The 57,671-nt window shown below is 47.9% G+C and carries 53 protein-coding genes (2 of these 53 running past the window's edge); 4 read left to right on the top strand and 49 right to left on the bottom strand.

Annotation, left to right across the window (positions count from 1 at the left end; translation table 11 throughout):
- From rpoD to ACFSVM_RS16995, 27 genes are all read right to left on the bottom strand, one after another.
- Positions 1–84, bottom strand: the 5' end (the start) of a protein-coding gene (gene rpoD / locus ACFSVM_RS17125) for an RNA polymerase sigma factor RpoD (RefSeq protein WP_047910833.1). It extends 1,047 nt beyond the left edge of the window; the window shows 84 of its 1,131 coding nt (coding positions 1–84); it begins with the start codon at positions 82–84; its stop codon lies beyond the left edge, outside the window.
- 44 nt (positions 85–128) lie between these two features.
- Positions 129–1,949 carry a DNA primase gene (gene dnaG, locus ACFSVM_RS17120; protein WP_090725382.1) on the bottom strand — a complete coding sequence of 607 codons (1,821 nt, stop codon included), beginning with the start codon at positions 1,947–1,949 and terminating at the stop codon, positions 129–131.
- Positions 1,950–1,996: 47 nt separating this feature from the next.
- Complete coding sequence (locus tag ACFSVM_RS17115; protein ID WP_076313269.1) at positions 1,997–2,455, bottom strand: YaiI/YqxD family protein; 459 nt, start codon at positions 2,453–2,455, stop codon at positions 1,997–1,999.
- 164 nt (positions 2,456–2,619) lie between these two features.
- On the bottom strand, positions 2,620–4,695 hold the full coding sequence (glyS, locus tag ACFSVM_RS17110) for a glycine--tRNA ligase subunit beta (RefSeq protein ID WP_076313270.1): 2,076 nt from the start codon (positions 4,693–4,695) through the stop codon (positions 2,620–2,622).
- Positions 4,695–5,576 (bottom strand): glycine--tRNA ligase subunit alpha, encoded by an 882-nt coding sequence (glyQ, locus tag ACFSVM_RS17105; protein WP_047910829.1) that lies wholly within the window; start codon positions 5,574–5,576, stop codon positions 4,695–4,697. Before glyQ ends, glyS begins: the two co-directional genes overlap by 1 nt.
- Before the next feature lie 388 nt (positions 5,577–5,964).
- Entirely contained in the window at positions 5,965–6,717 is a 753-nt protein-coding gene (recO, locus tag ACFSVM_RS17100; RefSeq protein ID WP_090725377.1) for a DNA repair protein RecO, read from the bottom strand.
- 36 nt (positions 6,718–6,753) lie between these two features.
- Positions 6,754–6,906, bottom strand: a complete 153-nt coding sequence (locus tag ACFSVM_RS17095; protein ID WP_076313272.1) for a YqzL family protein — start codon at positions 6,904–6,906, stop codon at positions 6,754–6,756.
- Between the two features lie 136 nt (positions 6,907–7,042).
- The gene (gene era, locus ACFSVM_RS17090; protein ID WP_047910827.1) at positions 7,043–7,945 is read right to left on the bottom strand and encodes a GTPase Era; all 903 of its coding nucleotides are present in this window, start codon (positions 7,943–7,945) and stop codon (positions 7,043–7,045) included.
- A gap of 36 nt (positions 7,946–7,981) precedes the next feature.
- Positions 7,982–8,389 carry a cytidine deaminase gene (locus ACFSVM_RS17085; RefSeq protein ID WP_076313273.1) on the bottom strand — a complete coding sequence of 136 codons (408 nt, stop codon included), beginning with the start codon at positions 8,387–8,389 and terminating at the stop codon, positions 7,982–7,984.
- 50 nt (positions 8,390–8,439) lie between these two features.
- Complete coding sequence (locus ACFSVM_RS17080) at positions 8,440–8,805, bottom strand: diacylglycerol kinase family protein (RefSeq protein WP_090725375.1); 366 nt, start codon at positions 8,803–8,805, stop codon at positions 8,440–8,442.
- A complete protein-coding gene (gene ybeY / locus ACFSVM_RS17075) occupies positions 8,805–9,299 on the bottom strand; it encodes an rRNA maturation RNase YbeY (protein WP_090725374.1) in 495 nt (164 codons plus the stop codon). Before ybeY ends, ACFSVM_RS17080 begins: the two co-directional genes overlap by 1 nt.
- An 87-nt stretch (positions 9,300–9,386) precedes the next feature.
- Positions 9,387–11,618 carry an HD family phosphohydrolase gene (locus tag ACFSVM_RS17070; RefSeq protein ID WP_076313276.1) on the bottom strand — a complete coding sequence of 744 codons (2,232 nt, stop codon included), beginning with the start codon at positions 11,616–11,618 and terminating at the stop codon, positions 9,387–9,389.
- 17 nt (positions 11,619–11,635) lie between these two features.
- Positions 11,636–12,607, bottom strand: a complete 972-nt coding sequence (locus ACFSVM_RS17065; protein ID WP_076313277.1) for a PhoH family protein — start codon at positions 12,605–12,607, stop codon at positions 11,636–11,638.
- 6 nt (positions 12,608–12,613) lie between these two features.
- Positions 12,614–13,819: a sporulation protein YqfD gene (gene yqfD / locus ACFSVM_RS17060; RefSeq protein ID WP_076313278.1), complete on the bottom strand. Its 1,206-nt coding sequence runs from the start codon at positions 13,817–13,819 to the stop codon at positions 12,614–12,616.
- Entirely contained in the window at positions 13,816–14,109 is a 294-nt protein-coding gene (yqfC, locus tag ACFSVM_RS17055; RefSeq protein ID WP_047910820.1) for a sporulation protein YqfC, read from the bottom strand. Before yqfC ends, yqfD begins: the two co-directional genes overlap by 4 nt.
- Before the next feature lie 120 nt (positions 14,110–14,229).
- Positions 14,230–14,745, bottom strand: a complete 516-nt coding sequence (locus tag ACFSVM_RS17050; RefSeq protein WP_076313279.1) for a hypothetical protein — start codon at positions 14,743–14,745, stop codon at positions 14,230–14,232.
- Positions 14,746–14,759: 14 nt separating this feature from the next.
- Positions 14,760–15,767 (bottom strand): flotillin-like protein FloA, encoded by a 1,008-nt coding sequence (floA, locus tag ACFSVM_RS17045; RefSeq protein ID WP_076313280.1) that lies wholly within the window; start codon positions 15,765–15,767, stop codon positions 14,760–14,762.
- A gap of 82 nt (positions 15,768–15,849) precedes the next feature.
- On the bottom strand, positions 15,850–17,166 hold the full coding sequence (locus ACFSVM_RS17040; protein ID WP_379263840.1) for an NfeD family protein: 1,317 nt from the start codon (positions 17,164–17,166) through the stop codon (positions 15,850–15,852).
- Positions 17,167–17,330: 164 nt separating this feature from the next.
- Positions 17,331–17,774 (bottom strand): GatB/YqeY domain-containing protein, encoded by a 444-nt coding sequence (locus ACFSVM_RS17035; RefSeq protein ID WP_076313281.1) that lies wholly within the window; start codon positions 17,772–17,774, stop codon positions 17,331–17,333.
- A gap of 16 nt (positions 17,775–17,790) precedes the next feature.
- On the bottom strand, positions 17,791–17,964 hold the full coding sequence (rpsU, locus tag ACFSVM_RS17030) for a 30S ribosomal protein S21 (protein ID WP_005547957.1): 174 nt from the start codon (positions 17,962–17,964) through the stop codon (positions 17,791–17,793).
- A gap of 268 nt (positions 17,965–18,232) precedes the next feature.
- Entirely contained in the window at positions 18,233–18,592 is a 360-nt protein-coding gene (locus tag ACFSVM_RS17025; protein ID WP_076313282.1) for a histidine triad nucleotide-binding protein, read from the bottom strand.
- A 447-nt stretch (positions 18,593–19,039) separates the two neighbouring features.
- Positions 19,040–19,369 (bottom strand): hypothetical protein, encoded by a 330-nt coding sequence (locus ACFSVM_RS17020; protein WP_076313283.1) that lies wholly within the window; start codon positions 19,367–19,369, stop codon positions 19,040–19,042.
- Between the two features lie 134 nt (positions 19,370–19,503).
- Positions 19,504–22,938: an AAA family ATPase gene (locus tag ACFSVM_RS17015; RefSeq protein WP_379263584.1), complete on the bottom strand. Its 3,435-nt coding sequence runs from the start codon at positions 22,936–22,938 to the stop codon at positions 19,504–19,506.
- Positions 22,935–24,122 (bottom strand): exonuclease SbcCD subunit D, encoded by a 1,188-nt coding sequence (locus tag ACFSVM_RS17010; protein WP_379263582.1) that lies wholly within the window; start codon positions 24,120–24,122, stop codon positions 22,935–22,937. Before ACFSVM_RS17010 ends, ACFSVM_RS17015 begins: the two co-directional genes overlap by 4 nt.
- 31 nt (positions 24,123–24,153) lie before the next feature.
- Positions 24,154–28,326 (bottom strand): helicase-exonuclease AddAB subunit AddA, encoded by a 4,173-nt coding sequence (gene addA, locus ACFSVM_RS17005; RefSeq protein ID WP_090725366.1) that lies wholly within the window; start codon positions 28,324–28,326, stop codon positions 24,154–24,156.
- Positions 28,310–31,831: a helicase-exonuclease AddAB subunit AddB gene (addB, locus tag ACFSVM_RS17000; protein WP_090725364.1), complete on the bottom strand. Its 3,522-nt coding sequence runs from the start codon at positions 31,829–31,831 to the stop codon at positions 28,310–28,312. Before addB ends, addA begins: the two co-directional genes overlap by 17 nt.
- Before the next feature lie 379 nt (positions 31,832–32,210).
- On the bottom strand, positions 32,211–33,593 hold the full coding sequence (locus ACFSVM_RS16995; protein WP_090725363.1) for a class I SAM-dependent rRNA methyltransferase: 1,383 nt from the start codon (positions 33,591–33,593) through the stop codon (positions 32,211–32,213).
- 126 nt (positions 33,594–33,719) lie between these two features.
- Here ACFSVM_RS16995 and ACFSVM_RS16990 point away from each other — a divergent pair, with 126 nt between their 5' ends.
- The gene (locus ACFSVM_RS16990; protein WP_090725361.1) at positions 33,720–34,700 is read left to right on the top strand and encodes a Na/Pi cotransporter family protein; all 981 of its coding nucleotides are present in this window, start codon (positions 33,720–33,722) and stop codon (positions 34,698–34,700) included.
- Here ACFSVM_RS16990 and ACFSVM_RS16985 read toward each other — a convergent pair.
- The 17 genes from ACFSVM_RS16985 to gpr form a co-directional block, all read right to left on the bottom strand.
- Complete coding sequence (locus ACFSVM_RS16985; protein WP_076313290.1) at positions 34,697–35,128, bottom strand: NUDIX hydrolase; 432 nt, start codon at positions 35,126–35,128, stop codon at positions 34,697–34,699. The genes ACFSVM_RS16990 and ACFSVM_RS16985 overlap by 4 nt on opposite strands.
- A 130-nt stretch (positions 35,129–35,258) precedes the next feature.
- Complete coding sequence (gene mtaB, locus ACFSVM_RS16980; protein WP_076313291.1) at positions 35,259–36,599, bottom strand: tRNA (N(6)-L-threonylcarbamoyladenosine(37)-C(2))-methylthiotransferase MtaB; 1,341 nt, start codon at positions 36,597–36,599, stop codon at positions 35,259–35,261.
- 2 nt (positions 36,600–36,601) lie between these two features.
- Complete coding sequence (locus ACFSVM_RS16975; RefSeq protein ID WP_076313292.1) at positions 36,602–37,366, bottom strand: 16S rRNA (uracil(1498)-N(3))-methyltransferase; 765 nt, start codon at positions 37,364–37,366, stop codon at positions 36,602–36,604.
- 89 nt (positions 37,367–37,455) lie between these two features.
- Positions 37,456–38,133, bottom strand: a complete 678-nt coding sequence (locus ACFSVM_RS16970; protein ID WP_090725359.1) for a site-2 protease family protein — start codon at positions 38,131–38,133, stop codon at positions 37,456–37,458.
- A 3-nt stretch (positions 38,134–38,136) separates the two neighbouring features.
- Positions 38,137–39,099 (bottom strand): 50S ribosomal protein L11 methyltransferase, encoded by a 963-nt coding sequence (gene prmA, locus ACFSVM_RS16965; RefSeq protein WP_090725358.1) that lies wholly within the window; start codon positions 39,097–39,099, stop codon positions 38,137–38,139.
- A gap of 198 nt (positions 39,100–39,297) precedes the next feature.
- Positions 39,298–39,489 (bottom strand): YfhD family protein, encoded by a 192-nt coding sequence (locus ACFSVM_RS16960; protein ID WP_076313295.1) that lies wholly within the window; start codon positions 39,487–39,489, stop codon positions 39,298–39,300.
- 25 nt (positions 39,490–39,514) lie between these two features.
- Complete coding sequence (locus tag ACFSVM_RS16955; RefSeq protein WP_076313296.1) at positions 39,515–39,877, bottom strand: hypothetical protein; 363 nt, start codon at positions 39,875–39,877, stop codon at positions 39,515–39,517.
- A 165-nt stretch (positions 39,878–40,042) separates the two neighbouring features.
- Complete coding sequence (gene dnaJ, locus ACFSVM_RS16950; protein WP_090725356.1) at positions 40,043–41,164, bottom strand: molecular chaperone DnaJ; 1,122 nt, start codon at positions 41,162–41,164, stop codon at positions 40,043–40,045.
- Positions 41,165–41,312: 148 nt separating this feature from the next.
- Positions 41,313–43,163, bottom strand: a complete 1,851-nt coding sequence (gene dnaK, locus ACFSVM_RS16945) for a molecular chaperone DnaK (RefSeq protein WP_076313298.1) — start codon at positions 43,161–43,163, stop codon at positions 41,313–41,315.
- A gap of 154 nt (positions 43,164–43,317) precedes the next feature.
- Entirely contained in the window at positions 43,318–43,914 is a 597-nt protein-coding gene (grpE, locus tag ACFSVM_RS16940; RefSeq protein WP_076313299.1) for a nucleotide exchange factor GrpE, read from the bottom strand.
- Positions 43,915–44,112: 198 nt separating this feature from the next.
- Positions 44,113–45,144 (bottom strand): heat-inducible transcriptional repressor HrcA, encoded by a 1,032-nt coding sequence (hrcA, locus tag ACFSVM_RS16935; RefSeq protein ID WP_379263573.1) that lies wholly within the window; start codon positions 45,142–45,144, stop codon positions 44,113–44,115.
- Between the two features lie 102 nt (positions 45,145–45,246).
- A complete protein-coding gene (locus ACFSVM_RS16930) occupies positions 45,247–45,708 on the bottom strand; it encodes an N-acetyltransferase (RefSeq protein ID WP_090725354.1) in 462 nt (153 codons plus the stop codon).
- 79 nt (positions 45,709–45,787) lie between these two features.
- Positions 45,788–46,969 (bottom strand): radical SAM family heme chaperone HemW, encoded by a 1,182-nt coding sequence (gene hemW / locus ACFSVM_RS16925; RefSeq protein WP_256209763.1) that lies wholly within the window; start codon positions 46,967–46,969, stop codon positions 45,788–45,790.
- A 156-nt stretch (positions 46,970–47,125) separates the two neighbouring features.
- Complete coding sequence (gene lepA, locus ACFSVM_RS16920; protein WP_076313302.1) at positions 47,126–48,943, bottom strand: translation elongation factor 4; 1,818 nt, start codon at positions 48,941–48,943, stop codon at positions 47,126–47,128.
- A 78-nt stretch (positions 48,944–49,021) separates the two neighbouring features.
- Positions 49,022–49,396: a hypothetical protein gene (locus tag ACFSVM_RS16915; protein WP_076313303.1), complete on the bottom strand. Its 375-nt coding sequence runs from the start codon at positions 49,394–49,396 to the stop codon at positions 49,022–49,024.
- A 67-nt stretch (positions 49,397–49,463) separates the two neighbouring features.
- A complete protein-coding gene (locus ACFSVM_RS16910) occupies positions 49,464–50,741 on the bottom strand; it encodes a stage II sporulation protein P (RefSeq protein ID WP_076313304.1) in 1,278 nt (425 codons plus the stop codon).
- A gap of 202 nt (positions 50,742–50,943) precedes the next feature.
- Complete coding sequence (gpr, locus tag ACFSVM_RS16905; protein WP_076313305.1) at positions 50,944–51,936, bottom strand: GPR endopeptidase; 993 nt, start codon at positions 51,934–51,936, stop codon at positions 50,944–50,946.
- A gap of 210 nt (positions 51,937–52,146) precedes the next feature.
- On the opposite strand from gpr, the gene rpsT reads away from it, so the two are divergent.
- Positions 52,147–52,419 (top strand): 30S ribosomal protein S20, encoded by a 273-nt coding sequence (gene rpsT, locus ACFSVM_RS16900; protein ID WP_047910794.1) that lies wholly within the window; start codon positions 52,147–52,149, stop codon positions 52,417–52,419.
- 95 nt (positions 52,420–52,514) lie between these two features.
- Here the strand turns inward: rpsT and ACFSVM_RS16895 are convergent, their stop codons facing one another.
- The 4 genes from ACFSVM_RS16895 to ACFSVM_RS16880 form a co-directional block, all read right to left on the bottom strand.
- Positions 52,515–52,931 (bottom strand): VOC family protein, encoded by a 417-nt coding sequence (locus tag ACFSVM_RS16895; protein ID WP_379263568.1) that lies wholly within the window; start codon positions 52,929–52,931, stop codon positions 52,515–52,517.
- A gap of 93 nt (positions 52,932–53,024) precedes the next feature.
- On the bottom strand, positions 53,025–54,047 hold the full coding sequence (gene holA, locus ACFSVM_RS16890; RefSeq protein ID WP_379263566.1) for a DNA polymerase III subunit delta: 1,023 nt from the start codon (positions 54,045–54,047) through the stop codon (positions 53,025–53,027).
- A gap of 255 nt (positions 54,048–54,302) precedes the next feature.
- Positions 54,303–55,733 (bottom strand): anti-sigma factor, encoded by a 1,431-nt coding sequence (locus ACFSVM_RS16885; protein WP_379263564.1) that lies wholly within the window; start codon positions 55,731–55,733, stop codon positions 54,303–54,305.
- Positions 55,734–56,279, bottom strand: a complete 546-nt coding sequence (locus ACFSVM_RS16880) for an RNA polymerase sigma factor (protein WP_047910790.1) — start codon at positions 56,277–56,279, stop codon at positions 55,734–55,736.
- A gap of 587 nt (positions 56,280–56,866) precedes the next feature.
- Here ACFSVM_RS16880 and ACFSVM_RS16875 point away from each other — a divergent pair.
- Together ACFSVM_RS16875 and ACFSVM_RS16870 are read left to right on the top strand one after the other, a co-directional pair.
- Positions 56,867–57,139 carry a hypothetical protein gene (locus ACFSVM_RS16875; RefSeq protein WP_090725351.1) on the top strand — a complete coding sequence of 91 codons (273 nt, stop codon included), beginning with the start codon at positions 56,867–56,869 and terminating at the stop codon, positions 57,137–57,139.
- The gene (locus ACFSVM_RS16870) at positions 57,120–57,440 is read left to right on the top strand and encodes a hypothetical protein (protein ID WP_379263561.1); all 321 of its coding nucleotides are present in this window, start codon (positions 57,120–57,122) and stop codon (positions 57,438–57,440) included. The genes ACFSVM_RS16875 and ACFSVM_RS16870 overlap by 20 nt, the downstream gene beginning before the upstream one ends.
- Before the next feature lie 223 nt (positions 57,441–57,663).
- Here ACFSVM_RS16870 and ACFSVM_RS16865 read toward each other — a convergent pair whose 3' ends face one another.
- Positions 57,664–57,671: the final stretch of a DUF1796 family putative cysteine peptidase gene (locus ACFSVM_RS16865; protein WP_379263559.1), read on the bottom strand. 661 nt of this gene lie beyond the right edge of the window; 8 of the gene's 669 nt are visible here — the last part of the coding sequence; the start codon falls outside the window, past its right edge; it ends in the stop codon at positions 57,664–57,666.

Genomic DNA, 57,671 nt, shown 5'->3' with positions numbered 1-57,671 from the left:
CTTTTTGCCCTGCTCAATCAGCTGGTCTTTTACTTGATCCAGCGTCAATTCTGTTTCTAGTTCAGCATGCTGATCATTCGCCATACTTCGACTCCCTCCTCCCTAGAAACATGGTATGATAATTACAATCATTGTCTCTCTAGGGTTATAATCTCACTTGCGATTTGTGCTGCACGCAAAAAGTCTCCGGATCGTTCGGCAGCAATCATTTCCTCTTTTTTAGAATCGATCTGCTGTAATACCGGATACTTTAATACCTCTTTGATACAATCATCCAGTGCTCCGTGATCCCACTGCTCAGGCGTATCCATCATGGAAATGGAGCTTACCGTTTTTTCAAGACGATCGTCTTGAAGAGACAGCATAAACATCCTTAGATCCGGCGGTTTGCCTTGAGCGTAATAAGCATATAGATAAGCAGCGATAGCTGCATGATCGCTAATGTTAAAGGCTTCACCAAGACGTTCACCAACATATCTGGCCGCCTCATCATCTTGAAGCATCCAGGACAGAAGCCTTCGTTCGGCCGTATGATAGGCAGGAAGTAAATTAGGTGTAGGAATCTGCCTATTTTGTTGCCTACCATTATTCCACCTTTTGTCGTTATTATCCCCATAATGCTCGTTTTTTTGCATTTGCTGCCTTTCGAGATTGCATTCCTGCTTCAGTGTCTCAAAATCCACATGCACTTCGGAAGCAAGCTCCCGCAAATACACCTCTCTCTCCGTAGGAGAAGAGAGTGGAGCAATTAGCTTGATGGCCTCACGCGAATAAGCAATCCGGCCACCTTCTTCTAGCAGTATATGGTTTTTTTTCAAGTTTATAAGTCTAAATTTTAACGGTGGAACAGCACCTTCAATGATCTGATGAGTGAAGCGGTCTCCGCCATGCTTGCGAATAAATTCATCAGGGTCTAAACCATCTGTCAGAAGCGCAACCTTTGCTTGGATCCCTGCCGACTCCAGGATCGGTAAATTCTTAAGTGCGGCAGCTTGACCGGCGCGATCACCGTCATAACAGATAATTACCTCATCACTGAGAGATTTAAGCATACGGGCTTGATTTTCCGTCAGGGCAGTCCCCATTCCGGCAACCCCATTCTGAATTCCATGCTCCCAAGCAGAGATCACATCGCCATAGCCTTCAAACAGAATGGCTTGTCCTTTCTTACGGATCGAAGCCTTCGCATGATCCATATTGTAGAGGACACGACTCTTGTTAAAGAGCCTCGTCTCCGGCGAATTAAGATACTTCGGCTGGCCATCACCCATAATTCGGCCTGCAAAGGCAATAATTTTGCCACTGCTGTTCTTAATTGGGAACATGACACGGTCTCGAAAGCGATCTACATACCCTTCGCCTTCATTTCGGGCTGATATCAATCCGCCCTTCTCCATTTCAGCAAGCGGAAACTCTCGTTTCGTGAGAAACTGCACAAGTGTACTCCAACCGGCCGGAGCATATCCAATCTGAAAATGGTCAATCGCTTTGTCATTCATACCCCGATTACGCAAATATTCAATTGCTGCCTTACCGTACTCCGTATTCTTCAATAAATAATGGTATAATTTAGCAGTAAGCTCATAAGCCTGCAGCAAACGTTCTGTTTCAGGATTATGATGTGCGACATCACGCCCTTGCCATTCCCCAAGAGGAATATGGCTCTCTTCTGCCATCGTCTTAACAGCCTCGGGAAAGGTTAATCCTTCGATTTCCATCCTGAATTTGATGGCGTTGCCTCCCTTGCCGCAGCCGTAGCAATAGAAGATTTGGCGTTCTGGTGTAACCGTAAAGGAAGGGGTATTCTCTGAATGAAAAGGACAAAGCCCTTTCATATACTTACCCTGCTTGGTCAGATGTACAAACTTACTTACCGTGTCGACGATATCATGTTGACTCAGCACTGATTCGATAACACTTTCCGGTATGTTACCCTGTCCGGCACTCATCTTAACCACCTTCATCTCTTTAACACGTAAATAATTATTCGCTAAACTTACACAATCTCCTGCAAATCCTTCAAAAGTTTTGTCAGTTTATGTTGAAATAACTTCCTGTCCTCATCTGTCATGGGCTTTGGACCCTTACCATACTGGCCTCTTTTCCTAGCTTTCGCGTGCGAATGCCGAGTATCGAGCAAAAAATCGATATCTTGATTGTCGATTATTCTGCCTCGGAATGTAATTACGCTGCAGGATTTGGCCAGAGCTAATGCAGCAAGTCCATAATCCTGGGTTACAACAATATCTTGTGCCTTGATATGATTAGCAATATACAGGTCAGCACTTTGGTCACTCCGGTCAACATGCACAATCGTCGTCCCTTCCCCGCCTTCCAGCCGATGGTCGTAGGAGGACACCATGAGCACATGAATCTGAAATGATGCTGCGGCAGTCTGAATTTCACGTTTTACGGGACATGCATCCGCATCCACCACAATTTTCCTATGCAATATTCATCACCTGTCCGGGATATTATTATATACGCCTTCGTGCATCGTAATTCCTGCTCTAATCTCCACATGGAAAATAAAGGACAAATACGGAACGGAGCCTATCCCCCGTTCCGTATATTTATTTCTTACCGCTTTACCTTTTTAAGCAAATATCAGGCACTCAATTACCAGACAAGCTTGGAGAAATCTGCAAAGGCCTTCAAGTCTTTGTCAATGGATGCGAGTAGACCCAATCGATTGGCTCGAATCGCTTCATCCTCAGCCATCACCATAACAGAGTCGAAGAAGGAAGTGATCGGCTCCCTCCATTCAGCTGCAATGCTTAGTGCCTTCTCGGCATCTCTTGCTCCCAATGCCTCGCGATAAGCCTGCGCTGTGGAGCTCCATGCTTCATATAATGTACGCTCACCTGCTTCGACAAAAACCTCCTCAGTCACAGAGGCGCTGGATGCCTTAGCTGCTAGGTTACCTACACGGTTAAACGAATCGACTGTGGTTTTGAAATCTTCCGTAGTCTCTACCGTGCTCATCAGCGCTGTACCACGATTTACTACAGATACGATATCGTCATACCCTGCGCTGATCACTGCATCTACAACATCATAACGCATCGTTTCAGACAGAAGCTTCTTAACACGAAGAGCGAAGAACTCCTGCAGATCCTTATGGATGTCATCCTTGGACCGCTTCATCACTCGCATATTCTCATGAATCTCGATTCCAATCTCAAAAATCTCATCAAGTGTAATCGGCAGCTTATGATCCAGCGCGATTTGTACAATACCTGCGGCTTGACGACGCAGCGCATATGGATCCTGAGAGCCTGTAGGGATAATACCGATAGAGAAGCATCCTACAATCGTATCTATTTTATCCGCTATGCTTACAATTGAACCTACAATAGAAGCAGGGACTGTATCAGAAGCACTTCTTGGCTGGTAATGCTCAAATACAGCCTTTGCTACTTCAGGACGTTCGCCTGCACGCAGCGCATAATCTTCACCCATGACACCTTGCAGCTCTGGGAATTCATACACCATCTGAGTGACAAGATCGAATTTGCATATATCCGCCGCACGACTTACCAGCTCGACTTGATCTGCTGACACCTGAAGCTTGGCTGCAAGCGTATCAGCGATCTTGCGGATGCGGCGAACCTTGTCTCCCACCGTACCGATCTCCTCTTGGAATACAATGCTCTCAAGCTTGGAGAGCGCATCCTTGATCTGCAGCTTCTGATCTTCCTCATAGAAGAACTTCGCATCAGACAGACGGGCACGCAATACTTTTTCATTCCCTCTTGCAATGACGTCAAGGGATTCTGCTCCTCCATTGCGAACCGTAACAAAATAAGGCAGCAATTTGCTGTTATCGTCCAGAACTGGGAAGTAACGCTGATGCTCTCTCATCGAAGTAATGAGCACATCCTGAGGGATATCCAGGAATGATTCTTCAAATGAACCATAGAGCACAGTCGGTGTTTCAACGAGAAACAGTACTTCTTCCAGCAGATCTTCTTTAATCGCAATCGTCCAATTCTTCTTAGCTGCCAGAGCTTCGATCTGGCTCACTATAAGGGCACGGCGCTCTTCAATGTCAACAATAACATGCTGTTCACGAAGGGCCTCTGCGTATGCAGACGGCTCTGAGATCGTCGTGTCTGAACCGAGGAAACGATGTCCTCTCGATACATTCCCCGACTTCACCCCTGCAATCTCAATATCGACAACATCCGAACCGAACATCGCCACGATCCAGCGAATCGGTCTAACAAATTTCAAGTCATACGAAGCCCAGCGCATAAATTTAGGGAAGGTCATCGCATGCAGTACCTGAAGCAGTCCGTCAGCAAGCACCTCTGAAGTCTGGATACCTTTACTGCTCTTCGTAGCATAGATATATTCTACGCCGCCCAGTTCTTTGAATGTAAACTGCTCCGGATCTACACCTTGGCTTCTTGCGAAACCAAGTGCAGCTTTGCTCCAGTTTCCGCTGTCATCGAGCGCAATTTTACGGGAAGGACCTTTAACTTCTTCCTCTACATCCTCCTGCTTCTCAATAACGTCCTTGATGATAACAGCCAAACGACGTGGAGTGGCATAAGCCAGAACTTCTCCATGAGTAACTCTTACACTGTCCAGCCATTTAACAAGCCTGTCTTCGAGCTGCTCAATTGCTCCCCGAACAAAACGTGCAGGCACTTCCTCAAGACCGATCTCAAACAATAAATCTCTAGACATTATTGTGCACCTCCTTGTTTGAGCAGCGGGAATCCGAGCTTCTCGCGTTCCTCCAGATAGGTAGCCGCTACTTGTCTAGCCAAATTCCGCACTCTGGTAATATATCCTGTGCGTTCAGTAACACTGATTGCCCCTCGTGCATCAAGAAGGTTAAACGTGTGGGAACATTTAAGAACATAATCGTAAGCTGGGAATACCAAATGCTGATCCATCGCTTTTTTGGCTTCTTCCTCATACATATTGAACAGCGTGAACAGCATACGCACATCGGATACCTCGAAGGTATACTTGGAATGTTCAAATTCCGGGTGCTTAAATACGTCGCCGTATGTAATGCCATCAACCCATTCTAGATCAAATACGTTGTCTTTATCTTGAATATAAGAGGCAAGACGCTCCATACCGTACGTGATTTCGACGGAAACTGGATGCGTTTCAATACCGCCTACCTGCTGGAAATAAGTAAATTGAGTGATCTCCATTCCATCCAGCCATACTTCCCAGCCTAGTCCTGCACAGCCAAGTGAAGGGTTCTCCCAGTTGTCCTCAACAAACCGGATATCGTGCTTCTTAGCGTCAATGCCAAGAGCCTGAAGGCTCTCCAGGTAGATCTCCTGGATATTATCTGGTGAAGGCTTGATGATCACCTGGAACTGATGATGCTGGTACAGTCGATTCGGGTTCTCTCCATACCGGCCATCCGACGGCCGTCTAGAAGGCTCTACATAAGCTACCTTCCAAGGCTCAGGACCGATCGAACGCAGGAAAGTCATCGGATTCATCGTTCCGGCGCCTTTTTCCGTGTCATAAGGCTGGACAATAATACAATTATGCTGTGCCCAGAAATCTTGCAGCGTCAATATCATTTGCTGAAAGTTCATTTCATTTCTCTCCTTTGCAAGGTGAATGATTACAAGAAGCGCAAGGACAGCAAAAAGCCCCCGTCCTACGCCTGATGTTCAGACATAGGGACGAGAGCTACTCCCGCGGTTCCACCCTACTTGACTGCACTCCGAGGGAGTACAATCCACTTTTCCGTATCCATTTCATGCTCACGAGTGCCATTTCCTAAACCCGACCTGCCGGACTTTCACCATCTCCGACTCGCTCATTAGCCAAAGGTCCTTTATTTAGTACTTTCTCGATCAACACATGTCTCGTATAGAGATATTACTATGAATAATAGCTTATATGTCAGGTCGTTGTCAAGCTGAGCTCCTGCATCGAAGCTTCTTCACTTCGAAGTCCTTCGAAGGCTGCCCTTCTCCATCAAAATCCGTATTTGTCCATTTGATCGAGAAAATTACGGGATTTTAAAGTGAGGCCAAGCTGTTGATCCATGAAAGCTCGCATGATCTTCTTGATCTCCAGTTTGGTCTCATCACGAACAGAGACGCTTCCCAGACGCTGCAGATCGACCATAGTAAATAAACGAAGCAGCTTCAGCGCTCTTGGAGAAATAGACATGGCAGGTGGATCGAAATGCTTGCATGCTCTGCACAGTGTGCCGCCGAGGCCTGGACTTATAAAATATTCCTCGTCCGGTCTTTCTCTGCCGCAGGATATGCAGGCCGTCAATTCAGGCGCATAACCCGCGGATTGCAATATTTTCATTTCATAAAGAGATATGATAACAGCGGGATCTTTATCCTCATTAAGTGCCGTAAGGCATGCCTTTAATTGCTTAAACCAAAAGCTTCCCGTCTCCTCATCCTGCAGCACTCGATCGAGCAGCTCACAAGCATAAGAAGCATAAGCAGCTTTGACGATGTCCTCACGCAGCAAATGGTGAGATTCAATAATCTCACCTTGGTTTAACGTTCCGAGCCCGTGATTGCGAAAAAATACATATTCTCCGTGAGTGAAGACTTGTGTCAACGCGGCATGCCGGCTCTTCGGTTTCTTGGCTCCACGAACCAGAACTCCTATTTTGCCTCCACTTTCGGTGCAAAGCGTAATAATTTTGTTCCCCTCACCGTAGTCCATACTGCGGATGACGATGCCTTCCAGCCTATATAGCATGTCTCATCCCCCAATAGAAAGTCATGCTGTACTCTTTTAAGATTCGGTCTGTAATTCATCATAAGCCTCTCCCTCTGCGTCAGCTTCTGCCCCTGCTTCTCCCGTGCTGCACGCACAGGAATCCTTGTATAGCAGATAGGCATCGACATCTCCAGTCTTTGCAAAATACGTCCACGAAAAATCTCGCACAAGTATTCATCCTCTCTTCGGAAATGACGTGATAAGCATCTACGAATAGGATGTGCAGGGCTGCTGTTTCTATGCGATACATTAACTGGAATTGCATTGACGAGAGGCAGCGGCTGATCATGCTTGCTGACCGAAATTATGCGTCCCGATGGAAGCCTAAATCCTTAAGTACACGCTCTTGATTACGCCAATCCTTCTTCACCTTCACCCACAGCTCCAAAAATATTTTGGAGCCGAGCAGTCTCTCAATATCTTGTCTGGAACGCTTTCCGACCTCTTTAAGCAGCGAGCCCTGTTTGCCGATAATAATCCCTTTTTGCGAATCGCGCTCTACGAAAATAACAGCAGATACCTGCACCGTTCCATTCTCTTGCACGCGCATATCCTCAATGGTGACTGCAATGGAATGCGGTACTTCCTCACGGGTCATGTGCAGAATTTTTTCACGAATGAGCTCTGCAATGACGAATTGCTCCGGGTGATCTGTAATCTGATCATCAGGATAATATTTTGGTCCTTCTGGCAAATACTTTTTGATCTGATCCATTAGTGTATTGACATTATTACCGAATTTGGCTGAGATCGGCACAATTTCTGCAAAATCAAGCAGATTGCGATATTGATCAATGAGAGGCAGCAGTGCTTCAGGCTCTACCTGATCAATCTTGTTCAATACGAGGAATACAGGCGTCCGGACATTTTTGAGCTGTTCGGCAATAAAGCGGTCCCCACCGCCCATGCCTTCAGAAGCATCGACCAGAAATAATACTGCCTCTACTTCGGAGAACGTATTGAATGCCGTTTGATTCATGAAATCTCCCAGCTTGGACTGACGTTTATGAATTCCGGGTGTATCCAAAAATACGATCTGGTTATCCTCTGCCGTATATACCCCGTGAATTTTGTTACGAGTAGTTTGAGGCTTATCCGACATTATGGCAATTTTTTGCCCGATGACTTGATTCATCAGCGTAGATTTTCCTACATTGGGTCTGCCAATAATGGCAACAAATCCAGATTTAAAAGCGGTTTTAGACATATTTTCCTCCAAAAAGGGTCAACACCCTTATCCTTTTTATGCTTTCTCCAGAGCTTCCGGCCCAAAAGCGCCGGGCAGCAGCTCGCTAATCGTTGTCTCTTGAATTTCGCCCTTGAGGTTTCCTAGATATACAGGCATGCTGCTGTCACATAGTTCTAGTATAACTTGCCGGCACACCCCGCACGGTGCAATAGGCCCTTCCGTGTCGCCTACGACAGCCAGTGCTTTAAATTTGCGGGGAGCGTGACCACTCGCGATCGCACTGAACAGAGCTGTTCGCTCTGCGCAATTACTCGGACTATAAGCTGCATTTTCAATATTACATCCATGATATATATACCCATCTTCCCCTAGAAGCGCAGCACCTACACCAAATTTGGAATATGGAATATAGGCCTTCTTTCGGGCCTCGATCGCTTCCTGCATGAGCTGATTTGCATCCATATTTGTACCTCTTTTCGATTATTGTGAACGTTTATAACGATAGATATGAATTACAAAAGCCATCTAATGAATGGTTTAAGGTAAACAAAAATCCCAATAATGACGGCAAAAACCGCCGCCAGCAGTACAGCTCCGGCAGCGGTATCTTTGGCAGCTTTGGCCAGCGGGTGAATCTCAGGGGATGCAAGGTCAACAACGAGCTCAATCGCTGTGTTAAGCAGCTCGGTTACCATTACAGAACCTATCGCCAAACAAACGAACATCCAATCCGTACGTGAAATATCCAGAAGCCATCCGGCAGTAACGGCGATGAGAGCAAGAACCGCATGAACCCGTAGGTTCCTTTGTGTTCTAAAACCATACATCAGCCCTTCCATCGCATTTCGGAATACATCCACTATGGACCGTTGCTTCATTAGCGTGTCAACCCGACGCTTGCCAAGACAGCTTCTTGTTTACCCATCATTTCCGCTTCGCTCGTTTCATCCTGATGATCATATCCGAGCAAATGAAGAAAGCCATGAACAAACAAAAATCCAAGCTCCCTTTCCACAGAATGACCGTATTCCTCGCTCTGCGCGATGGCCGTAGGGACGGAAATGATGATATCACCAAGTACATCCGGTACATCTATTGATTCGCCTTCCTCGAGCTCATATACAATGTCAAGCTCTTCATCCAGCGTTTCATTCATCGCAAATGAAAGCACATCCGTAGGACGATCAATTCCGCGGTACTCCTTGTTCAGTTCGTGAATCTCCTCATCATTGACAAAGGTTAATGCAACCTCACCTTCATCTACCCCTTCCATTTCGGCTGCTTTTTCAAGCAGCTGAGTGAGAAGGGAGATAAGCTCATCACTGATATTATATTGCTCTTGATTATTATCCCATGCAAGCTGCACACTCATATTAGCATGCTCCTTTGTTTCAATGAATGATTGAATCCATTTCATAACTGCAGAGCTAAAGGTATTATGAAATGGATTCGATTTGTATTAACTATCTTTTGGTTTCTTGATCTCTTCAGGATACTCAATTCTCGAATGAAAAATCCCCATGACCGTCTCTTTTAGCGTCCTGGAAATAATATCGAGCTCCCTCATGGTAAGGTCACAGTCGTTAAGCTGATGATCATCCAATCTGCTCTTCACAATCTTCTCAATCATGGATTCAACCTGCTGCACGGTAGGTTTACGAAGGGACCGCACTGCAGCCTCTACACTGTCCGCGATGCCCACAATAGCCGCTTCTTTGGACTGAGCCTTGGGTCCCGGATATCTGAAATCTTCCTCCGTGAAATCCGGCTCTACGCCAGCCTCCTCGGCCTGTTTCAGCGCCTTATGGTAGAAATAATGGAGGAACGTCGTACCATGATGCTGCTCCGCAATATCTCTTATCCGTTTAGGAAGCTTGTAATCCTTCTGCATCTCTACACCATCTCTGGCATGCGAAATGATGATGGACTTGCTTAGCTTCGGATCGAGCGTATCATGCGGGTTCTCCATATTATTTTGATTCTCGATAAAATAAATCGGTCTCTTCGTTTTGCCAATATCATGATAATACGAACCGACTCTGCATAGCAGCCCGTCCGCGCCAATCGCTTCTGCGGCAGCCTCTGACAAATTGCCGACCATGACACTATGATGATAGGTCCCTGGAGTTTCCGTCAGTAGCTTACGCAGCAGTGGATGGTTCGGATTCGACAGCTCCACCAGCTTGAGCGCTGACAAAATACCGAATAATGATTCGAAGAACGGCATAAGCCCGATGGCAAGGACAGCCATCAAAATACCGCCAGCAAATGCAAAGCCTACACTATACATCGCTGCTGTACGATCCCATTCTGCATTGCCAAGGATGGCCAGCATAAACACAACTAGCGAGCCGATGAGAGAAACAATGATACCGCTCTTAAGCAGGGTTGAGCGCTGACTCGCCTTATCCGTTGCAAATATAGCGGCAAAGCTGATAATAATCGTAAACAGCCCAAAATTAAAGTCGAAATTCTCATTCAGCTGTGTATTCAGGATAATGCTGCTCAGTATACCGAAGATAATAGCACACATATAAGCAAGCGGAATATCCAGCAGCAGCGTAATCAGCATGACGCCAATCCCAACAGGAGCCAAGTAGCCGACATAGGCTCGGTTGTCATTTTGTAAGAAGCTTACGATGTGCATGCAGCCGATCGTAATTGCGAAGATGCAGAGCAGCATCAGAAGCTGAGCATTATGGTATTTAAACTCTGGACTGCTGATTTGTTTCATATAGATTAGAATTCCAAGTGACAAACCGAAGGATAAGAGCAGCAATCCAAGCTGAGGCCAGTAGTTGACTTCGTCGCGAAGCAGCTTGTTGTCTTCCAGCAATTTGTACACTTCTTCGGTAATAATCTCACCTTTGGCTACAAGTGTTTCGCCCTCTTCAATGAAGACCTGAGGTGTGTTCTCTCTAGCTCTTGCCTTGGCTTCCTTCGTTGCTTCTTCATCATAGAACTTGTTTGCCGTTATAACAAACCGAGTAAGCTCCTGTACGACTTCACGTGCAGTTCTATCCGTCAAGGAGCTTGTATTCACCATCTCAGCTACCTTAGCTCTTGGAGTTGAAGCATCCGTAATCTGGTCAACCATCAATCTGGATACGAGCTCACGGGCAACAGGCTTCATTTCCTGAATCTGTTCAGAGGACAGCCGGGCAATCTTGATATACGTTTCCTCCGGAATCCGGTATGACTGCTCCTGAGTTACTCGATGAATCTCATCAAGAAGTGCATCCGAATAAGTGCCTGTTCCCCGGTTGTTATTGATATAATTCGTAATCGAGTCACTGAGTCTCTGGGGAATTTCATCCTTGTAGATCTCAATTTTATCTTCTCGGGAAATATCATCCTGATTGAGTCTGTCAATCCGATCCAATATGGAGGTCACCAGGTTCTCATTTCGTAAGGATACAATCTGATAAACTGGTTGAACCGCTTCAGCCGCTTCCTCTGCTGCAATCGCTCTTGCCTGATTGTCCTGGATCTGCATCGGCGCTTTAATTTCCTTCTCGCTGCGAGTTCCCTGCGCAATATCGTATCGTTCAGGCAGAAGACCAGGAGCCAGGCTGACGTAAAACAGAATCATCAGAAACAAAAACAGAAGATAGCGGATCCCTCTGCTATTCTTCCATCCCAGCTTTCTATTCTGAAAAGATTTGTCCTTCGACAATTCCTTAAGGGTCATCCCACGACAATCCCTTCCTATTCTTGATTTTCGGCGGCCCGGTCATATGCAGTAATAATTTTTTGTACGAGTGTATGCCGCACGACATCCTGTTCAGTAAAATAGACAAACCCGATTTCTTCCACACCTTCGAGAATTGCCTTAGCATCAATGAGTCCCGATTTTTTTCCGCGGGGAAGGTCGATTTGCGTCACATCACCGGTAATGACCATCTTCGATCCAAAACCAAGCCGTGTTAAGAACATCTTCATCTGTTCCGGCGTTGTGTTCTGAGCCTCATCGAGAATAATGAATGAATCGTCAAGTGTTCGTCCACGCATATAAGCAAGCGGAGCGATCTCGATCAATCCGCGTTCTAGTGCTTTGGCTGTCTGATCGGGTCCCATAACGTCATATAAAGCATCGTACAAGGGTCTAAGGTAAGGGTCCACCTTCTCCTGCAGATCACCTGGCAGGAAGCCGAGGTTCTCGCCCGCTTCCACGGCGGGACGCGTCAGCACAATCCTTTTGACAGAGCCTTCCTTCAGCGCGGCAACCGCTAGAACGACAGCAAGATACGTTTTACCTGTACCTGCCGGGCCAATGCCGAACACGATATCACGTTTTTTGATCGTCGTTACATAATGCTTCTGGCCAATCGTCTTTACTCGAATCGGCTTGCCGCGATATGTATTCGTAATCTCACCTTTAAATAGATCAAGAAGCTGATCTGCCCGCAGATCCTTAGCGAGTTCAATGGCATACTGGACATCTCTTTCAGATAAGATATGGCCATTCCGGATCAACGCAAGCAGCACTTCAAACAGCTGTCCCATGATCTCTACTTCCTGTTCCTTGCCTCTAATTGTTATTTCTGCTTCCCGGGAGTCGACAGTCGCCGGAATCTGCGATTCCATCATCTTAAGAAAAGCGTCCTGTGGTCCAAATAACGACTGCCCTTCTCCCGCGTTCTGAAGCGAGATTCGAATGCTGTAATTATTTACTGACAAATAGCCTCATTCTCCTTGACTTGGACTTGGGTTATGAACGAGCGGAAGCTCTTCCGCTATACTTTCTTCTACTTCGAAAAGCACTTTCATATAAACTTTACCATTCTCTTTCTTCTCATGCAAAATTTTTTCGCTTATCACCTTCGTTCCTTTCCCATTTTTCGCTAAAATATCGTTTTTTGCCGCTGTAATCCCATATTGTTTAGCCTCTTCCTCACTCGGATTAAGCTCTCTATAATTCGTCTCCCTGTCTGTCTCCGTCATCCAGCCAATCGGCAGCTTGAATGACCTCCACATAAGCGGCTCAACATCCGTGATCGTCTCGTATTTACTGAACGGGGTTTTATCATAACCCCAATACTGAATCGCCCAGTCACCGATGACGATATATCTCCGCTCCTTGGACTCACCTGAATAGGTGACCTGCTTCTGAACGAGCGGGACTTCAATGTTATATTCGTGCCATACCAGTCCCTTCACATCGCCTTTTGCTACAACCAATTCACTGTTCTCCTCGTCACCCAGAATGCCGGAGATGAGAACCGCCCCTTTTTTAACACGTGTATTCTTCTGTACTACAGGCCTTCCCTGCTCAGCATAAATTTCTGTAATTACTGCATCTGCTTTGCTCACAATATGCCTCGGACTTAACAAGGGCTGCTTCTCAGGCTCGTCTGCCTCGACAACTTGAATGGTGAATTTGGTCCCTTCCCGGTCTACTCCGATCCATGCCGCAGCCGGCAGCTGCTTGATTAAATCTCTAGCCAGCTTGTCCTGCGTCGGAAGCCGAAAGGACCACTGAAACGGATACAGCCCCTCTTCTTTAGCTGCAGCCAGAATCTCTTCCTCCGTTATTTTCACATTCCCCTTCACCTCTACATCCCATACAAGCGAGGACATCGAGAACAAGATGGCAAAAAACAGAAAGGCTCCCGCAACAAACATCTTTCTTCTAAGTAATCGAGCCAGAAAAAAAGGAAAGCCGATACGTTTCTTCACACGAACACGGCAGCCTGTCCGCCGTAAAAGCGGGCGCAGCTTGAAAAAATCCCGAAGTAGAATATTCATGCTGGCGCTGCTCTCACCTATCGAACGAATCTCCCAAACCTGAAGACCCCTGACAGCCATCTGGTTAATCATCGCTTCAAGGTCTCCACCCAGGAGAACAATATGAACACTTCCTCTTAAGTTAGCTAGACTCGGTGTCTTCATTTCTCATCCCCCGTTCCCAGGTACTGTATATTCGTAATTCGCCCTTCCACTGCTACTTCTTCCGGGAGAATGGTGCGAATCATCAGATTATTCCCGCTGATCTCAAGCCGCCCGCTTGATAAATCCAGCACGAGCCGTTCTTCAGAGAAGTGAACCACACCGCGATGATTCTCTATGTATAGCTGATTACTTCCAATCAGGGTTAGCCTGGGCGTGTCAAAAAGAACATCCTGCGGCAAATCGAGTACTTCGCTGGTCCATTTGCGCAAATTGCGGCTGATTCGGGTCATTGGGCTGGTCTTCCCCCTTCCTGTACTCTAAACCATATGCAGCAAAATCCTGTTTTATGAAAGCATCGAAACACAAAAAAGCCGTCTTTTCTCATAAGAGAAAAAACGGCTTAATCTGCCTTATTTCCGATGCCTTGTAAAGGACTGCTTAGCACGCGGCGGCCCTAAGATCTCTGCCCATATGATTCCTTTACGAATCTCATCTGAGCTTAGAGGGGCTTCGTTCTTACCAGAATCTATTGCCGGCGCAGCCGCCTGCTTCCTGGAGGCACCTTGACGCTGAGCCTTATGCTCCAGCTTCAGCCTGGCACGCTCCATCCGCATCTTCTCGACTTCAAGCTCTCGCAGCTTCTGCTCCAGCACCTCATTCTGGGCTGCAGCATATGCAGGCTGAGGCTGCTTGGAATAAGGGGATGAATCATCCTCGTACTCATCTTCTTCATCTTCTTCCTCATACCTCGAGTCATACTGCTGTTGCTGCTGACGAGCGTCCTGTGCAGGATTGGAACGCGGAGCCCTTTGAGAAGGATGCTGTTCGTCGTTCGGCTTCTTGCTCTTTCCTATAAAGGATACCAGCGCGAAAATAGCACCCAGCACAAAAATGAAGTTATTCATCACCCATTCGATAAGGTTCATTTACATCCACCACCTTATTTATTAGGGTTTGACTCGTCGTTATCTCCCTGGCGATCCTCAGGTCTTGCAATGGAGCCGCGCATTTGAGTATCTGCTTCAATGTTGCGGTAGTTCATATAATCCATGACACCGATCTGGCCATTACGGAAAGCCTCAGCCATCGCAAGCGGTACTTGAGACTCGGATTCAACAACGCGCGCTCTCATCTCTACGACGCGAGCCTTCATCTCTTGCTCTTGAGCAACGGCCATAGCACGGCGCTCTTCTGCTTTTGCCTGAGCAATCCGCTTGTCAGCCTCAGCTTGCTCCGTTTGCAGATCCGCACCAATGTTATTCCCTACGCTGACATCGGCAATATCGATAGATAGGATCTCAAAAGCAGTTCCTGCATCAAGTCCTTTTTCCAGTACGGTACGAGAAATCAAATCTGGATGCTCAAGTACATCTTTGTGAGAGTCTGAGGAACCATTCGTACTTACGATCCCCTCGCCTACACGGGCGATGATTGTCTCTTCACCCGCACCACCGACGAGTCTATCAATGTTCGCACGAACGGTAACACGTGCTTTAACCTTCACTTCGATCCCGTCTTTTGCTACGGCAGAAACGACCGGTGTCTCAATAACACGCGGATTAACGCTCATTTGAACCGCCTGCAGAACGTCACGTCCTGCAAGGTCAATCGCAGCAGCACGTTCGAATTCAAGCGGAATGTTCGCACGCTGAGCAGCAATAAGGGAGTTCACGACACGGTCAACGTTACCGCCGGCCAAGTAATGGCTCTCCAGCTGATTTATACTAAGTCCCAGACCTGCTTTGGTTGCCTTGATCATTGGATTCACGATCCGGCTTGGTGTTACCCGTCTAAGTCTCATGGCTACAAGCGTGATAATGCTGATACGTACACCGGATGCGAGAGCCGAAATCCAGAGCATAACCGGGAAGAAGCTGAAGAATACACTCAGAACGATGATCACGACAACCGCGATCAGAAGAATAGGTACGATACCTGAATCCATCATTGATTAAATTCCTCCACAAACTAATTATTTTTGTCTTATGATATTGCCTTCTGCATTGTGTATAAACGTGGCACATTCTTAATTATGGATTTATGCGTCTAACGACAATCCTTGTTCCTTCTACCTTATGAACCGTTATCTCTTCATTAGCTGGAATAAAGCTGCCTTCTGTGACCACATCGACATTCTCCCCATCAATAACAGCTGTACCGGAAGGACGAAGTGTAGTCAGACTTATTCCATTCTTGCCGATCAGATCTTCTCTAGTCCGAATAGAAGAGTAACCTCGCTCTGCTGTCATGCTGTCTCTGAGAATAAATCGGTTCCATATCCCGCGTTCCTTGAATATAATCGCGACAATAATAACGACCGCTATTGCAGCCGCTGCTGCAATCCCAAGAGAGAACAAAGCCGTACCTGTATCGTACGCCGCTCGAACTACCCCTGCAATCAAACTTACCGATCCCAGTATCCCGAGTATGCCAAAGCTCGGAACAAACAATTCGGCAATAAGCAGCGCCAGCCCGATAATGAAGAGGAACCAAGTCTCAGAACCACCGATACCTGCGACATAACTGCCTCCGAAGTACAGTGCAAAGCTAATAACGCCTACAATACCTGGAACGCCGAATCCAGGAACAAACAATTCGATCAGTATACCCGCGATGCCGAGGAACAGCAGAATGGTAGATACCACCGGATGTGTGAGAAAAGTAGAAATTTTCTCAAACGTAGTCGGCTCCATTACAAATAGGTTATCCGGCGAATATTCAAGCCATGCAGCAACCTCTGCAGGGGTCGAAGCAATTTTATCTGCATAACCTACCTTAAGCGCTTCATTCGCGGTCAGAGAAATAACCTGTCCTTGCTGCTTCGTCTTGTTAATCTCCGGCATTTCAACCACCATGTTAAGGTCTGTCATGCCTTGTGCGATTTCTCCGTTCCGATCGTTCTTCTCTGCAGCTGCCTGCATATTCGCCTTCCATGTAGCCACTGCTTTCGGATCATCGATATAGTTATTGCTGGCATCGACAAGGGCTGCTGCACCGATTGTGCTGCCAGGTGACATCGCGATATGATCCGCAGTTAACGCTATATAGCTGCCCGCCGATGCGGCATCACCATGTATAAAAGCCACCACCGGGATACTGCTGCTCTGAATCATATCACCAATTTCTTTCGTCGTCTGCACCAATCCGCCCGGTGTATTAATCTGCAATACAATAAGCCCTGCTTCCATTTCTCCAGCTTCCTTGAACCCACGTTCCATAAACTTGTGGAGCCCGCGTTCAATAGGCTGATCAACCGGTATCACATACACAGCGCCTGATTTCGCTGCCTGTGCGGATGGAGCCAAGAATAGAGCAGAAAACATAGCAAGCAATAAAACAGCCATCATCACAACAGAGAAATTCCACTTTTTCAGAGTGACTGCCAAATTTATAACCTCCCTCCTGTATAAGTCTATAATGTCACCATATGTCGTATATTACGCTTCATGCAAGCGTTACGTTTCAAAAAAGAAAAAACACTCCCTGGTACAGGGAGTGTTTACGGTTTATGTTATTGCAGAAATTGTTGAACTGCTTGGCTCACCAGCTTGCCATCCGCTTTGCCTTTAACCTTAGGCAAAAGGGCTGACATCACTTTACCCATCTCGGCTTTCGAAGAAGCACCGGTTTCCTGGATGGTCTGCTGTACAATGACTTTAATTTCTTCTTCGGTAAGCTGTGCGGGTAGATACTTGCTGATTATATCAATTTCTGCTTTGGCATTCTCCGCAAGTTCGGTGCGACCCGCTTTATCAAATTCTTGGAGGGCATCTTTGCGCTGTTTGATTTCACGACTGAGGATATCAAGCACTTCGTTGTCATCCAAAGTTCTTTTCAAATCTATTTCAAGATTCTTAATCGTCGAACGAACCAATCGAATGGTGGAGAGTGTGAACTTGTCCTGACTCTTCATCGCTTGCTTCATATCTTCGTTCAATCGTTCGCTAAGATTCATGTTGTTCTAATTCCTCCTAAAACTTTCTCTTACGAGCAGCCTCGGACTTTTTCTTGCGCTTTACGCTTGGCTTTTCATAATGCTTGCGTTTCTTCACCTCAGCCAAAACACCATCTTTAGCGATGGAACGTTTAAAGCGACGAAGTGCAGCATCAATTGTCTCGTTTTTGCGAACTTTAGTTTCAGACACCAGTTTTCCCTCCCTCCGACCAGACCGTCCAAGAGCATATAACACGGTTCATCAAACTTAATTATAGGTGAAAATTCGTTAGTGTGTCAACCTCTATAAGAATACCCGTTGAAAAAGTATGTTTTTAGGCTTAATGAAGCCATTTTCACACCGATTAAACAATGAATTCGAGATCATATTGACACACAATGTTGATCTGTATCTGTATATCTTGAATACATCAAATCAAAGTACGATCAAATCAAATCAATTCGAATCCACGTTAGATTTAGCTGTGTGATTTAGAAATACCTGTAAGTGCCCCGAGGCGTGCACCGCCAAGCACATGATAATGCAAGTGATGAACGGTCTGTTCACCATCCTTGCCGCAATTGTTGATCAGCCGATAGCCCGATTCAGCAATGCCCAGCTGTTTTGCCGCTTCTTGAGCTGCTTTATGTATCTCTCCGATCAGAGCAAAGTCTTCCCCTTCCACCTCATTCATTGAAGCGATATGCTTCTTCGGTATAACGAGCACATGTGTCGGAGCTGCAGGCTGGATGTCGTGGAACACAACTACCTGCTCATTCTCCAGCACTTTATTTGAAGGGATTGTTCCTTCAACGATTTTGCAAAACAAACAGTCCATCATAGTAACCTCCATCTATCATTTGAATTGGACAATCGAAAAGTCCGTTAACAACAGGGTCAAGTAACATTTGAATCCGTTAACCCGCGGGCTTAAACGTATACCCAGCTGAATTATAACGGACCTAATCCACCTGTCATCTAAGTTGAACGGGTCATTTCAATCTAGATATCGTCATTATGTATCCATATAGATTGAACTATAGAAATTAGCAGTTAACACTCGATATGAGCCGAGCTTACGGCAAAGTGCAATGACGCATTAGTTCGTTCTATACTAATAGACAAGTTTATCATACAAGTTCGTGCCGCTCGTTTCAAGAATGGAGAGGAGCAGGAGTCCTCCCAAATTGGAATCCATCATCAATTCGTCTTACTAAAAGAAATACCCCCTGCATAAGCAGAGGGCTCTTCGTTTGTGTGCAAGCTGCATCAAATGATGAGAGCTTTAGTAATATGGCAGCAATGAAATAGCTGTCAGTGCGAATAGTGGAAGAACCAGTCGATTAAAGCGGCGGCGTCTGCCATAGCCATATCCACCGTATGGAAAAAATCCTCTGTAATCACCGCACGGGGAAGGCATACATCCACAATAAGGATTCATTCCGTGAGCGGGCGCTTGCTGATAAGTATCACAGGTCATCGGTACGGCCAAATATACATTTTCTTCGTCTACACTTTCCACGATACCATCATGTACAGATCCATCCTCCATCCACACCGACACATAACGATATAGATGATCGGAACACATTTTCTTCTTGTCTTGTTTCTCCATGAGACTAACTCTCCTCCTTATAAACAATGGACTCTTACCCATAACATATTCAGAGCTGGGCGAATTGCCACTGATTAAGGAGAAGAATGGAGATTTTATATGATTTAATGAGTCTCAACCCATCGATGATCCGTTTACAGCTGTTCAATAGCCACTTTGGAGCCGCTGCCGGCCTCCTCTGCCGGTATAACAATCAGCTTCCTGGCTAGTCTTGCCCGAAGCTCAGGGACGTGACTGATGACGCCGACCGCAAGCTGATCATTATGAAGCTTCTCAAGAGAGGTAATAACCGTATCAAGCAGCTCGGAATCCAGCGTTCCAAATCCCTCATCGAGGAAAAAGAATTGGAGCGGATATTGTCCGCGAAGCTGAATCTGTGCTGACAGTGCAAGAGCTAAGGACAGAGAGGTCAGGAACGTCTCTCCTCCAGACAAGGTGGAGACCGGACGCTTCACACCGCCATTGGCATCATCCACAATGACGAAGCCTCCGCCTGAATCCACTTCAAGCGCATAACGCTGTTTGGTCAAATAGCGCAGCCTTGCGGACGCATCTCTGCTGACCTGTATAAGCTGTTCTTCGGCAACATATTCCACGAAAGTATTCCCTCGGAATACCGACTGCAGCTTGGAGAGCTGCTCACCGTACTGAGTCAGCTCACTGCGCCCTTCTTCAAGCTCCATCCAGCGTGTATGACGACGTGTTATATCCTCAAGATCCCGCTCTGCCCTAGCTTTTACCCGCATCGCTTCTTCATCCTGTGCTTTGGCCACGCGAAGCTGCTCACTCATCGTCAGCCATTCTTCATCTGTCAGCATGGCACCCTGCAGCTTATGCTCAAGATCTTTCAGCCGTAAAGTCAACTCTCTCTCCCGTTCACGGAACTCCTGGACGGCAGCTTCTGTTTTTTGAACCGTCTCCGGTAACATGTAAGCTGATCTTACTTCCCTGTCCTCCGTAAATGGTGAACGGCCAAGCTCGGTATCGTACTTCTCCGATACAACTGCCAGCTGCTCCTGGACAGAATCTGCTGCCTGCCGGGACATGACCGCCTGCTTCATCGCCTCCTGCTTCTTAAGCTCTGCTGCGACGAGCGCAGCCTTGGCGGACTTGGCAGCCTCGCGGATGGCAGACAGCCTTGCTGCCGCTGCCTCCAGAAGGGATTCTGCACGTTCCTCCTGCACTAAATGGCGGAGACGCGTTTCTCGTTCAGTGAGCAGCTCCTTCTTGCCCTGCCATTCGGCCTCAAGCTGCGCGCGCCGTTTGTCAATGGAGGCCAGCTGCTGCTGGAGCTCGTTCATGGCAGATGCCTTCGCTTCAAGGAACGATACGCTCTTATCCAGTCTGAGCTTGATCTCCTCTGCTGCAGCATCCCTCTCCTGAAGCAATTCATACCTCTCTATCGCTTCCTCTGGTGCGATGCCAGGCCATTCACGCGCCCAATCTGCGCGAATGGCCTTGTATTCGGCGGTATGCAGCTCGATGCGTGCTGCTGCCTCCGCCTGCTGGCTGATGCAAGCGTCATATGCCGCTTGCGCCAGCCATTTGCGCTGCCGTGCCGTGGCAGCGCGCGTCTCCTGCTGCGCGGCTTCTGTGCGCAGCGCAGTCAGGGAGGCGGCGAAGTGATCTGCCGCCTCGCGGTAAGTGCGGGTGCGCGCAGCATAGCCGCGCACCACCGCCTCCGGCGCCGCAGCAGCGAGCTCCGCTGCGGCGATCTCTGCCGCAGGCGCGGCTTCCGCCTGCGGGGCAGGGACCGCGTCCATGTCCGCGGTCCCGGGGTCTTGCTGCGCGAGGAGTCCGCGCAGCTCATGCAGCTGCTGGCGCAGGCCGAGGCGGAGCTCGTAGAGCTCTGCCGAGATGGCGCGCAGCTGCGCGAGGTCCTCTTCACGAGCATCGCCCGGCTCGTGAACAAGCGCCTGCGGGTTCGGGTGATGGACCGAACCGCAGACCGAGCACGGCACGCCGTCTGTCAGCTCAGCTGCCAGACGGGCGGACAGATTTCTACGCTCATTCTCCTTCAGCTCATTTCGCAATCGTTCTTCAAGCTCACCGAGCTGTTCAAGATCTCGATCAAGCTGATGTCCGCTGAGAACAAGCGCATCCTGAGCCTCACGCAGCTGAATAGCCAGCTGTGCTTGCTCTTCAGCAAGCCTCACTTCCTCAGAAGCCGTCTGTTCCAGCTCTTCTTTTGCTGTGTTCAGCTTGAGATCGGCCTGCTGTCCCAGCAGACGTGATTCATTCAGCCTCTCGGCAGCCGTATCGAGCTTATGCTTCCCGGATACGGCCCCTAATACTTCCTTTCTTTCCTGTGCTTTCACTTCACAGGAGGCCAGACTTTCCTGCAGTTCCTTTCGTCTCTGCTGTCCGCGTGTATGAAGATCTTGTTCCTTGACAAATGCCTGACGGGTCTGTTCATATAACGCTTCCTCTGCATTTCTCTGCTGCTCAAGCTGTGCCAATAATTTCTTGGCCGCATCGGTTTCCCGCTCCAGCTCCCGTGCTTGTTCCAGCTGCTCCAGCCGAACCAGCAGCTTGGGCTCTTCTTCAGCCAAGCCCCTCGCTGCCTGCTCCTCTGCCTGCGAGCATTCCAAAGCTGCCTGCTCGCATTGGTCAAGCTGCACCTTGGCTGCCTCCGCCGCTGCTTGGCGTTTAATCGATTCGGTCTGTGTCTTCTCAAGCTCCTCCAGGATGGGAATAAGCACTGCGGCTTTGGAAGACAGATCAAGCTGTTTCTCCAGTTCTGTAATATGAGCCTCCTGCTGAGACAATCCATCGAGAAGCTGACGATATTTACTGCGCTCCAGCATTTGCTCTCTCACTTTGGCCATACCTTCAGCCGCTGTGGTTAGCTCTTCAAGCTGTTTCCGGGCATTCTCGGCAAGGAGTACAGATTCGCTGAGCCTGTGCTCCGCCTCTTCCAAAGCCTCCTTACTCGCAAGACCCAGTCCTTGCTGCTCCGCTTCCAGCGCTTTTCTTGCACTTTCGTTCTCTTTTACCTTGCGGCTCAGCTTGATCGCGAGCTGATCTCCATACTTCTCCAGATGAAACAGACGCTGCAGCATTTGCCTGCGCTCCGCTCCTTTTAGGGATAGAAATTCCGCAAACTTGCCTTGAGGGAGAACTACAGCCCGTGTGAAATCATCCATTTTCAGCCCAATCATCTCTTCTACCGCTCGATTGACCTCCGCAAGCTTGTCTGCCAGTACTTCCTCGCCTTCCTCCGTAACAGCAACAAAACGGCTCACGGTATTACTGATCGAAACATCACCCGTTCGTTTGAACCTTCGTTCTACACGGAAATGCTGTACACCCTTCTCTGACTGCAGTTCAAAGCTGAAGGAGACATATAGTGTGTCCTCCGCCTGATTCATAATCCCCTGTGTTCCGTTCACCGCTCGTTCCACTTTACCGTACATCGCAAGAGTGATCGCATCAAGAATGGTAGATTTACCGCTTCCCGTCGGACCGAATATGCCGAACAGCCCGGTTTCTGTCAATGTTCTAAAGTCAATTTCCTGTGCTTCACGGTAGCTCTGCAGACCAGACAGCTTCAATTTGACAGGTCTCATAACACAGCCCCCTCTTCACCTTCTGCTGATGACTCCTCCTCATTGACGAGTTCAAGGAATAGTCGAACGAGACTGTCATCAGGCACGGCTCCCCCGGTTTGCCGCTGGTAAAATCGGCGGAACACCTCATGCACAGGCAGCTCGGAACGAGCTGAACGCAGCTCCTCTGTCAGCATTTCCGGGTATACCGGACGGATGTGGATAATGCCCTCACGGGCCTTGCGAAGCTTCTGAATCTCTCCGAGAGACATCGCCTCACTCAGCGAAATCTCCAGATCAATATAAGCGTTCGCGTCTCTCTGCTCTTCCAGCCAATGATAAACTTGGGCGAGCCCTTCCTGCGCCTTCCAGCGAACAAGCGGCTTGCCGCTGCTTAGATATACCTCTCTTGCTGCAGGTATCCCTCCGGGCGCAATATCAACTATGACAACCGATTTGGTCTGTCCGGATTCCGAGAAGCTGTATGCGAGTGGAGATCCGCTGTAACGCATCATCCCCTCACCTTTGACCGCCTGCGGTCTATGCAGGTGTCCGAGCGCAGTATATTGTGCGCCTATGGCCAGGGCCGATGGATCCACCGTGTACGCTCCGCCTACCTGAATAGGTCTTTCGGAGTCGGATTCAAGACCGCCCAGGACATAGATATGACTCATCGCTAGATTAACAGTGTCCTTCCGAAAAGAACTGCCCAGATGCCGCATCAGCTCACCGACGCGTTCACTATATGCCTTACGCATCCCCTGCTCTTCAGCATCATCTGTTAGCAGCTCGTTTAGCCTGGACTCAGAAGGATATGGAAGTGCCGCGACCCTTGCGACCTCCCCCGTTCTCTCGGCATTAACCGTTATAATCTCTGGTGTTGGCATGCCTACCAGAGTAATGCCTCTATTGTTCACCAGAGGAGAGACCGAAGCGACACGCTCCGGCTGATCGTGGTTCCCCGCGATGACCACGAGAGGTCTTCCTCCTGACGTAAGACGGGCACAAGCATCATAGAACAGCTGCTCTGCTGCCGCAGGCGGATTGACGGAATCATACACATCGCCTGCCATTAGGATGACGTCTGCCTGTTCCTCATCCGCAAGAGTGACCAGCTCGTCCACAAATGCCTCCTGCTCCTTAAGCCTGCTTCTGCCTTCCAGCGTCTTACCGAAATGCCAATCCCCCGTATGCAATATCCGCATATTGTCTCTCTCCCTCCTTTACGCCGCATCTCTAGAGCTTCACTGCCGTATCCGCATCAAAGAAATAAAGCCATTTTTCATCAATTTCGTAATCCAAAATATCCTTTAACGCTCTTGCATAGAGATCAAGCTGGAATCGGTATCCATCCGCCAGCTGGGTAACACCGCCCCGATGCTCAAGCACTTTGTCTGTCTTATAGTCCAGCAGCACACGTTTGCCATCCACCTCATACAAGCAGTCCACAATACCACGGATCAGAACCGTCTCCTGACCCAGCTCACTCTGCAGCCTAGAAGCCTCCTCATGCGAGATAGGCATGAATAGACCTTCATCTGTCTCATCTGCCGGAAGTCCGTAGCTGAACGGCATCTCTCTTCTGATCCATGCCGCTCTCGTCAGCTGTAGTCCAGGCTCACTCTCGTAGAACCTTAATATTTGTTCAGGCTCAACGGCTTCTGCTTGATGGGGCAGCAAAATATTCATCTCAATCAATCTTCCGATGGTCTCCTTAATCAGATCAAGACTCATTTCTGCGATCATCGGCATGTGCTGCATAATCGTGTGATACACCGTACCTCTTTCGGTGGGTGTGAGCAAGGCCTCACTCATAAATTTCGGCCGCCGCAGATGGAGTGTTTCTCTGGACTCCGTGCGAGCACCGTAGAGCTCCAGCTCGTCCAGCCACTCCAATGAAGGGCGGTCCTGTGATGCCAGGAGTGCCTTCATCTCGGTAACAGAAGTACTGGCCGGAGTTTTCGCTGCTGCCATGTACGGATATGTCCAGGAGAGAGCATGATCAATCATCTGAGCTGTGTCTTCCTTCTCTTCCAGCTTGGACAACACAGGTCTGCGCTCCATAAGTGCGGCTGTGCGAAGTATCCGCTCCTCATCTATTCCTTCTTCATCAGGCAGCACTCCACCGGCTAAGCCTTGAACCGATTGGCTCGGCACGATGGAAACGATCCAATGCGCTGCATCCTCGCCGAATATCCGATGTGGCATATTCTCCATATTATCTATCCCAGCCATGTCCCGCAGCGGCTTCCCGTCCGGATGACGGAACAATGCCGGACCTACCCAGTCCAGATAGCTTCTTCCCGAAGCAAGAAGAGTTTCCGGCAGGAGCATCGTTGACAGGTCCTTGATCTGCGACCAGGCAAGTGCCCGGGCAGCTGCATCCTTGACTGTTCCGATCAGAATCATCTTTTCCTTAGGACGAGTAAGCGCAACGTACAACACCCGCATCTCTTCGGCCAGCAGCTCAGCATGTGCACGCCTCCGAATCGCCAGATTGGCGAGCGTTGGATAGCCGACCCGATTGTCTTCATCAATATATCTCGGACCAAAGCCAAGCTCCTTATGCATCATGAAAGGAGAATTCAGATCTTGCTGATTGAACATCTTGGACATCCCTGCTACAAAAACAATCGGAAACTCAAGGCCTTTGCTTCGATGGATCGTCATAATGCGCACTGCTTGCTCTGTATCCCCTGATCCACTGACTGTACCGAGATCACCGCCGTGGTCCTTCAGTCTGGCAATGAACGTAAGAAAACGGAATAAGCCCCGATTGGAAGTCGAGCTCTCGTACTGCTTGGCCCGGTCATACAGTGCCTGCAGATTGCGGCTGCGCTGCATTCCGCCCGGCAGACCTACGACCCAGTCCAGATAGCCCGTATCCTGATATATCCGCCAGATAAGCTCACTCAAGCTCCCATTACGTGCCTCATGCCTCCATTGCTCAAGCGATTCACTAAATTCCCGAAGCTTGTCTACTAGCGCAACTCCAGCTGCAGGTTTACGTCCACGAAGAGGACTATTCTCGGTGTCTTCCCCAGCGCTCGTTGTATCCTCCAGCGCAGCCGTTTGTTCATTTATGAATCGTTCGGGTGACGGTTCTTCAATAAATCCATCTGCACGATCTTCCTTACGATCTAAGGAAATATCTATCGCCTCTGTCGCTGCGCTAGCCTCTCTAAGAGCGAATTCCATTTCCAGCTGTGCTGCCTGTCGTTCACTGCTCTCGCTGATCTCCGTTATCGTATTGTCATTCGCCTGGGCTCCACCCGATTTCCCTGCGTCTGCAATGGTCTTCATCATCGCATCATAGAACGATATATTTTTGCCGGACAGACGAACCAGAGCAAGCTCCTCTTCATCCAGCCCTACAATTGGAGACCGAAGCACCGAAGCCAGCGGAATATCCTGCTGGGGATTATCCACAATTTGCAGAAGGGACAGCATAATCTCCACTTCCGTAGCTTCAAAAAAGCCCTTGCTCTGATCACCGGTAACCGGTATTCCTTCTCGTTTCAGCACCTCCATCATGAGTGGCGTCCATATTCTGGCTGATCGAAGCAAGATAACGATATCTCCATATTTCGCCGGTCTCATGAGTTTGGTATGCTTGTCATAGATTTGCGCTGCTTCTCCCGTATTGCCGACCATCTGGTGAATGCGGGCCGCTATATAGGACGCCTCCAGTTCCGCCGTTTCCATCTCCAGCTGTTCAACTTGCTCAGAGGATGCATCTGCTGTATCGCCTTCTATCGTTTCAGCGTCTTCGAGAGAGCCTGTTCCGGCACGATCAATGAGTACAAGCTCCGGTGTATATTCTTCTAACGATTCAGATGTCTCTGGGAACGAGGCACCAAAGGTCAGTGCGGCAGCGTCATCGTATTCAATCTCGGCCACACCGGCATTCAAAATCTGCCTAAACAGCATGTTGACTGCATTAACGACTTCCTTACGGCTTCTAAAATTGCGTGCCAGATCAATACGCAGACCTTCTCCGCCTCCGTCATGGTCATACCTTCTGTATTTGTCCAGGAATAAGCCGGGTTCTGCCAGACGGAAGCGGTATATGCTCTGCTTGACATCACCAACCATGAACCTATTCCCTGGATGCTCACGGGAGATGAGGCTCACAATATCCTCCTGAACCGTATTGGTATCCTGATATTCATCCAGGAGCACTTCGTCAAACTGCTGCCTGTATTCCATAGCTGCATCAGACGGATACGACTGTTCAGGAGTTGAATCGGCATGACGCAGGATCTGGAGCGCATAATGCTCCAAATCGCTGAAATCAACGACCCCTTTGGCTTGCTTCTCACGAGTAAATCGTTCTCCGAATAGGATGACGATCTCGGCAAGCTTCTTCATCAGTGGTGCAATCTTCGACAGCTCAATGAGAAACTGCTCCGGTGTTCTGCCGAACATGACTGACTTCAGCTCCGTCACGGTCTTCTTCACCGATTCTCTCAGATCCTTCGCTCTCTCCTGAAGCCCCGGGTCAGCCTGACCTTTACGTACCGATTTGAGCTTGCCAAAGGCCGCGCTGTTGAACACATCATACAGTTCGGACCATGATCCGCTCCGAACCTGATCAAGCAGCCGCTCGACCATCTCCAGATCCTCGGTAAAGGTCTCGGCATAAGCTGCCGGTCCCTCCGGCTCCTGTGCAATAGCAAGTGCCTGCTTGAGCTGATCTGATGCTCCGCCCAGAGCCAGCTCAGCATCTCTCATAATACTTGCTACCCACTCCGTCTTGCCCAGCTCTTCCAATGATTGAACCTCAAAAGCAGCTGCCATTTCGGAGAGCCAGTGTTCGGGCCATGAATGACTGCGGGCAAAATCATACAGCCTCTGGACGAGTCCATACATGGCGTCATCGCTGCGTTCTCCACTGAACCAATCGACGAGCCTTCGAAAATCGCTTCCTTCGCCTTCTTCTCCGTACTTTTCTTCAAACAGCTCCATCAGCAGCTCCTGACGCATAAGCTCCGCTTCGTATTCATTCAGAATTCGGAATGAGGGATCCAGAGGAATCAGCTGATAATATCTTCGAATGATTTCCATACAGAAGGAATGAAGCGTAGTAATTGGAGCCCTGCCAAGCAGAGTCAGCTGTCTGGCAAGATGCTCGCTGCCTGGGCTCTGCTCCTGCGCTGTTTCCAGTGCTTCACGAATCCTCTCCCGCATCTCCGAAGCTGCTGCCTTGGTAAAAGTCGCAATGAGCAGCCTGTCCACGCTGTACCCAGCTTCAGGATCTGATATTTTACGAATGATCCGCTCAACCAGCACAGCGGTCTTCCCTGAGCCCGCAGCCGCAGCCACGAGCATGTCTTCTCCGGAAGAAGCAATCGCCTTCCACTGGTCGTCGCTCCAGAAGCTTCCTTCCGGCTTAGGAATCATGCTCATATTCTTGTTCTCCTCCTTCCCTGTTAAATAAATCCCAAGCCTGCTTCTTGTCAGGTCTCTTGAGTAAATTGTATTCACTGCCTGGCATGCTCTCATCAAACTGGCATACCGATTTCAGCGGACAGAACGTACAGGCACTTTGCTGCTGCATGCGATAAGGAGATATCGATACATCTCCATTCGTTATTCGTGTTCCAATATCTTGAATCGTCCCGCGTACCGAGCTCAGCAGCATATCCCACTGCTCCTCTGTCGCCACTGACGAGCTGCTGTAGAATCCACCATCCGTTTTTACGGCTACCGGGAGGATTGAAGAGTATCCTTTCTCCAGAGAGGTATCCATCTTCCCGATCACTTCACGATCCGCGAGCAACAATCCCTTCATCTTAAATCGCTTGAGCAGCTCCTGTTCAGCTTGTTCGGTGCCCATGCCATTGGCAGATTGAAGGAGAGGATTATGCACATGGAAATAGAGCACGCCCGCAGGATGAGCCTCTGTTCCGATCCACTCCTCCGCGTAAGTCAGCAATACATCCAGATAAGTGAGCATCTGCAGCGATAGACCGTAAAACACCTCATGCAGCTTCAGATCGGTCTGGCTGGATTTATAATCAATGACCCGAAGTAAAATTTCTCCATCTTCTCCTTCGGCTACATCTACCCGGTCAATTCGGCCTACAATTTGCATCACAACGCCATTATCCAATGTGAATGTCAGCGGCGGCAGCGGCTTGTCCGGACCAAAATCAAGCTCAAGCGCCAGCGGCTCAAAGCTGCCCCTTCTGGACTGCTCACCCAGTATAATGGAAGCTCGGCTTACGATATTTTTGAGCTTGCGAAAAATATATCCATAACGCTGTGTACTCAGCAAAATTTCACCTTGCAGCTGAGGTGCTAATACATCCACGGTCTCCTCTGCATAGGAAATGCACTCTTCACGGCTGAGATTAGCCCAGCTTAAGTTCTGCTCCTTCAGCTTCATCGCCATTTTGCTGAGTGCCGCATGAAACAGCTGTCCGATATCTGGTGCCTTAAGACGATACACTTGTCTCTCCTTCAGCTTCAGACCGAACGAGACAAAATGAGAGAATGGACATAGGGCAAAGCGTTCCATACGGGATACACTGGTCTTGAGCTGTGTTCCATACAGCTTGAAGCTCGTCTCCTTCGAAAGCGTACGGGTACGGTTCTTATAGAATACAGATTCGAGCATTCGTTCAAGTCGAACCTGCATTGCTGGATGTGCGAGGTACCAGTTATATACCTCCCACCAGGACTCCTCGATGTTCTTTCCTCTTCGCCATTCCCGAAGCTCACCCATCAGATAGGACATTGTCAGATCGGGACGAAGCAGGAAGCCTGCTTGCTCCTTCCATTCGGGTGCTTGTCCCGGCCGGGAGAGCAGCGGACGCTCCTCCAGCCCAGGAAACATCCGCTTCAAATGACGAATCATTTCTGAAGGGTGGAGAGACTTGCCGTCTTCATCTGTAAGAGGATAGCTGATCCATAGACTGTGACTGGCCTGGGTAAACGCAGCATAGATTAAGAAGCGTTCATCCAGCATTTTGCGTGTCACGTCTGGACCTAGCTGCATGCCATACTCCGTAAGCACGGATCTTTCTGAAGCCGTTAGAACTCCTTCCTCCTGCTGAATTTGCGGCATGACACCGTCTGTTGCGCCAAGGATAAATACATGACTGACTTTACCTGTCCGAGACCGATCCAGACTTCCGACAAGCACTTGATCCAGTGCAGGAGGAATCAGTCCCAGCTTCAGCTCGGCAAGTCCAGTCTCTATGACTCCTGCAAACAGCTCGGCATCCAAATGCTCGGTGCCCATCATTTCCACGACTTGATCCAGCAAATCCAGAACCGCGGTCCAAATCCCCCGATGCTCGCGAGCCTGCTCAGGACTTCCTTCCTCAAGCGCCTTGCTGCTCAGTGCATCCAGTTTACGAGCGATATCTGCATCCTCCAGCAGCTTGAATAGGGCGATACATTGCTCCTTGGCCGTCTTCGCTTTTTTGAATCTTTTCTCAAAGGTAAACAATGGGGATACAACCGTCTCACGACATTTCTCCATTAAGTACAGGAACCGGCTGCGATTAAGCTCAGAACCAGCTGGCCCATCTTCTTCGAGGGACAAACTCGGTACTCCCTTCCACGGCTTGCCGTCTGTCCATCTATAGCCGGAAATTCCGGATGCCAGGACGTAGTTCTCCAGCATATCCATATCGTATCGACTAACGGACCCATCGAGAGGCAGCAGCAGATCCGTCTTCACCGCCCGGAATACGTCCTCATACTTCCATCGTCTATTGATGACATCCAGAGCGGACCTGATCAACTCGGCAAGCGGATGATGCAGCTCATCTCTGCGCTCGTCTAGGAAATAGGGAACATCGTAATCCTTGAACAAGGGTGCAACGATATGCCCATAATCGCCGAGATTGCGGACAAGGACTGCCATATCCCGGTAACGAACTCCTTCTTCTCTTGCCAATCGTCTGATTTCTCGCAGGACGCCTTCGACCTCAGCTCTTCTGTTCTCTGCCGCATAAACACGAATTCCTTCATGACCTGCATCCTTCATGCGGACGCGGCGAGCCTCGAAGCCTGCTTCCAGATGCGCAAGCGCCGGAGCCGCATAACGAGGTGATTGTGAGGGAGGTATATGAGTAGTAGCAAATTCCACTTCTGTATCTTCAGCGATTCCTTTCAACTTGACATAGGACATGCCTGCAGAGTAGAACAGGTTCATTTCATTCGGCATATTCATCGCATCATAAGGCTTGTCCAGAGTCAGCGATATGGTTACGGAGTTTGCATTCAGCAGTAATTGTCTGATGACGGAGAGCTCCTGCGGAGTAAAGCTGCGGAAGCCGTCAATCCAAACATCAGCCTGCTTCACATAATCCGAGGACGGGATTCGCTCTGCCAATTTGTCCAGTGTATCTTCTTCATCCATGTATAGTCGGGATACTTCTTCCTCGAAGTCCCGGTATACGGTTAAAATATCATGAATCTTGTGATGCAGAATCGCACCTGCGCCAGGCACCTCCATCACTCGCTCAAGCTCTTCCTTCAAAGATTGTTCCTGAGTTCCGTATCGCTTCATTTCCGCATACAGGGAACTTAGTTGATGGGCAAATCCCATTTGTGTACCCGATGCAGAGAAGATTTTAAGCTCATCCTTGCGCTTTTGCATAATTTTGTAGAGCAGCATTTTCTTGCCTTCGGCCCGAATCGGAATAAGAGCCGAGCCTCCCGTTTCCTGCATTACTCTCAAGCTGAGCCTGCGAAAATCAAGCACTTGGGCCCGGACGGAGCCGTTCACGCCTTGAGAACGAATCATTTCGGATTCTGCCTGGAAGGAAGCCTGTTCCGGAACGATAAGAATTATAGGATTTCCTGCAGGGTTCTCACGCAGCTGAGCCGTAATTTGATTCATTATGGCCGTGCTTTTTCCACTGCCGGCTCGTCCAATCATCATATGAAGCGGCATTTATTGAATTCCTCCCTTTCTATTTCGAAACTACATCATCAGCATACTGACATGTATGTATTTGCAATCAACCTTTTTTTTGCACTCTATTACTAGTTAAAAAGCTTCACGATTATTCATCATTCAATTTAAATAAAATGCGAACGAAAAGAGACCAAAAACCTTATAAAGTCTACGCACAAGTATAACATATCTCACTCGACAGGAACATGCGTTTGGTAATTCCAGTAAGTCAAACCATGCTAAATTTCTTCCAATAGAAGAACGTGCATAAGTCCCTACAACCCTTCAATTCATCGTCGTTACATCACCTATGGTACAGTAAAAAAAGCATCCGAACACTCTTTCTTTAAAGAGAATACGGATGCTTTTTCTTAAATTAATTGATGTCGGATGGCGTTTTTGATCGAACCTCGAAGATGGCAAATTTCAAATAATGACCCTCTTCTACGCCCAAAATTTGTGGATGATCTTTACCTGCAGCGCGCCAATCTACAAGTCTTAATATTTTCCCTGCATCGGTTGCTGCATCCTGAATTGTCTCAAGGAACAAATCGGGACGCATATGGTAGGAGCAGCTTGCCGTTACAAGATAACCGCCTTCATTAACGAGCTTCATGCCATGCAGATTGATATCCTTGTAGCCGCGAACCGCGCCTTTGACGGCCCCTCTTGTCTTGGCAAAAGCAGGAGGATCGAGGATGACTACATCAAAGGTACGTCCACCTCCTGCCGTCATGGCAAGCGACGTATCTACCTTTTTGTCAGCTTTTGCCCTTGCAGCACGCTCCTCCAAACCTTTAACCTGATTTCTTAAATATTGAAAAGCATCATCAACTACAAATTCAACACGATCCTCAAAGCCATTCAGCTTCACGTTATCTCTGGCACTTTCAATCGCATGCTCCGAAATATCAAGACAGGTTACCCGCTTAGCTCCGAATTTGCAGGCATTCAGTGTAAAGCTGCCTGTATGCGAGAAGCATTCCAGCACATTTGCACCGTCCCAATAAGGAAAGGTTACGACTTTACCGCTCTTGTTGATTGGAGCGAGGGTCTTCACGCCATCTTGTTCTACCTCTTGAATTGTAATTCCACTTCTGCGGCCCCAGCCTGTCATCAACGGTTCAATGGCTGCGCGGTTCTCCCGTTGATCGAAGAAATAACCGGTCTTCTGTCCCTGCTCGATATCAACCTTTATCTTAAGACCGTTCTCCGTAACGGTTACATGTCTTGGACATTCTCCATAGAGCAGACCTTTGACCTGTTCAAGCCCCTCCAGCTCTCTTACACTGACATCGCTTCGCTCATAAATACCCTTGGGCTGGACAACCTCAACCAAAGCCTCGACGATTGCCTCACGGCGCAGATCCATACCTAGAGTCAGGATCTGAACGACAAGCACGTCACCGAATCGATCCACCACAAGCCCGGGAACATAATCTGCCTCTCCATAGATGAGACGATAAGCGTCACCGCCGGTAACAAAGCGGTCACGATGCTGCAGGGCTTGATCAAATTTACGGACAAAGAAGGCCTTGTCCATCGTCGTGACCGGTTCATAGGAAACGACCCGTACAGTAATTTGGGATGCCGGATTATAATATCCTGTCGCCAAGTAACGGCCTTGATGATTCTTCACCTCAACCAATTGTCCTGGCTCCGCATTTGCCTCTACCGACTCAATTTCATTTTTGTAAATCCAGGGATGCCCCTGCTCTACTCTTTTTTTACGGCTCTTTGTAAGAATAACCGATGCCAAAATGCTTACAACTCCTTTTATAATCAAGTAACCTGCACTCTCACAAGAAAGTCATGGTTGTCCTGCTACAAACATAAGATGGACTGTAGACAAGTCTCGTACAGAGAGAAGGTGCCTTGTAATATCATGCTGCATTCTATTGTGTTTCCTCTATTATATGGATTAACCATATTCTTTCTAGGCATGAAGCTGATGGAGGCTTCACTCTATAAGCTCAGCGGTCCGCTGCTATCAAGCTCTCTCGACCGGGCCACCGCAACGCCGTTAAAAGGCATGCTCTTCAGCACAGGAATAACCGCCCTGCTGCAGAGCAGCACAGCGGTCACCGTACTGACCATCGGCCTCGTAAATGCAAATTTGCTTGGATATGCTCGTACCCTCGGTATCATTCTGGGCAGCAATGTCGGGACTACGGTAACGACCGAGCTGCTCAGTCTGAAGATTGGCAAATACGCAGCACCCATGCTGCTCGTCTTCATCAGCTGCTGGATCATCTGTGTCATGCTCGGCGAATTAAAATCAGTCATGCACAGCCGGCATTCAAAGACCGTACATACGGCTGGATACATCAGTCTTGCAGGAGCTGGTTTCTCCATGGTTATGCTCGGTATTGTCATGATGCAGCGGATCGGGCCCGCTCTAGAACAAGGCGGGGTATTCCCATGGTTTGTCCAGCAGGCCAGTCACAGTGTATGGTGGGGGATGGCTGCTGGTGCATGCCTGACTGCGCTCGTGCACAGCAGTGCTGCGGTTATCGGAATGGCCATCGGCCTTGCTGCTGCCGGCACCCTGCCTCCCGAAGTCGGGATTGCGATTGTACTCGGCTCCAATGTCGGCACCTGTGTTACCGCTTGGATGGCCGCCATTGGAGGCAGCAAAGCCGGTCAATTCGTAGCATGGTCCCACATTACTCTGAATGTTGCAGGAGCTCTGCTGTTTGCCCCTCTTATTTCATTGCTCTACCAGGCAGCGGCCTTGTTCACGACTGAACCAGGCGCACAAATCGCACATGCGCAGACGATTTTCAATATTGTCTGTTCCTTACTGGCTCTCCCATTATGCTACCTTAAGATTTGGAAACGGCTGGAGCCTGATTCCCAGCGTTAAACCTGAATTCCGAGCTGCCTCAGAGCTCTTTGCAGTATTCGATCATTATTATCGTAGCCTTGATGCTGCTGTCTGCTCCATGCCTCAAGGGGAGCATACCATGCGACCGCTTTGATCTCCTCAATCTGTGCTCTGTGCTTCCCGCCCACAGCTTCAACCAGATAGTAATGCACTTCTTTATCTACTTTGCCATGTACAGCATGATGATAGGTATATTTTATAATATCCACAGGTGCAACAATTCTTCCCTTAAGCCCTGTTTCCTCTTCAATTTCACGAAGCGCCGTTTGTTCAACCGTTTCACCCGGCTCCATCTTGCCTTTTGGAAGAGATATTCTAGCATAGCGGTCCGTAATAAGCTGAACCTGAAGCTCATCACCCATATGCCGGAATACGACGCCGCCGGCGGAAATCTCTTTTCTTGCCATCTGAAACTTAGCTCCTCTCCTTGAACAACAAGGATTCCGCATTCTTTCTTCGGGGAACCTCATTCAACGCCCCTCCAAAAGAAAACGAAATCCTTGTTCGTCTTCGTGATCCTATGCTGTCCTTGTTAGCTTAGAGAGCTGCCCTTTGCGGCCCATTTTCCATAACCCGAACAAGCTGTCCTTCACTTGAATGAAGTCCGGCTTTCGTCATCTTCACACGGCACACCTGTCCAACGAGATGATCGGCGCCTTCGAATTCAAGCTGGATATAATTATCGCTATACCCGTGAAGATGACCTTCTGCCAGGTCTCCTCTTCCTTCCGGTATAACCTCCAGAACTTGTCCAACAAATTTCTCAGCATAGCTGAGCTTCATTTGATCTGACAACGCCAGGAGCTCTGTTACACGCTCGTTCTTCACTACATCATCGACTTGATCCTCCATGCGAGCTGCAGGAGTACCCGTCCGCTTGGAATAAGGGAAGACATGCATTTCTGAGAAATTAATAGCTTTCATAAGGTCATAGCCATTTCGGTACATCTCATGCGTTTCTCCAGGGAAGCCAACAATAACGTCCGTTGTAATGGCCACATCCGGCATGGCTTGACGAATCAGTCCCATTTTATTATAGAACTGCTCGGTCGTATATTTGCGGCGCATCCGCTTAAGGACCGTATCGTCTCCCGCTTGAAGCGGGATATGAAAGTGGCGGCACATCTTCGAGGAGCGGTTCAATACATCCAGCATCCGCTCATCAATTTGGCTTGCTTCAATGGAGCTGATCCGGATTCTCTCCAGCCCATCCACTTTATCCAGATCCCATAGAAGACTCGACAAATCATAGTTATCCAGATCATCGCCATAGCCGCCGGTATGAATTCCTGTCAGGACAATCTCCTTGTAGCCTGCCTCTACCAGCTGATTTGCTTGAGTAATAATGCTTCTCGAATCCCGGCTGCGAGACAGTCCGCGCGCCCATGGAATGATGCAAAAGGTACAGAAATTGTTGCACCCATCCTGAATTTTAAGAAAGGCACGCGTGCGATCAGCAAAATCGGGTACGTCCATCTCTTCAAATACGCGATTCTTCATAATATTACGCACCGCATTTACCGGCTCGCGTGTTTCCTTGATCTGATTGACAAAAGGAATGATTTTGTCCCGATCCTGATTACCTACAACGAGATCGACACCAGGAATGTCCATAATTTCTGCCGGTGAAGTCTGTGCATAGCAGCCTGTTACTGCCACGATCGCATCCGGATTCTTGCGTACTGCACGCCGTATAATTTGACGGCTCTTCTTGTCTCCTGTATTGGTAACGGTACAGGTGTTGATCAGGTACACATCAGCCGTCTGTGAATCAAAGTCCACCTGCTCATATCCTTGTTCTTTAAATTGCTGCCAAATGGCTTCTGTATCGTAGAAGTTTACTTTACATCCCAAGGTGTAAAACGCCACGGATGGCATAATTACATTCCTCCCATTTCATCAGTTTCATATAAAATACAAGTCAAAGCGACCATGCCTGCAGTTTCGGCACGAAGAATACGTTTGCCAAGCCCGACGGACCTCGCCCCTGCAGTTTCTGCCGCCTGTACCTCCCCTGTCGTAAATCCACCTTCCGGACCCACAACAACGAGTACAGAGGCACTCTCATCCGCAGACAATCCGGCTGCTAATGGCTTAATTACATCTCTCAGCTGCAAGCCGTTTTCTTTCTCATAGCAATAGCAGACGAGATCATAGCTGTCAAAAGAAGCAAGCAGCTCTTTCCACGACCTCGATTCGTACACAGCCGGGATGCGATTGCGGTGACTCTGTTCAGCCGCTTCCTTCGCTATTTTGCGCCAGCGCTCCAGGCGTTTCCCTTCTTTTTTAGCGTCATATTGGACTATGGTCCGTTCGGATAAAAAAGGGATAAAACCGACTGCACCGATTTCCGTACATTTTTGAATAACGAGCTCCATCTTGTCGCCCTTCGGCAAACTTTGTGCAATGGTGACCGATACTCGCGGTTCGTGATCCATAGGAAGCCACTCCACGACCTCTGCCTGCACCTGTGAAGCCTCTATGTGTGTGATCTGGACCATGGCTTCACGGGAAACTCCGTCACTCACAATGAGCTTGTCCCCGGCCTTGCCCCGCATCACCTTGGTAATATGACGGGCATCATCTCCATGAATGATGACTGTCTGTCCGTCGAATTGATCCTGTTCAATAAAATAACGCTGCATGGATCGATAGGCCCCCTGCTTAACCAACTATCATTCTCAAAAACTAGAAAATAACCACATAACATCTTACAACTTTTTATCGTCGCTGACTACCCGCCAAACAAGGTCATCACCATCTGGGCTATACCTGTATACCAGCTCATCGACAATTCATATAGAGGCGTTATGGTCCATCGGTTCAGCGGAGTAATGACGATAATTAAAAATATGAGTATCGACCATTGCTCCAGCGACTGCAGCTTGATGCGAATGCGCGTCGGCACAAGCTCCTCTACAATTCGATATCCGTCGAGTGGAGGCAAAGGTACGAGATTAAAGAAGAATAAGAAAAAGTTCGTTACGTTAAAAATCGAAAAGAAGGTCGAGATCGCAAACACTACACGCTGATTCTCAATAGAATCCATGACTCCGAACTGGATCAAGAGCGCATATATAATGGTACCAACAACGGCAAGCAGCAAATTGCTCACGGGCCCTGCCGCAGAGACAACCACACTCATCATCCGTCTTCGGTCAAAATTATCCCGGTTCACCGGAATCGGCCTTGCCCAGCCGAAGCCGGCGATTACAAGCAGCAGCAAGCCGAAGAAATCGAAATGCACCGCCGGATTCAAGGTCATTCTCCCCAGCATTTTCGCTGTGGGATCACCGAATTTATTGGCGAAGTAAGCATGGGCAAATTCATGCACTGTAAACGCAATAAGAATCGTCAGAATAAAAAAGGGCAGCTGTTCTAACGGATAAAAGAAAAACTGATCCATACTCATCCCTTATTTCCTCGAAACAATCGCTAGCCAGTCTTCGTCGCGCTGAATATCCATAATCTCAAAGCCTGCTTCCCGCAGTGCGGTCAGAACAGCTTCCTCTTTGTTCTTCCAGATCCCTGAAGCAATATACAGGCCGCCCGGCTGAAGCGCTTCGTAAACATCATTAATGAAGAGAAGGATAACCTCTGCCAAGATATTGGCGACAACGATATGAACAGGCATTGTAACACCAAGGGAACCGTCCTGTTTGTCCAAAATGGACAGAAGGTCACTCTCGTATACTGTAATGTGATCAGATAGACCATTTAGAGTACTATTCTCTCGCGCGCTAGTCACGGCCACAGGATCGAGATCAAGTGCAAGCACGTGCTTTGCCCCCAGCTTCATGGCGCCGATGGCCAGAATACCCGAGCCTGTTCCTACATCAATGACCTCTTCGCTGCCTTGCACATATTTTTCCAGTGTACGAAGACATAGAGAGGTGGTAGGATGCGTTCCTGTACCGAATGCCATGCCGGGGTCAATTTCAATTAATTTCTCCGCCGCGCTTTCGGGTGTATACTCTTCCCAGGACGGTTTGATCGTCAGCGTCTCAGATACTCTAAGCGGCTTAAAATACTGCTTCCACGCTGTAGCCCAGCTGTCTTCATCGACTTGCTTCACGGTAATCTCTGCCTTGCCTGCATCAATTCCATAATCCGCAAGCTCTTTGATTCGGGGCTCAATCTCAGCAATCACGGCATCCATATCCGTTGTATCGGCAAAATAACCTTGGATAACGGCTTCACCCTTAGGAATATCATTAAGAGGGTATTCGTACCATTCCCCATACTTTGTCGTTCTGATCTTGTCCAGCGTGCCTGATTCTTCGATAGCTACTCCGCCTGCACCCGCTTCATGCAAGAAGTTCGAGATCATCTCCTGCGCTATTTCCGTTGTATGTATTGTTATTTCATTCCATATCATAATTTGCTGCTTCCTCCCCTGTATTCATACCCTCTATTGTACTATACAAACAATAGCGAGCACAAAGAACGAGAGTATACTCATCCTTTTTTTCTCCACAGTTATTTCCATATTCCCATAAAAATATAGTGTCTCCTCTGAGCAACAGCACACAAAAAAGCACCGGTGCCCACTACTCGGGACCCGATGCTTCCTTATTTACTCATATCTGTAATCATCCAGCTTCTTCATCTGCCGCTGGTCTGCCGCCTCGCTGCGGCGAAGAGCTTCTATATCCTCTTGATCAGCCTCTGCACTGCTGAATTCAACATCCTCATTTTTTGCTGAAGCAAGCTCACTGATCTTCTCTGATTTTTTTAACACTCTATCTTTTCTGCGATTAGAAGACATTCCATTTTCCTCCCTGATTACTGAATTAAATAAGACCACCGGATTCCTCAATAATCCGCAGCGCCTCATGATGCACGGATTCATCCACAACGACAGTGAGCAGAATGTCCTTGCCTGTCGGACCCCCTGCACCTCCATCACTCATCCCGCTGGCAGATGGGTCTGCAGCAGCCAGTATTCCGGAAGATGCACTTGTAAAGGAGCCGTGCAGTGTCGCAGAGGACAAGCTGTCCATTGTACTGTTTAATATGGACTCATTGCTTCCTTCGCCTGGATAGCGGCTGAAACGATCGATTGAAATGCTCTCCAGCTTCAAGCTGCTCAGCTTGGCTGCAACCTGCTGTGCCTGCTCCGGGGTATTGAAATATGCAAGAATGTTCTTATCCATAAGAAAACACCGCCTTTAGTCACTTCTCATTAAATGAAATCGCCGCAGCTCGAAGCTCAAGTTCGAGCCATAATATAGAATGCCGCAAATGAATGAGAGCTATTCAGAAGACAACGCAAAAAAAAGGACTGCCCACAAACCATGGACAATCCTTCTTTGCTTATATCAGTCACCTCTAAAAGCACGCTTAACCCGATCAAAGAACGATTGCTCGTGCTCATCCATCTGTTCTCCGCCAAGCGCAGCAAATTCCCGAAGCAGTTCCTTCTGCTCATCGTTTAATTTGGTCGGTGTAACGACGACCACTTTAACATGCTGATCTCCCTGTCCAGAGCCACGCAAATGCGGAACACCTTTGCCCTTCAGACGGAAATAGGTTCCCGTCTGGGTACCTGCCGGGATTTTGAGCTTCACTTTCTCCCGAAGCGTCGGGATCTCAATCTCATCGCCGAGTGCTGCTTGAGCAAAAGTAAGCGGTACTTCACAATAAATATCATTGCCTTCCCGGTCAAAGAAATCATGCGATTTCACACGGATAACAATGAACAAATCCCCTGCAGGTCCTCCGCGGAGCCCGCCTTCGCCTTCACCGCTCATACGCAGCTGCGCACCATCGTCCACCCCTGCAGGAATTCGTACATTGATCTTGCGCTGTTTACGGACTTTGCCGCTGCCTTGACAAGTTCTGCACTTATCCTTGATCGTCTTGCCTGAACCGCCGCAGTTGGAGCAGGCACGCCGGTTAACCATACGGCCAAACGGGGTATTCTGCACCACTTCTTCCTGACCGCTGCCACGGCAGACAGTACAGGTTTCTGGATGAGTTCCTGGTTTCGCTCCTGAGCCATGACAAGTATCACAGCTCTCTGTGCGCGGAATGGTGATATCCGTCTCTTTACCGAATACCGCTTCCTTGAATTCAATGGTCATCGTATATTGAAGGTCATTCCCCCGCTGCGGAGCATTGGGATCACGCCGACCTCCGCCACCACCGAAGAACATATCGAAAATGTCGCCGAAGCCGCCAAAATCCTGACCGCCAAAGCCGCCGCCCATTCCTTGGTTCGGATCCACATGACCATATTGATCATAGCGGGCACGCTTCTGCCCATCACTCAGAACGTCATATGCTTCTTTAACCTCTTTGAACTTGGCTTCCGCATCTGCTTCTTTGTTGACGTCCGGATGATATTGCCGCGCAAGCTTACGGTAAGCCTTCTTGATCTCATCATCACCGGCACCTTTGCCAACACCAAGCACCTCATAATAATCGCGCTTATCTGCCACTCTTCCACCCCCATAACTTTATAACAATAACGCATATACGTGACAAAAGGAAGGATCAAAGCGCGAAGAACTCCGGCTCTGACCTTCCCATGCTTGTCACTTGTAAGGCTTATAGCATCCTGTCATCCTTTATTAAGGATTTAAGGGCTTATTTATCTTTTTTGTCCTCGTCAACTACTTCGTAATCTGCATCTACGACATTGTCGCGTCCGCCTGCACCCGCACCTGCGTTCGCAGCGTCTCCGCCTTGTGCCTGTGCATCTTGTGCAGCCTGCTCATACAGTTTGACAGACAGCTGTTGAACGATTTCGGTAAGCTCTTCCGTAGCAGACTTGATGTCCTCCACATTGTCAGATTCCAGCGTTTTTTGCAATTTTTCTTTTGCAGCATTCGCTTTCTCTACTTCACCTGCATCTACCTTGTCACCCAGATCTTTAACCGTCTTATCTACAGTGTAGATCAGCTGGTCAGCTGCATTTCTCACTTCTACAAGCTCTTTGCGTTTCTTGTCTTCCTCCGCATGAAGCTCTGCATCCTTCATCATTTTCTCGATTTCCTCTTCGCTTAAGCCGCTTGAAGAAGTAATCGTGATCTTTTGGGATTTGTTTGTCCCTTTGTCCGTAGCAGATACGTTAACGATACCGTTAGCATCGATGTCAAATGTAACTTCGATTTGCGGTACGCCGCGTGGAGCTGGAGGAATATCACCAAGCATGAAGCGTCCAAGCGTTTTGTTGCCCGCAGCCATCTCACGTTCCCCTTGCAGTACGTGGATCTCAACGCTAGGTTGGTTATCCGCATAAGTAGAGAATACTTGAGACTTGCTTGTAGGGATCGTTGTATTGCGATCGATCATCTTCGTGAATACGCCGCCTGCAGTTTCAATACCCAGGGACAATGGCGTTACGTCAAGAAGAACGACGTCTTTCACATCACCTGTCAAGACACCCGCTTGTACTGCAGCACCAAGTGCTACTACTTCATCTGGGTTAACGCCTTTGTGAGGTTCTTTGCCAGTCAATTTCTTGATTGCTTCCTGAACGGCAGGAATACGAGTAGAACCACCAACAAGAACGATCTTGTCGATATCGTTAGCTGTCATACCTGCATCGCTAAGCGCTTGACGAGTAGGACCCAGTGTACGCTCTACCAGCTGAGCAGAGATCTCTTCGAATTTAGCACGAGTCAGGTTCACTTCCAAGTGCTGAGGTACGCCGTCAGCAACCGTGATAAACGGAAGAGAAATTGTCGTAGTCAGTACGCCGGACAATTCTTTTTTCGCTTTTTCCGCTGCGTCCTTCAGACGCTGAACAGCGGCTTTGTCTTTGCTGAGGTCAATGCCTTGCTCTTTCTTGAATTCACTTACAAGGTAATCGATAATAACTTGGTCAAAGTCGTCGCCACCAAGGCTGTTGTCCCCGCTTGTCGCTTTTACTTCGAAGAAGCCGTCGCCAAGCTCAAGGATGGATACGTCAAAAGTACCACCGCCAAGGTCATATACAAGGATTGTTTGATCTTCGGATTTCTCAAGACCGTAAGCAAGAGCTGCTGCAGTTGGCTCGTTGACGATACGAAGCACTTCTAGACCTGCGATTTTACCCGCATCCTTCGTTGCTTGACGCTGACTGTCATTGAAGTAAGCCGGAACTGTAATAACGGCTTGAGTTACAGTTTGACCCAGATAAGCTTCTGCATCGGATTTCAGCTTTTGCAGAATCATTGCTGAGATTTCTTGTGCAGAATAATCTTTACCGTCAATGTTTTCTTTGTGATTCGTACCCATATGACGTTTAATAGAAATAATGGTACGGTCAGGGTTAGTGATCGCTTGGCGTTTTGCTGTTTCACCTACGATCCGCTCACCGTCTTTTTTGAAACCGACCACCGAAGGGGTTGTACGCGCACCTTCCGGATTCGGAATAACCACTGCTTCGCCGCCTTCCATTACGGCAACGCAAGAGTTTGTAGTACCAAGGTCAATACCGATAACTTTACTCATGGAAAATATCCTCCTTCTTAATCTATGCAAGGCACGAGGCCTGTTCTAAATTCATCTAATATCATGTAAAAAAACGTAGTGTTCCTTATGTTCGGAATTCTGCACAATTCGGTATGAAGAAAAAGCTCTTCGCTTTATTATGCAAATCCTTACGTTACATACTCACCTTAACCATCGCAGGACGGAGTACCTTGTCTTTCAGCATGTACCCTTTCTGCACTTCTTCCACAACAATGCCTTCTTCATGCTCTTCGCTCTCGACCTGCATGATCGCTTGATGGAATTCAGGGTTAAACGCCTCACCAACCGTTTGCATCGCTGTAAGACCTTCAGCCTGAAGCACGCTTTCCAGCTGACGGAAGATCATCCCTACGCCTTTGGCAAAGGAATCGGACTCGGTGTTCGCCGGAGCTGTCGCAATGGCACGCTCGAAGTTATCAATTACAGGCACTAGCTCTGTAATCAGCTTCATCGATGCATATTTCGCCAGATCTTCCTTCTCCTTCTGAGTACGGCGGCGGAAGTTATCAAAATCAGCCTGGGCACGCAAGTAGCGCTTCTCATTCTCTTCAGCAAGTGCCTTCAGTCTGTCTAATTCTTCAGTAGAAGCAAGAGTCTCAGCACCAGCAGTTTCCGTATCGTTCACGGCTGCTTCCTGTGCTTCAGTGGACTCGGCTTGTGCAGCCTCATTCACCATGTCCTCCTGCGGAGTGTTCTCTTCTGTATTCTCTATTGTTTGTTCATCTTTCAAGATGTTCACCTCCTTAAACAGAACTTATACTTAACTTCCTGATCAGAACGTTCCCTTAAGTAACATTCAACATTCATAAGGTCCTGCCCTTTGTTGCATCTAGAATTCATTATTAAGCTTAAATCGCCCATCTTAAACTTTAACATGATCCTTGTCCTTGATGGGCAGTGAATTAGATTGGCATTTGGATGAATCTATTTATTTATAACGATGTGTCAGCATCGTGGTCAAATTCTTGGACAGCATGTTCAAGATACTGATCACTTTGGCATATTCCATTCTTGTTGGTCCCAAGATTCCAATCGTCCCCAGTGCTTCCCCTTCAACTGAATAGGAGGCGGTAATGAGACTGCAATTGGCAAAGGCCTCATGATCATTCTCAGTTCCGATCTTCACCTGTACCCCGGTACCTCCAATAGAAGGGGTCATAATTTTCATTATGGTCGATGTCTCTTCAAGTAAATCAAAAATATCCTTGACTTTATCGACATCCTTGAATTCAGGTTGGGACAGCATGTTCGTCGTACCGCTGAGATACAATCGATGATCAGGCTCCCCATCAAAGGCAGTATCCAATATTTTCATAAACGCTTCGTACTCAGAGACGTTACGCTCCATTTCCTTGGCGATCTCTGAATATAGCCTAGCCTTCAGCTTATATAGAGGTACTCCTACGAGCCTCGTATTCAGCAGATTGACGACTCTCTCCATCTCAGACAACGAGACATTCGCCGGCAAGCTTACCGTCTTATTCTCTACCTGACCTGTGCTCGTTACAATAATCGCTACGGCCATGTTCTCTCCAAGCGGGAGCAGCTGAAAATGACGGAGCGACGTATGAAAAACTTCCGGTCCAAGCAGGATGGAAGTATAGTTCGTCATATGCGACAAAATGGTTGAGGTATGCTGTATAACCTGCTCCATCGCGTTTAATTTCTCAGCGAGCAGCAATTTGAGCTCCTTGAGCTCCGATGGCTCAGCAAACTTGAATGGAACCAGATGGTCTACGTAATACCTGTACCCTTTATGTGAAGGGATTCGGCCTGCCGAGGTATGCGGCTGTTCCAAATATCCCATGTCCTCCAGGTCGGCCATCTCGTTACGAATGGTTGCCGGACTATAACCGACATCACCTCTCTTCGAAATGCTGCGGGATCCAACGGGTTCTGCCGAACGGATATAATCATCAACAATGGCATTCAGTATCAGTCTTTGACGCTCGGTTAACATACGTGTCTCCCTCCCTAAAAGATGTTATCGTCATTAGCACTCACAACTGACGAGTGCTAACCAGTAATACAAAAATACCAAACTGACCTGAGCATTGTCAAGTCAGTTCAGTATCTTAAGAACTGCAATTTCATCACATGCATGCTGCTTGCTGCAGTTCACGCAATCGGTCCATACTTTTTCCGGAAAAATCTCTTTATTTACAACGGAGAATCCATTCTTCACAAAGAAGGATACCTCGTAGGTTAACGCCATTACCTTCGGGATTTCCTGTTCTCTTGCCTCTTCCACCAGCTTGTCCAGAAGCAGCGACCCAATCCCCTGCCCTTTATGACCGTCGGATATGCCTAGAGACCGGATCTCGACCAGATCCTTACCCAGCTTGCACAAAGAACCGCATCCCACTACATTTCCGTCGACTTCTGCGACGACGAAGAGATCAATCTGCCTATACAGGATGTCTCTTGAACGAGGGAGCATTATCCCTCTCTCTGCATAACCCTTGATCATCTCGTACAATGTCTCGACATCCTCATGAGATGCCTTTCTGCAAACCGCAGCCATGACCGCCTCTCCTCCTTACGCCCTGACAAAAAGTAACATGTGTATAAATATACATCAGAGCGTATAAAAGTTCAAGCGGTTATTTGACGGTTAATGCCCCAATAAATTCAGCAAAAACTTCGTTCCCGTACAGGACTCCCTGACTGCTCAAACGATATCCGTCACCTGTGGCATCAAGGAGACCTGCATGCACCATTTTATGCAGTGGTCCAGCAAATATGTCTTCGACTTTCTCACCGAATTGTGCTTCAAAGCGGCTGCTCGATACCCCATCCAGCATACGCAGGCCCACCATCATGAAGTCTTCCATCGCCTCTTCTCTTGTGATCTGAGCGGTTTCGAGTCTTGGAAGACCTTGTTCTGCTTTTTCTATATAAGGGTTCACACCTTTGACATTCATGTGGCGTTCACGACCTACATATCCATGGGCTCCTGCACCAAGTCCGTAATAATCTTCATTTCTCCAATACGTCATATTGTGACGGCTTTGCATTCCAGGCTTCGCAAAATTGCTGATCTCATATTGGATATATCCAGCATCCTTCATTCTCTGCATCAGATGCTTATACATCTCCAGCTCATGGTCCTCATCCGGGAGAGGCAGCTGATTCTTCTGGAACAGCGTATGGAAGAGTGTGTTCTCCTCTACCTTAAGCCCATAGATCGAGTAGTGAGGAAGATCAAGCTCTAGTGCTCTACTCACGCTCTCTGAGAGCATATCGACCGTTTGGTTCGGCAATCCAAACATCAAATCAATAGATAGATTCGTCAAGCCCGCTTTGCGCGCATTTTCCAGACTGCGATATACATCATCTGTATTATGAATACGGCCAATGCCAGTCAGCAGCTCATTTTGAAAAGCCTGTACCCCGAAGCTGACCCGATTGACGCCACCCTCTTTCATTACGGACAGCTTCTCCAGATCCGTTGTTCCTGGATTCGCCTCCATGGAGAATTCAATATCGTCTGCCCAGTCCGGGAAATAAGTTCGAACCGATTTCAAAAAGTACTCCATCTCGTCTGGCTTCAATACGGTTGGTGTCCCTCCGCCAACAAATATGGTCTTAATCTCGCCTGGAGGTGTCTTCTTGACGGTATACTCCATCTCCCGCTCCAGCGCTTCTAAATATTTCATGACTGGCTGATCCTTCAGCACATAGGAATTAAAATCACAGTAGAAACATTTATTGGTGCAAAAAGGAATATGAATATACACCGCTTCGGGTGCGCTATTTATCAATTTCGGCATCTCTGCTGCCATGCGGGTATACCCCCTCTAATATAAGTTGATAGAATCAATTTCGTAAAATTGATTCAACCTGCAATAATATGCATGATCATTCATCGCTTACAAGAAGCCATTGTATCGTTAATGAAGAAAAAAGGAAAGCCGATACGGCTTCCCTTATTCTGTACATTAATTATCGTCAATCTTCAGTACCGCCATAAATGCTTCCTGCGGCACCTCTACGTTACCTACTTGCTTCATCCGTTTCTTACCTTCTTTTTGCTTCTCTAGCAGCTTCCGCTTACGTGAGATGTCACCGCCGTAACATTTGGAGAGTACGTTCTTACGCATCGCCTTAATTGTTTCGCGGGCAACCACCTTTGTTCCGACAGACGCTTGAATCGGCACCTCGAACATCTGTCTTGGAATCAGCTCACGCAGCTTCTCACAAATGATCCGTCCGCGCTGATACGCACGCTCGCGGTGTACGATGAAGGAGAGTGCATCGACCTGCTCCCCATTCAGCAGAATGTCCATCTTCACCAGATTCGACTGGCGATAACCGGAAATCTCGTAGTCATAAGAGGCATAGCCCTTCGTGCTGGACTTCAGCTGATCGAAGAAGTCATACACAATCTCAGCAAGAGGAATATCATAGGTGATCGTTACCCGGTTGGAGTCGATATATTCCATATTCAAATATTCTCCGCGCTTGCTCTGACACAGCTCCATTACCGTTCCAACATAATCATTCGGTACGATGATGTCAGCTTTGACGTAGGGCTCCTCTACGTTATCAATACGTCCAACCTCAGGGTAGTTCGACGGGTTGTCGATCTCCAGAACTTCTCCGTTCGTCAGATTAACCCGGTAAATAACGCTTGGGGCTGTAGTGATGAGCGGAATATTAAACTCACGTTCAATCCGTTCTTGAATAACATCCATGTGCAGGAGGCCGAGGAATCCACAGCGGAAGCCGAAGCCGAGCGCACTGGATGTCTCCGGCTCAAAGCTGAGTGAAGCATCGTTCAGCTGCAGCTTCTCAAGCGCCTCACGCAGGTCGTTATAATCGGATGTATCGATTGGATAGAGTCCGCAGTATACCATTGGGTTAATCTTACGATAACCCGGCAGCGGTTCCGAAGTCGGATTCTTCGCATCAGTGATCGTATCCCCGACCCGGGTGTCGCCTACATGCTTGATCCCGGCAACGACAAAGCCTACATCGCCGACGTTCAGCTCGTCCACAATCGTCATCCGCGGCATGAACGCACCGACCTCAATAACTTCGAACGATTTGTTAGTCGCCATCATCTTGATCTTCGAGCCGGCCTTGATCTTCCCGTCGACGACACGAATGTATACAATAACTCCCTTATAAGGGTCATAGTGCGAGTCAAAAATAAGTGCCTTCAGTGGATTGTTCGGATCGCCTGTAGGTGCAGGCACACCGGTCACAACCTGCTCCAAAATTTCTTTAATTCCGATGCCTGCTTTGGCGGAAGCAAGTACAGCTTCACTGGCATCCAGACCGATAACATCTTCAATCTCCTGCTTTACACGTTCAGGATCTGCGCTTGGAAGATCGATTTTGTTAATAACCGGCAGAATCTCAAGATCGTTATCGAGCGCAAGGTACACGTTCGCAAGCGTCTGAGCTTCGATGCCCTGAGCCGCATCCACCACCAGAAGCGCGCCTTCACAGGCTGCCAGACTGCGGGATACCTCATACGTAAAATCGACGTGCCCCGGCGTATCAATCAGGTTCAGAATATACTCTTCACCGTTATCAGCCTTGTACGTCAAACGTACGGCCTGGAGCTTGATTGTAATTCCGCGTTCACGCTCCAGCTCCATTTGGTCAAGCACCTGCTCCTGCATCTCGCGCGATGTTAGTGCACCCGTGTACTCCAGAATACGGTCTGCCAATGTAGACTTACCGTGGTCTATATGTGCAATGATACTGAAATTTCTAATTTTCTTTTGTCTTGCCTGAATGTCTGTCATGCCTTACCCCCACAAACAGCCTAATGTCAATCATCTCATTATAGCAGTTAGAGGTACAGCCTTCAATATTTGGATCATCTATTCCGTTACACCGTTAAAAAGGGAAACGACCCAGCGGATGCCGCTCTGGGATACCTGCTGGAGCAGACCGGCTGTTTTTTCGGCAAGAACATCGACAGCAGAAGCTTTAGCAGGCTCTGTGGTAAGTACATCACGCGGGGTGACAATCTGAGGCTGTGCTTCAGGCAAGGAAGCAGATACCGTCTGCTCCAATTCATTAGCCTCCATAGCCTGTTCCTGCTGATATTCCTGCTGTAATTGCTGCTGTGCACTAACACCCTGACCTTGCTGCCCCTCAAGTGAAAATCCAGTGCCCGCGATCTGCATTCCCATCAGCATTCCCAGAATGAGCAGAATTGCGAATATAATCAGCCTTTTCCCAAATGCGGCCATTATTCTTCCCCCAATATCAAATTTACTCCATTGGAGCCTATTTGCCTGAATCCATTTCACAGCTCATTTATCCTTTATTTGCTGATGAAGAATCGTCGGTGCTCGCCTTCTCCACATTCTGATCTTCCATGTACACTTCAGCGATGATATCCGCCAGAGCTTCTGAGGTGCGCTTCAGCTCCTCTTCCGTGTTATCGATTCCGCCGATTTCAACCAGGATGCTGTTATCCGATAAAGACTGGTTATACTCGCCGTTATTTCCTCCCCCGCCATCCTTGCCCCATACGCCTCTTGATACTCCGGGATACTTCTTCTCCATTTTCTTATGCAGCTGTGCAGCGTAAGCCTCATTTTTCTCCCAGTTAGGATTGTCGTGACCGATGATGAAATACACTTTGGCATAAGTGACTCCATTAATTTTCGCCGTCGTCTTGCTCTTACGCTGAGAGTCGCGATGAATGTCAATCAGATACGTCAGCTCATCATTCTCCGCCATTGCTGCCTTCACGGTCTCTCTTGAATATTTATAGGAATAGTTCCAGTTATAGTCCTCCTGAGTGGTTACGTAGTCCTCCTGTGCGTGAACCGTACCTACACCCTGCTTCTCTAGCTGTTTGCTGACAAAGGAACCTACCCTGAACACGTTGGCACTGGCTTTTCCCGACGAAGGATTCGTGCTGTCCGTGCCGAGCAGGGGATTATAAGCTTCATGTGGATGAGAATGATAGATGAGTACTGTTTTTTTGAGAGCTTCCTCCGGATCTTGCTCATCAATGACCTCGCCAGGCACCTCAGTCGGAGGATCTTCTTCTGCTGATGGTGGTTCTTCTGTATTGTTCTCTGTTGGTTCAGGATCAGTCTCTTCGTCCTTACCTTCAACGGAAGAAGCGACAAATCCGGGGTCTGGCTGATAATCCTGCGGAGCTTCTGCCATCTCATTGCCTGAGCCGCTTCTCAGCAGTACCGGCTTATTGCTTGCCATACCGGGAACCTGACTTGCAATCAGGCTCTTGGGATTCAGTGGATCTACGCCTGTCAGCAGTTCAAATACAAAGGATGTCACCTGTTCAGAGGTTAAGGTTGACTGCTGCTTGCCTTGGGCCAAATGCGGAACCTCCATACCCAGCACATCCATAAATATTCCGCTTGATATCGACCCGGCAAACCCCTGCATAGAGGAGACAGGTGAAGTATTCAGCCTTCTCTCTGCCATTCCTGACAAACCAAGCAGAACAAAAAATAGGGCAGACACCAATATAAGCAGCAATAGTGCACGCCCTGTCGCCAAAATACGAAGAACTCGTGCTCTCATTCTCGAAACGTTCCAGGTTTGAATCTTATTCATAATGGGATTATTCCACCTCCGCGAGCGATTCAGCTTGAGTCTTGTAATCTCTCATATTTCAAAACTATGAACTCTCACGAAAAAGTAGAACCAGGAAAATAGCAAAAAAAAGAAGACCGATAGATTCGGCCTTCTTGTTCAGGTGGAGCCTCTAGCTTGCAGTCAGCACTTTGCTAAGTGTCTAAGTGTGTATGGCGCTGTGTTAGTGTGTATAGGATGCTACATTCTCAAGCTTCACGGCGTCATGCAAGGCGGCATTCAGGCCGCTTGCGATAATATTTGCGATATCTTCGATAAATTCGTCAATTTCCTTTGGGGTCACAATTAAATCATGTCCAAGCGGATCAAGCACTTCTTTTACGAGACCGAGTCTTTCCTGCTCACTGATCTCATTCAGCACCCCGAGAATCTGACTGCCTGCATCCGTTTGCTTGTTAAAGTGGGCCTGCATGAGCTCAAAGGTTGTATTAACAATCGTTGAGGCGTAGCATACCGTCGGTACACCGATGGCAATACAAGGCACGCCCATAATTTCCTTCGTGATTCCTTTGCGCTTGTTCCCAATGCCCGAGCCCGGATGAATGCCGATGTCCGCCACCTGTATCGTTGTGTTTACTCTTTCAAGCGAACGGGAGGCGAGCGAATCGATGGCGATGATCAGGTCCGGCTTGGTCAGCTCTACAATTCCCTGGATCGTCTCACTGGATTCAATACCTGTAAGGCCTAGAACACCTGGTGCTATCGCGCTCACTTCGCGGTATCCAGGGGATACCTGATCTGGCATTAGCTCGAAGTATTGCCGTGTAACGAGCGTATTCTCTACAACAAGCGGTCCCAGAGAATCGGGGGTCACATTCCAGTTACCTAATCCGACGATAAATACCTTCGACTGCTTGTTAATCCCAATCTTCGCAATGAAATCTTCCATTTCTTTGGTAAATACAGCAGTGACCTGCTCTTGGAGAGTCGTGTCGCCATTCCGAAGCTTGGGCACTTCAAGAGTTACATAATGTCCCATAATCCGTCCCAAGCGCTGTGCTCCTTGTTCATTCAATACGTCAAGCCGAGTCACTTTGACGTCACCTAACTGCTCCACGTCCTCCTGGATGCCAGACATCTCTTGGACTCCGGCAAGCTCACGGGCTTCGATGGCAAGATCGGTGCGTACGCCATACTTTTGCAGATCTAGTGTCATGCTGTGTAGTTCCTCCCTCAGTAAGTAACAAGTTTATCGTAGTGTGCGCCGAACAAGACCTTTTTTATGCAAAATTGCCAGCCGATCCTCTATTTTCACAAGAACATCACATATGTTATTGTTGCTTTTTGAGGGTGCTCATGCTAGAATATTTTAAGTTGTGAAACGTTTTGTATTTCATAAGTATTGCCTTAACAGGAGGTGAATGTAATGCCAAACATCAAATCCGCTGTGAAACGCGTTAAAACTAACGATAAACGTCGTGCGCTGAACGCTTCCCAGAAGTCTGCACTGCGTACAGCTGTTAAAGCTGCTGACCAAGCGCTGACTACGAACGAAGTTGAAACAGCTAAAGCTGCGATTCAAGCTGCTTCCAAAAAATTGGACAAAGCTGTATCTAAAGGTCTTGTTCATAAAAATGCTGCAGCCCGTAAAAAATCCCGCTTGGCTAAAAAATTGAACGCTCTTACTGCTAACGCATAAGACTGCGTTTCTTATAATGACTAAGCAAAAATCCTGACCAGCCCAGCTGATCAGGATTTTTTAGTTTCTTTTCCATATATCAATGTCAATTCAAGTTAGGCCTCGCCGCTGAGCTGCCACGTAATTCCGTACTTGTCTCGAACCATGCCGTACAGGGGACTAAAGAAGGTAGACTGCAGTTCCATCAGCACTTTCCCTCCGTCAGCCAGTCCCTCATACATTCCCTTCAGCCGGTCCAGCTCCGAAGTCGTAATGGCAATGGTGACCTGATCACCTAAGGTATGGGGCTGTCCATACATGGAGTCAGAGAACAAGATTTTATTACCATCGATCTCCAGCGCCCCATGCAGCACCCGATTCTTCAAATGCTCCGGCATGGGTTCAGATGAATTCGGAAGCTCACCATACGTCTGAACACCCAGATTCTTCGCCTGTAGAACCTTCTCATAAAAAGAAATTGCTTCAGCACACTGTCCATCCAAATAAATATACGGTGATATTACCATTGACATTGTTCGTCCTCATTCCATAACAAGCGTATAGGCAAAAGACATCGGCACCTATCGAGCCTATTATATCCAAATTATGGAGATAAATCTATCAGATCAGGCACCTAGCTTCAGTAGAAACAATTCAAGTCCAAGCACTTTATCAATAGCTCCTGTCTTCATTTGATAATCGAGTTCTGCCAGATGCTTCAGAATGAGACGCAGCCGGTCCGCCTGGAACTTCTTCGATTGCTCTCCAGCGATCTTGACCGCATAGGGATGGAGCCCCAGCGTACTTGCAATTTGCTGCTGAGAATAGCTCTGGGAAGCCAGCTCTTTCACCTGCAGTATAATGCGGAATTGTCTGGCGATCAGCGCCATAATCTTGATCGGCTCTTCCTTCTGCTTCAATAATTCGTAGAAGATTTCAAGTGCGCTGCTCAGCCTTAATCGTGCGATTTCCTCCACCATAGCAAAGATGTTCTGTTCGGTATTTCTCGCTACCATTGCTTCCACGTCAGAGACCGCAACTGTTCCTCCCGAACCCGCATAGAGACACAGCTTGTCTACTTCAGCAGATAAGGTCTGCAGGCTCGTGCCTGCTCTCGATACAAGCGCATCGGCTGCTGCCTTCTCTATAACTACTTTCTGTGACTCCGCTTTTTTAACAATCCAGCCAATCAGTTCATCCCCTTGGAGTGCTCCAAAGGACAATACCGTCGCTTTACTTTTCATCGTTTTTACGATCTTCTTGCGTTCATCCAGCTTCTCGCCCTGGACCATAAATATAAGTACGCTGTATTCAGCGGGATTGTCCAAATAAGACGTCAGTGACTCCATACGATGCTCAATCTTGGAGTTATCTTTGCCTGCTGTAAACAGCTGTTGATCCCGAATAAAGATCAACTTCCGGGGCACCAAAAAAGGAACCGTCTCCGCTTCCTCAATCACTTGTTCAATAGGTGTATCGGCTGTATCATACGTTGCTATTGCAAAGTCACGATGAGCTTCTTCTATGAGCTGCTCCTTCATTAAATCTGCAAACTGCTTCATTTGGTATTTCTCTGTTCCATACAGCAGATAGACACTGGCCGGACTGCCGCCTCGAATTGCTTTTGCTACTGCCTTTACATCACTCACTCACGAACACACCTCCATCCCTACTATCCTAACAGAAAAAAAGCAAGACAACAAAGGGACCTTTCCGTCTGTCCTAAACAGGCGGCAGGTCCCTATTGTTCAAGCATCTATATAAACACCGGATATCCGAAGACTGGCTCTAGAAACCATTCGGCCGGCGGTCATACGACGCCTTCCCTAACTTAATCGACTCATCATAAACGATGAATCATCATATACATATTCAGGTGCTGCTTAAATGGTGTGGGCCAAGTCTTATTTCTTGGGTTCAGCGTTCTCCGTATTTTTACTGGAGCTTGGTGTGCTGCTATTTTGCGTTGATGATGGAGCTGTCGTGCTGCTGTCCGACTTCACCGGTACAGCATAGCTGTGCTGTGTCGTTTTTCCTTCAAACTCTAGTTCATAACTGTACGTCATACTATCTTCAGACCAGTTTCCTTTAACCCAGGTTCCCTTTAACTCAATGGCTTGCAACAGCTTCTTCTCTTCCTTATTATCTCCATTCAGCTGATATACGTTTAACTTCGTATCTGTGACTTCAACGAGATACTTACCGTCAGGCGAGAGCCAATTAGGAGATATCGTCATAACCAGGCCTGGAAGGTCCAAGCTTCTAAAGCCCTGGCTCTGAATCTCGGATTCATCTCTACTGCTTGGAGGTTCGCTTACTCCAGATGCACTGCTCATTTCTGATGAGGAATTCGACTGGATACTGAAAGTTCCAGTATCCGTGGAGTTCTGCTCTCCAGCTGAGTTTTGCCCACTTGTATCGCTTTGCCCTTTAGCATCATTGTCTCCACCCTGTGTATTGCCCGTTTGGCCGCTTGTGCTAGGCTCTGCCGATGGAGCGCTGCTTGAGCTTGGGGCCGGTTTGTGATCCGTAGTCGACTTTGACGGCGATTCGGATTGACTTCCCCCACTACCATTGCCAGACCCTTTATCTGAGCCAGGGGTAGGAGAAGATGGATCTTCCGCTTTGCTTGGAGCAGCTTCCCTGTCAGTATTAGGAGCAGCGGTTTCTGTGTCTTGAGCATGGTTGTCTCCTGAATTGGATGGTGACGGCACTTCTTCTGCCCGAGCTGTATCCTCCTGATCAGATTGAACCTCTCCCGTCTCCGTTCCTGCTGCCTCCGTCTCCGTACCGGATTCCTTCAGCTTCAGGCTGGCATCTGCCTCTTCCGATTTAGGAGCGACGCCCCCGCTGCCGCTAGTAGAATCGGATTGCTGTTCCGTTTCACTCATCAGGTGGGAGTCCACTTCGGCCTGATTCAATTGCTGCGGTTCATAGTTATATACAGCAACACCGAGAATAACCGCTGCTGCTGCAGTACCCATGATCATACGGCCTACATAGGATTTCATCCATCCTTTTGAAGCCTTGGTTGAAGGACGACCGGGTAATACGGTCAGCTCAGGCTCCTTCTTCATTTCTTGAAGAGCACTTCCCTGTTCCTTCTTTGCACGATCTATTGCATCAAGCTGCGGCATAATTCGATCTACCAAGCTGAATGGCGGGGCTACGTCAGGTATTGCTTCTAAATCCCGCGACAACGCTTTTAATATTTGAAATTTCTCCGAACAGCTCGGACAAGTCTTCATATGCGCAAAAAGCTGCTCTTTTTCCTGATCGTTCAGATCATTATCGATATATCGGTGCATACTTTCCACCACCTCTTGGCATTTCATCTAAGTTACACCACCTTTCTGGTACTCCTGTAATAGATTCTGCAGCTGCTGTCTCGCTCTAAACAAATAAGATTTGACCGTATTTAACGGCAAGTCAAGACAATCTGCAATCTCGTTATAAGAGAGGTCCTGCAAATACCTTAATACGATCACGGCCCTGTGATGCTCGGATAACTGATTAATTGCGGACTGGACATCCTTCGTTACATACGTCAGCATTACTTCATGCTCGACATCCTGCCTGTCTTCGAATATCATTTCATGCTCATCAATGGAAACGGTCGGTTTGGTTCTTCTAAATTTATCTATACAAATATTCGTAACTATACGCTGCACCCAGGTTTTGAACTGTGCTTTTTCTTCGTACGAATCAATCTTGGTATAAATGCGAATGAGCGCTTCTTGGGCAGCGTCTAGTGCATCCTGCTCATTATTTAAAATGTAGTATGCCGTTTTGTAGACGTGCTGTTCGATTTCTCGCAATAGGGTAATTAGAGCGTCGCGATCGCCTGATTGAGCGGCTCTGATGAGTCCCTGCTCTACCACAAAGGATCCCCCTCTCCTTGTATCTTTACAGACGCAAGTTATGCTCCATTTGTTGCATACATGCGTGATTAATGCTCATTTAACTGGCTGATACGGAATTTATGTATATAGAGAAAGCTGCATAAACCCCAAATCAAGGTCTGATGAGAGCGAGTTAGGCTAATCCTTATATAGAAAATAATAGGATTTTAAAGTAAAAGCTTCCTCTACAATATCAAAATTCTGGAACATCGTCATCCAAATTTAACTAGTTCACTCATTTAGACTGTTTGCTGAAGCCGTTGGTTCCAAGGTTTGGGGTGCTGCTGGGTATATTTACACTTTACGAAGGAAAATAAGAACCTTTATTCCCTAGCATTTATGAGCACCTCCCTCATAAGGGAGAGTCTAAAGACATACAGGAAGTGCTCTCTCCTTATCAGTTCCCCCTTGTCTCTGTTCATCAGGAAAAATATGTTTATGCAGGTCAGAACGGGATACATATAATATATCTATTGCTTGAATTAAATGGATTGGTGAAAGAAACCTATTTAAAATAAGCGCGTCAAACTAAAATGTATAAAAGGAAATTGCGGAGGATATTCAGCATGAAGATTATTTACTCATTACTTGGAAGTATTGTTACTGCTCTGGCACTCTATTTATGTGTATATCAATTAATGGACGTATTCTATTACAGCTCGTTGCCTGATAGAGGTCCTGGCAGCTTCCCGGGTCTATCGGCAGCACTTACCGGTATTTACTTATTCCCGGTAGTTACGCTTGTTGTCTTTATTTTGTTTGTGATCATTTATAACAAGATAAATATACGTGGAATAGGTTTGGCGGTGCAGCCGGCTTATGGCTCTACTCGCTGCTGATGACACTTGCTCCATCGCAAGATTCAATTACCTGCCTATTATTGCAATCAAAGCGGGGTATCTTTTGATCCAAACGACCTTGTCGGATCGTGTTCTGAACTGGACACTCTTGGGCGCCGCTTGCGGCTGGCTTGTGACCTACCTGATCATCATTGGGGGACGCGCAGTCCAGAACACACTCACCTCGTATTTTAACTTCAGTCCATCACAACAAATCGTAGTGCTCGCTGGTATTTTAGTACTGAGTATTGTGGGATGGCTGATCGGGATGAAAAAAAGCAGAGCTCAAACTCGATACTAATTCTAAAGCTGGTCTCACAAGAGACCAGCCTTTTTTCTAAAATCATGTTGTCTTCTTAAAATTGTATATAACCTATGCTAATGGGGCTTCTTCCCATAGAAAAAACGAACAGAAAACAAACGTTATCTATTCGTCGTGAACAACATGAAGCTATTCAATTATACCAAAATCAAAAGTACAGATCGGCAAAGTCATGAAATCCGGCAGCCTGTTACGTTCTCCCTCAGCCTT

This window comes from Paenibacillus shunpengii (assembly GCF_042684905.1).
GTDB lineage: Bacteria > Bacillota > Bacilli > Paenibacillales > Paenibacillaceae > Paenibacillus > Paenibacillus shunpengii.
Note: the sequence above shows the minus strand (reverse complement) of the source record. Positions and strands in the feature narration are given on the sequence as shown.

Coding starts and splice junctions, on each gene's coding strand:
- dnaG (WP_090725382.1), bottom strand. CDS start 1,949: ATGAGTGCCGGACAGGGTAACATACCGGAAAGTGTTATCGAATCAGTG.
- glyS (WP_076313270.1), bottom strand. CDS start 4,695: ATGTCTAGAGATTTATTGTTTGAGATCGGTCTTGAGGAAGTGCCTGCA.
- glyQ (WP_047910829.1), bottom strand. CDS start 5,576: ATGAACTTTCAGCAAATGATATTGACGCTGCAAGATTTCTGGGCACAG.
- recO (WP_090725377.1), bottom strand. CDS start 6,717: ATGCTATATAGGCTGGAAGGCATCGTCATCCGCAGTATGGACTACGGT.
- era (WP_047910827.1), bottom strand. CDS start 7,945: ATGTCTAAAACCGCTTTTAAATCTGGATTTGTTGCCATTATTGGCAGA.
- ACFSVM_RS17085 (WP_076313273.1), bottom strand. CDS start 8,389: ATGGATGCAAATCAGCTCATGCAGGAAGCGATCGAGGCCCGAAAGAAG.
- ACFSVM_RS17080 (WP_090725375.1), bottom strand. CDS start 8,805: ATGAAGCAACGGTCCATAGTGGATGTATTCCGAAATGCGATGGAAGGG.
- ybeY (WP_090725374.1), bottom strand. CDS start 9,299: ATGAGTGTGCAGCTTGCATGGGATAATAATCAAGAGCAATATAATATC.
- ACFSVM_RS17070 (WP_076313276.1), bottom strand. CDS start 11,618: ATGACCCTTAAGGAATTGTCGAAGGACAAATCTTTTCAGAATAGAAAG.
- yqfD (WP_076313278.1), bottom strand. CDS start 13,819: ATGAAGACACCGAGTCTAGCTAACTTAAGAGGAAGTGTTCATATTGTT.
- yqfC (WP_047910820.1), bottom strand. CDS start 14,109: ATGACCCGAATCAGCCGCAATTTGCGCAAATGGACCAGCGAAGTACTC.
- ACFSVM_RS17050 (WP_076313279.1), bottom strand. CDS start 14,745: ATGAACCTTATCGAATGGGTGATGAATAACTTCATTTTTGTGCTGGGT.
- floA (WP_076313280.1), bottom strand. CDS start 15,767: ATGATGGATTCAGGTATCGTACCTATTCTTCTGATCGCGGTTGTCGTG.
- ACFSVM_RS17040 (WP_379263840.1), bottom strand. CDS start 17,166: ATGATGGCTGTTTTATTGCTTGCTATGTTTTCTGCTCTATTCTTGGCT.
- ACFSVM_RS17035 (WP_076313281.1), bottom strand. CDS start 17,774: ATGAATCTTAGCGAACGATTGAACGAAGATATGAAGCAAGCGATGAAG.
- ACFSVM_RS17025 (WP_076313282.1), bottom strand. CDS start 18,592: ATGGACTGTTTGTTTTGCAAAATCGTTGAAGGAACAATCCCTTCAAAT.
- ACFSVM_RS17020 (WP_076313283.1), bottom strand. CDS start 19,369: ATGGAGAAACAAGACAAGAAGAAAATGTGTTCCGATCATCTATATCGT.
- ACFSVM_RS17015 (WP_379263584.1), bottom strand. CDS start 22,938: ATGAGACCTGTCAAATTGAAGCTGTCTGGTCTGCAGAGCTACCGTGAA.
- ACFSVM_RS17010 (WP_379263582.1), bottom strand. CDS start 24,122: ATGCGGATATTGCATACGGGGGATTGGCATTTCGGTAAGACGCTGGAA.
- addA (WP_090725366.1), bottom strand. CDS start 28,326: ATGAGCATGATTCCTAAGCCGGAAGGAAGCTTCTGGAGCGACGACCAG.
- addB (WP_090725364.1), bottom strand. CDS start 31,831: ATGCCGCTTCATATGATGATTGGACGAGCCGGCAGTGGAAAAAGCACG.
- ACFSVM_RS16990 (WP_090725361.1), top strand. CDS start 33,720: ATGCTGCATTCTATTGTGTTTCCTCTATTATATGGATTAACCATATTC.
- ACFSVM_RS16985 (WP_076313290.1), bottom strand. CDS start 35,128: ATGGCAAGAAAAGAGATTTCCGCCGGCGGCGTCGTATTCCGGCATATG.
- mtaB (WP_076313291.1), bottom strand. CDS start 36,599: ATGCCATCCGTGGCGTTTTACACCTTGGGATGTAAAGTAAACTTCTAC.
- ACFSVM_RS16975 (WP_076313292.1), bottom strand. CDS start 37,366: ATGCAGCGTTATTTTATTGAACAGGATCAATTCGACGGACAGACAGTC.
- ACFSVM_RS16970 (WP_090725359.1), bottom strand. CDS start 38,133: ATGAGTATGGATCAGTTTTTCTTTTATCCGTTAGAACAGCTGCCCTTT.
- prmA (WP_090725358.1), bottom strand. CDS start 39,099: ATGATATGGAATGAAATAACAATACATACAACGGAAATAGCGCAGGAG.
- ACFSVM_RS16960 (WP_076313295.1), bottom strand. CDS start 39,489: ATGTCTTCTAATCGCAGAAAAGATAGAGTGTTAAAAAAATCAGAGAAG.
- ACFSVM_RS16955 (WP_076313296.1), bottom strand. CDS start 39,877: ATGGATAAGAACATTCTTGCATATTTCAATACCCCGGAGCAGGCACAG.
- dnaK (WP_076313298.1), bottom strand. CDS start 43,163: ATGAGTAAAGTTATCGGTATTGACCTTGGTACTACAAACTCTTGCGTT.
- hrcA (WP_379263573.1), bottom strand. CDS start 45,144: ATGTTAACCGAGCGTCAAAGACTGATACTGAATGCCATTGTTGATGAT.
- ACFSVM_RS16930 (WP_090725354.1), bottom strand. CDS start 45,708: ATGGCTGCGGTTTGCAGAAAGGCATCTCATGAGGATGTCGAGACATTG.
- hemW (WP_256209763.1), bottom strand. CDS start 46,969: ATGGCAGCAGAGATGCCGAAATTGATAAATAGCGCACCCGAAGCGGTG.
- lepA (WP_076313302.1), bottom strand. CDS start 48,943: ATGACAGACATTCAGGCAAGACAAAAGAAAATTAGAAATTTCAGTATC.
- ACFSVM_RS16915 (WP_076313303.1), bottom strand. CDS start 49,396: ATGGCCGCATTTGGGAAAAGGCTGATTATATTCGCAATTCTGCTCATT.
- ACFSVM_RS16910 (WP_076313304.1), bottom strand. CDS start 50,741: ATGAATAAGATTCAAACCTGGAACGTTTCGAGAATGAGAGCACGAGTT.
- gpr (WP_076313305.1), bottom strand. CDS start 51,936: ATGACACTAGATCTGCAAAAGTATGGCGTACGCACCGATCTTGCCATC.
- rpsT (WP_047910794.1), top strand. CDS start 52,147: ATGCCAAACATCAAATCCGCTGTGAAACGCGTTAAAACTAACGATAAA.
- ACFSVM_RS16895 (WP_379263568.1), bottom strand. CDS start 52,931: ATGTCAATGGTAATATCACCGTATATTTATTTGGATGGACAGTGTGCT.
- ACFSVM_RS16885 (WP_379263564.1), bottom strand. CDS start 55,733: ATGAAATGCCAAGAGGTGGTGGAAAGTATGCACCGATATATCGATAAT.
- ACFSVM_RS16875 (WP_090725351.1), top strand. CDS start 56,867: ATGAAGATTATTTACTCATTACTTGGAAGTATTGTTACTGCTCTGGCA.
- ACFSVM_RS16870 (WP_379263561.1), top strand. CDS start 57,120: ATGGCTCTACTCGCTGCTGATGACACTTGCTCCATCGCAAGATTCAAT.